42 protein-coding genes (1 of these 42 running past the window's edge) are annotated in these 57,671 nt (G+C 74.1%); 29 read left to right on the top strand and 13 right to left on the bottom strand.

Annotation, left to right across the window (positions count from 1 at the left end; genetic code table 11):
• The 6 genes in view from ACZ7MY_RS22835 to ACZ7MY_RS22810 are tightly spaced (at most 16 nt apart) and all read left to right on the top strand, a layout consistent with a single transcriptional unit that may run on beyond the window.
• Window positions 1-239, top strand: the 3' end of a protein-coding gene (locus tag ACZ7MY_RS22835; protein WP_499604171.1) for a xanthine dehydrogenase family protein molybdopterin-binding subunit. It extends 2,158 nt beyond the left edge of the window; the window shows 239 of its 2,397 coding nt (coding positions 2,159-2,397); its start codon lies off the left edge, out of view; it ends in the stop codon at window positions 237-239.
• Window positions 236-1,093 carry an FAD binding domain-containing protein gene (locus ACZ7MY_RS22830; protein ID WP_499604169.1) on the top strand — a complete coding sequence of 286 codons (858 nt, stop codon included), beginning with the start codon at window positions 236-238 and terminating at the stop codon, window positions 1,091-1,093. Before ACZ7MY_RS22835 ends, ACZ7MY_RS22830 begins: the two co-directional genes overlap by 4 nt.
• Window positions 1,094-1,109: 16 nt before the next feature.
• Window positions 1,110-2,243, top strand: a complete 1,134-nt coding sequence (locus ACZ7MY_RS22825) for an AAA family ATPase (RefSeq protein WP_499604167.1) — start codon at window positions 1,110-1,112, stop codon at window positions 2,241-2,243.
• A gap of 5 nt (window positions 2,244-2,248) precedes the next feature.
• On the top strand, window positions 2,249-3,379 hold the full coding sequence (locus tag ACZ7MY_RS22820; protein WP_499604166.1) for a vWA domain-containing protein: 1,131 nt from the start codon (window positions 2,249-2,251) through the stop codon (window positions 3,377-3,379).
• Window positions 3,372-4,484 (top strand): XdhC family protein, encoded by a 1,113-nt coding sequence (locus tag ACZ7MY_RS22815; protein ID WP_499604164.1) that lies wholly within the window; start codon window positions 3,372-3,374, stop codon window positions 4,482-4,484. The genes ACZ7MY_RS22820 and ACZ7MY_RS22815 overlap by 8 nt, the downstream gene beginning before the upstream one ends.
• A 13-nt stretch (window positions 4,485-4,497) precedes the next feature.
• On the top strand, window positions 4,498-5,130 hold the full coding sequence (locus tag ACZ7MY_RS22810; RefSeq protein WP_499604162.1) for an SRPBCC family protein: 633 nt from the start codon (window positions 4,498-4,500) through the stop codon (window positions 5,128-5,130).
• 650 nt (window positions 5,131-5,780) lie between these two features.
• On the opposite strand, the gene lpdA is transcribed toward ACZ7MY_RS22810, so the two are convergent.
• Both lpdA and ACZ7MY_RS22800 read right to left on the bottom strand, forming a co-directional pair.
• On the bottom strand, window positions 5,781-7,181 hold the full coding sequence (gene lpdA / locus ACZ7MY_RS22805; protein ID WP_499604160.1) for a dihydrolipoyl dehydrogenase: 1,401 nt from the start codon (window positions 7,179-7,181) through the stop codon (window positions 5,781-5,783).
• Between the two features lie 154 nt (window positions 7,182-7,335).
• Entirely contained in the window at window positions 7,336-8,040 is a 705-nt protein-coding gene (locus ACZ7MY_RS22800; protein ID WP_499604158.1) for a glycoside hydrolase family 75 protein, read from the bottom strand.
• Between the two features lie 199 nt (window positions 8,041-8,239).
• On the opposite strand from ACZ7MY_RS22800, the gene ACZ7MY_RS22795 reads away from it, so the two are divergent.
• The 14 genes from ACZ7MY_RS22795 to ACZ7MY_RS22730 all read left to right on the top strand — a co-directional run bounded on the left by ACZ7MY_RS22795 (window position 8,240) and on the right by ACZ7MY_RS22730 (window position 29,683).
• Window positions 8,240-9,265, top strand: a complete 1,026-nt coding sequence (locus ACZ7MY_RS22795) for a polysaccharide deacetylase family protein (RefSeq protein WP_499604157.1) — start codon at window positions 8,240-8,242, stop codon at window positions 9,263-9,265.
• Window positions 9,266-9,456: 191 nt separating this feature from the next.
• Entirely contained in the window at window positions 9,457-11,949 is a 2,493-nt protein-coding gene (locus tag ACZ7MY_RS22790) for a SpoIIE family protein phosphatase (protein WP_499604155.1), read from the top strand.
• 946 nt (window positions 11,950-12,895) lie between these two features.
• Window positions 12,896-13,426 (top strand): hypothetical protein, encoded by a 531-nt coding sequence (locus tag ACZ7MY_RS22785; protein WP_499604153.1) that lies wholly within the window; start codon window positions 12,896-12,898, stop codon window positions 13,424-13,426.
• Window positions 13,427-13,654: 228 nt separating this feature from the next.
• Window positions 13,655-14,491, top strand: coding sequence for an ABC transporter ATP-binding protein (locus ACZ7MY_RS22780; RefSeq protein ID WP_499604151.1), 837 nt, complete (start codon window positions 13,655-13,657; stop codon window positions 14,489-14,491).
• Entirely contained in the window at window positions 14,484-15,200 is a 717-nt protein-coding gene (locus tag ACZ7MY_RS22775) for an ABC transporter ATP-binding protein (RefSeq protein WP_499604149.1), read from the top strand. Before ACZ7MY_RS22780 ends, ACZ7MY_RS22775 begins: the two co-directional genes overlap by 8 nt.
• Window position 15,201: 1 nt before the next feature.
• The gene (locus tag ACZ7MY_RS22770; RefSeq protein ID WP_499604147.1) at window positions 15,202-16,077 is read left to right on the top strand and encodes a branched-chain amino acid ABC transporter permease; all 876 of its coding nucleotides are present in this window, start codon (window positions 15,202-15,204) and stop codon (window positions 16,075-16,077) included.
• Window positions 16,078-16,084: 7 nt separating this feature from the next.
• The gene (locus ACZ7MY_RS22765) at window positions 16,085-17,179 is read left to right on the top strand and encodes a branched-chain amino acid ABC transporter permease (RefSeq protein ID WP_499604145.1); all 1,095 of its coding nucleotides are present in this window, start codon (window positions 16,085-16,087) and stop codon (window positions 17,177-17,179) included.
• Window positions 17,180-17,267: 88 nt separating this feature from the next.
• Window positions 17,268-18,584, top strand: a complete 1,317-nt coding sequence (locus ACZ7MY_RS22760) for an ABC transporter substrate-binding protein (RefSeq protein ID WP_499604143.1) — start codon at window positions 17,268-17,270, stop codon at window positions 18,582-18,584.
• 79 nt (window positions 18,585-18,663) lie between these two features.
• A complete protein-coding gene (locus ACZ7MY_RS22755) occupies window positions 18,664-19,398 on the top strand; it encodes a TetR/AcrR family transcriptional regulator (RefSeq protein WP_499604142.1) in 735 nt (244 codons plus the stop codon).
• Between the two features lie 436 nt (window positions 19,399-19,834).
• On the top strand, window positions 19,835-20,062 hold the full coding sequence (locus ACZ7MY_RS22750) for a hypothetical protein (RefSeq protein WP_018558045.1): 228 nt from the start codon (window positions 19,835-19,837) through the stop codon (window positions 20,060-20,062).
• A 103-nt stretch (window positions 20,063-20,165) separates the two neighbouring features.
• On the top strand, window positions 20,166-20,972 hold the full coding sequence (locus ACZ7MY_RS22745) for a hypothetical protein (RefSeq protein ID WP_499604140.1): 807 nt from the start codon (window positions 20,166-20,168) through the stop codon (window positions 20,970-20,972).
• On the top strand, window positions 20,969-23,224 hold the full coding sequence (locus tag ACZ7MY_RS22740; protein ID WP_499604138.1) for an NHLP family bacteriocin export ABC transporter peptidase/permease/ATPase subunit: 2,256 nt from the start codon (window positions 20,969-20,971) through the stop codon (window positions 23,222-23,224). The genes ACZ7MY_RS22745 and ACZ7MY_RS22740 overlap by 4 nt, the downstream gene beginning before the upstream one ends.
• A 1-nt stretch (window position 23,225) precedes the next feature.
• Entirely contained in the window at window positions 23,226-26,093 is a 2,868-nt protein-coding gene (locus tag ACZ7MY_RS22735) for an NHLP bacteriocin export ABC transporter permease/ATPase subunit (RefSeq protein WP_499604136.1), read from the top strand.
• Window positions 26,094-26,734: 641 nt separating this feature from the next.
• The gene (locus ACZ7MY_RS22730; protein ID WP_499604134.1) at window positions 26,735-29,683 is read left to right on the top strand and encodes a S8 family serine peptidase; all 2,949 of its coding nucleotides are present in this window, start codon (window positions 26,735-26,737) and stop codon (window positions 29,681-29,683) included.
• 133 nt (window positions 29,684-29,816) lie between these two features.
• Here the strand turns inward: ACZ7MY_RS22730 and ACZ7MY_RS22725 are convergent, their stop codons facing one another.
• Window positions 29,817-30,341, bottom strand: a complete 525-nt coding sequence (locus ACZ7MY_RS22725; RefSeq protein WP_499604133.1) for a universal stress protein — start codon at window positions 30,339-30,341, stop codon at window positions 29,817-29,819.
• Window positions 30,342-30,649: 308 nt separating this feature from the next.
• Between ACZ7MY_RS22725 and ACZ7MY_RS22720 the strand changes: the two genes are divergently transcribed.
• Window positions 30,650-31,837 (top strand): low temperature requirement protein A, encoded by a 1,188-nt coding sequence (locus ACZ7MY_RS22720; RefSeq protein WP_499604131.1) that lies wholly within the window; start codon window positions 30,650-30,652, stop codon window positions 31,835-31,837.
• A gap of 47 nt (window positions 31,838-31,884) precedes the next feature.
• On the top strand, window positions 31,885-32,271 hold the full coding sequence (locus ACZ7MY_RS22715) for a hypothetical protein (RefSeq protein WP_499604130.1): 387 nt from the start codon (window positions 31,885-31,887) through the stop codon (window positions 32,269-32,271).
• A 70-nt stretch (window positions 32,272-32,341) separates the two neighbouring features.
• Here ACZ7MY_RS22715 and ACZ7MY_RS22710 read toward each other — a convergent pair whose 3' ends face one another.
• The 3 genes from ACZ7MY_RS22710 to ACZ7MY_RS22700 all read right to left on the bottom strand — a co-directional run bounded on the left by ACZ7MY_RS22710 (window position 32,342) and on the right by ACZ7MY_RS22700 (window position 34,950).
• Window positions 32,342-32,671 (bottom strand): hypothetical protein, encoded by a 330-nt coding sequence (locus ACZ7MY_RS22710; protein WP_499604128.1) that lies wholly within the window; start codon window positions 32,669-32,671, stop codon window positions 32,342-32,344.
• 246 nt (window positions 32,672-32,917) lie between these two features.
• A complete protein-coding gene (locus ACZ7MY_RS22705; protein ID WP_499604127.1) occupies window positions 32,918-33,787 on the bottom strand; it encodes a hypothetical protein in 870 nt (289 codons plus the stop codon).
• 68 nt (window positions 33,788-33,855) lie between these two features.
• A complete protein-coding gene (locus tag ACZ7MY_RS22700) occupies window positions 33,856-34,950 on the bottom strand; it encodes a mechanosensitive ion channel family protein (protein WP_499604126.1) in 1,095 nt (364 codons plus the stop codon).
• A 314-nt stretch (window positions 34,951-35,264) separates the two neighbouring features.
• Between ACZ7MY_RS22700 and ACZ7MY_RS22695 the strand changes: the two genes are divergently transcribed.
• Window positions 35,265-35,681, top strand: coding sequence for a hypothetical protein (locus tag ACZ7MY_RS22695; protein WP_499604124.1), 417 nt, complete (start codon window positions 35,265-35,267; stop codon window positions 35,679-35,681).
• A 63-nt stretch (window positions 35,682-35,744) separates the two neighbouring features.
• Here ACZ7MY_RS22695 and fusA read toward each other — a convergent pair whose 3' ends face one another.
• From fusA to ACZ7MY_RS22670, 5 genes are all read right to left on the bottom strand, one after another.
• Window positions 35,745-37,760, bottom strand: coding sequence for an elongation factor G (gene fusA, locus ACZ7MY_RS22690; protein WP_499604123.1), 2,016 nt, complete (start codon window positions 37,758-37,760; stop codon window positions 35,745-35,747).
• Between the two features lie 482 nt (window positions 37,761-38,242).
• A complete protein-coding gene (locus tag ACZ7MY_RS22685) occupies window positions 38,243-42,025 on the bottom strand; it encodes an nSTAND1 domain-containing NTPase (protein WP_499604121.1) in 3,783 nt (1,260 codons plus the stop codon).
• Between the two features lie 215 nt (window positions 42,026-42,240).
• Window positions 42,241-43,749 carry an NlpC/P60 family protein gene (locus tag ACZ7MY_RS22680; RefSeq protein ID WP_499604119.1) on the bottom strand — a complete coding sequence of 503 codons (1,509 nt, stop codon included), beginning with the start codon at window positions 43,747-43,749 and terminating at the stop codon, window positions 42,241-42,243.
• Window positions 43,750-43,894: 145 nt separating this feature from the next.
• Complete coding sequence (locus ACZ7MY_RS22675; RefSeq protein WP_499604118.1) at window positions 43,895-44,050, bottom strand: hypothetical protein; 156 nt, start codon at window positions 44,048-44,050, stop codon at window positions 43,895-43,897.
• A gap of 151 nt (window positions 44,051-44,201) precedes the next feature.
• Entirely contained in the window at window positions 44,202-44,780 is a 579-nt protein-coding gene (locus ACZ7MY_RS22670) for a TetR/AcrR family transcriptional regulator (protein ID WP_499604116.1), read from the bottom strand.
• 300 nt (window positions 44,781-45,080) lie between these two features.
• Here ACZ7MY_RS22670 and ACZ7MY_RS22665 point away from each other — a divergent pair, with 300 nt between their 5' ends.
• Complete coding sequence (locus tag ACZ7MY_RS22665; RefSeq protein ID WP_499604114.1) at window positions 45,081-46,529, top strand: MFS transporter; 1,449 nt, start codon at window positions 45,081-45,083, stop codon at window positions 46,527-46,529.
• Window positions 46,530-46,759: 230 nt separating this feature from the next.
• Here ACZ7MY_RS22665 and ACZ7MY_RS22660 read toward each other — a convergent pair whose 3' ends face one another.
• Window positions 46,760-48,037 carry a nucleotidyl transferase AbiEii/AbiGii toxin family protein gene (locus ACZ7MY_RS22660; RefSeq protein ID WP_499604112.1) on the bottom strand — a complete coding sequence of 426 codons (1,278 nt, stop codon included), beginning with the start codon at window positions 48,035-48,037 and terminating at the stop codon, window positions 46,760-46,762.
• A gap of 149 nt (window positions 48,038-48,186) precedes the next feature.
• Here ACZ7MY_RS22660 and ACZ7MY_RS22655 point away from each other — a divergent pair, with 149 nt between their 5' ends.
• The 4 genes from ACZ7MY_RS22655 (at window position 48,187) to ACZ7MY_RS22640 (ending at window position 53,451) form a co-directional block, all read left to right on the top strand.
• Window positions 48,187-49,089 carry a metallophosphoesterase family protein gene (locus tag ACZ7MY_RS22655; RefSeq protein WP_499604111.1) on the top strand — a complete coding sequence of 301 codons (903 nt, stop codon included), beginning with the start codon at window positions 48,187-48,189 and terminating at the stop codon, window positions 49,087-49,089.
• A gap of 509 nt (window positions 49,090-49,598) precedes the next feature.
• Window positions 49,599-51,536, top strand: a complete 1,938-nt coding sequence (locus tag ACZ7MY_RS22650) for an alkaline phosphatase family protein (protein WP_499604109.1) — start codon at window positions 49,599-49,601, stop codon at window positions 51,534-51,536.
• A 236-nt stretch (window positions 51,537-51,772) separates the two neighbouring features.
• The gene (locus tag ACZ7MY_RS22645) at window positions 51,773-52,537 is read left to right on the top strand and encodes an alpha/beta hydrolase (protein ID WP_499604106.1); all 765 of its coding nucleotides are present in this window, start codon (window positions 51,773-51,775) and stop codon (window positions 52,535-52,537) included.
• Window positions 52,538-52,590: 53 nt separating this feature from the next.
• Window positions 52,591-53,451, top strand: coding sequence for an alpha/beta fold hydrolase (locus tag ACZ7MY_RS22640; RefSeq protein ID WP_499604105.1), 861 nt, complete (start codon window positions 52,591-52,593; stop codon window positions 53,449-53,451).
• Here ACZ7MY_RS22640 and ACZ7MY_RS22635 read toward each other — a convergent pair.
• Window positions 53,446-54,339, bottom strand: coding sequence for a class I SAM-dependent methyltransferase (locus ACZ7MY_RS22635; RefSeq protein ID WP_499604103.1), 894 nt, complete (start codon window positions 54,337-54,339; stop codon window positions 53,446-53,448). The two genes, ACZ7MY_RS22640 and ACZ7MY_RS22635, sit on opposite strands and share 6 nt — an antisense overlap.
• Window positions 54,340-54,663: 324 nt before the next feature.
• On the opposite strand from ACZ7MY_RS22635, the gene ACZ7MY_RS22630 reads away from it, so the two are divergent.
• Window positions 54,664-56,550 carry an ABC transporter ATP-binding protein gene (locus tag ACZ7MY_RS22630; protein ID WP_499604101.1) on the top strand — a complete coding sequence of 629 codons (1,887 nt, stop codon included), beginning with the start codon at window positions 54,664-54,666 and terminating at the stop codon, window positions 56,548-56,550.
• Window positions 56,551-57,671: the final 1,121 nt, after the last annotated feature.

Below are 57,671 nucleotides of genomic sequence, written 5' to 3'. Positions count from 1 at the left end.
ACCTGCCCGACTTCCTGACCGACCGCACCGAGACGCCGGCGACCACCAACCCGCTGGGCGTCAAGGGCGTCGGCGAGGCCGGGACGATCGCCTCGACCCCCGCGGTGGTCAACGCCGTGGTCGACGCCCTGCGGCCGCTGGGCGTCACGGACGTGCCGATGCCGTGCACGCCGGAACGGATCTGGCGGGCCCTGCGGGACGCGCGGCGCTCCGCACGGCCGGAGGAGGACGGCTCATGATCCCCGCGTCGTTCGAGTACGCCAGGCCCCGCACCGTGGAGGAGGCGGTGCGGCAGCTCGCCCTCGCCGGGGAGGACGCGAAGGTGCTGGCGGGCGGTCAGAGCCTGCTGCCGATCCTGCGGATGCGGCTCGCCTTCCCCGAACTGCTCGTGGACGTCGGCCGGATTCCCGGCCTGCGCGGGGTGCGGGTCGACGGGGACGACCTCGTCATCGGCGCCCTGACCTCGCACCACGACATCGTGCACGACCCCCTGGTGCGGCGGCACGCCGGGCTGCTGGCCGCCGCCACGGCCACGGTGGCCGATCCGGCGGTACGCCACCGGGGCACGATCGGCGGCTCCATCGCCCACGCCGACCCGGCCGGGGACGTGCCCGCGGCCGTCCTCGCCCTCGACGCCGAACTGGTCGTCCAGGGTCCGGACGGGCAACGGACCCTCCCGGCGCGGGAGTTCTTCACCGACTACCTGCAGACGGCGCTGCGGCCCGACGAACTGCTGGTGGAGGTGCGGGTACCCAAGGCGGACGCCTGGGGCTTCCACTACGAGAAGTTCCAACTGAGCGCCCAGGCATGGGCCGTGGTGGGGGTGGCGGCGCTGGTGCGGCGCGACGACGGCCACATCGTCGAGTGCCGTGTCGGGCTGTCGAACATGGGGCCCACCCCGGTGCGCGCCACCGCCTGCGAGGCCGCGCTCGCGGGCGCCGACGCCGCCCCGGAGGCGGTGGCCTCGGCCGCCGGCAGCGCCGCGGAGGGCACCCGGCCCGGGTCCGACCTGTCGGCGTCCGCCGAGTACCGGGAGCACCTGGCGCGGGTGCTCACCCGCAGGGCGGTCCTCGCCGCCGCGGAGCTGACATGAGGAGCGGACGCAGCGCATGACCTGGCCGGCGCACGGGAATCCGCCGGGGTGGACCACCCCGGCGAGCCCCGCCTGCGGACCGCTCCCCCTGGCGACGGCACGCGCCGGAGCGGTGGGTCCGCACGGCCCCGGCACCGCGGCTCCCGCCCCCGGCGCCGGACCGGCCGGCGGACCGGCCGCCGCTGCCACCGGACCGGCTTCCGCGCCGTACCGTGCCGCCCCCGCCGCCGACCGGGACGACGGGGCGGTCGGGGCGGTGCCGGCGATCTCCGGCCCCGAGGAGATCCGGGCCCGGCTGGAGGAGACCGGCTACCTGGTCGACGACGGCCTCGCGGTCGCCTGCTACCTGGCGCTGACGCTGCACCGCCCGATCTTCTGCGAGGGCGACGCGGGCGTCGGCAAGACGGCGCTGGCGCACGCGCTCGCCGGAGCCCTCGGCGCGCCGCTGATCCGGCTGCAGTGCTACGAGGGCATCGACGCCTCCCAGGCGCTGTACGACTGGGACTTCCCCCGGCAGTTGCTGCACCTGCGGGCGGCCGAGGCCGCGGGCGTCAGCGACCCGGAGACGCTGGAGGGCGAGCTCTACAGCCGGCGGTTCCTGCTGGCACGGCCACTGCTGCGGGCCCTGGAGACCAGCCCCTCGGTGCTGCTGGTCGACGAGGTCGACCGCGCGGACGACGAGTTCGAGGCCTTCCTGCTGGAACTGCTGTCGGAGTACTCCGTCACCGTCCCCGAACTGGGCACCCTGCGGGCGCAGTCGCCGCCCGTGGTGGTGCTGACGTCCAACCGGACGCGCGAGGTGCACGACGCCCTGAAGCGGCGCTGCCTCTACCACTGGTTCGAACACCCCGGCTTCGAGCGGGAGCTGGCGATCGTACGGCGCAGGCAGCCGCATGTGGCGGCACGCCTCGCGGCGCAGGTGACGGCCGTGGTGCAGTGCCTGCGCGAGCAGGACCTGGTGCGGCCGCCCGGGGTGGCGGAGACCATCGACTGGGCGGAGGCGCTCGCCGCGCTGGGGGCGACGGAACTCGACGCGGACCTGGCGATGACCACCCTCGGCTCGGTGCTCAAGTACCGCGAGGACGCCCAGCGGGCGCGCTCGCTGGACCTGTCGGGGATCCTCGCCGCACGGGCGGGCGGGGCGCGGTGAGCACGATGCGCACGGTCACGGCGGACGGCACGGCGGGGGTGGTGGGCTTCGCCCGCGCCCTGCGGGCCGCAGGGGTGCCGGCCGGCCCCGACCGGGTGGCCGCGTTCCTTGCCGCGCTCGGCCGGCTCGACCCGGGGCGGCGCCGCGACGTGTACTGGGCGGGGCGGCTCACGCTCTGCGGCGGGCCGGACGACCTGGAGCGCTACGACCGGGTCTTCGCGGCCTTCTTCGACGGCGAACGGCCGCCGCGCCGGGTGCGTCCGGCGGTCCGCCCGGTGCGCCCGCCCGCGGTGCCGCGAGCCGAGCCCGGGGAGCGGACCACCGAGGAGGGCGGTGAAGGACCCACCGCGACCGCGCTCGCCAGTGCGACCGAGGTGCTGCGGCACCGTGACATCGCCGTACTGACCACGGCGGAGCGGGCCCAACTGAACCAGCTGCTGGCGGTGTTCGCCCTCGACGGCGAGCCGCGCCGCAGCTCCCGGCGCCGCCCGGCACGCCGCGGTGGCGTGGATCCGCGCCGTACCGTACGGGAGTTGCTGCGCCGGGGCGGGGAGCCTGCCGTCCTGCTGCGGCGGGCCCCGGCGCGCAAGCCGCGCCGGGTGGTGCTGCTGCTGGACGTCAGCGGGTCGATGGCCCCGTACGCGGACGCGCTGCTGCGGTTCGCGCACGCCGCCGCGCACGGTTCGCGCGGCCGCACGCCCACCGAGGTCTTCACCCTCGGCACCCGGCTGACCCGCGTCACCCGCGAGATGGGACGCCGAGACCCCGACGCGGCGCTGGCCGCGGTCGGGGCCGCGGTGCCCGACTGGAGCGGCGGCACCCGGCTCGGGGAGACGCTGCGGGCGTTCCTCGACCGCTGGGGCGCGCGGGGCACAGCGCGCGGCGCGGTGGTCGTGCTGCTGTCGGACGGCTGGGAGCGCGGCGACCCCGCCCTGCTGGCCGCGCAGATGCGGCGGCTGGCACGGCTGGCGCACCGCGTGGTGTGGGCCAACCCGCGCAAGGCCAGACCGGGGTACGCCCCGCTGGCAGCGGGGATGGCGGCGGCGCTGCCGAGCGTCGACGCCTTCGTGGAGGGGCACAGTCTGGGCGCGCTGGAACGTCTGGCCGCCGTGGTGAGAGGAGCCGACGGTGCGTGAGATCCTTCCTGCGCTGGACGACTGGTACGCCTCGGGAACCCCGTTCGGGCTCGCCACGGTGGTGGCGGTGAGCCGCAGCGCCCCGCGCGGGCCGGGCGCGGCCATGGCGGTGGGACCGGGTGACGAGGTCGTCGGCAGCGTCTCCGGGGGCTGCGTGGAAGGCGCGGTCTTCGAACTGGCCAAGGAGGTCGTCGCGTCGGGCGAGGCCCGGCTGCACACCTTCGGCTACAGCGACGCCGACGCCTTCGAGGTGGGACTGACCTGCGGCGGCGAGATCACCCTGCTGGTCCGTCCGGTCTCCCCGGCCACGGACGCGGGCTTCGGCGAGGTGGCGGCCTCCGTCGCCGCGCACCGCCCGGTGGTCACCGCGACGGTGCTCGACGGTCCCGCCCCGCGCGGCGCGACGCTCACGGTGTGGCCGGACCGGGTCGCCGGCACCCTCGGCTCGGAGGGCCTGGACGCGGCGGTCACGGACGACTCCCGCGGCGAGCTGGCCCAGGGCGCCACCGGGCAGCGCCACTACGGCCGCCACGGCGAACGGCGCGAGGACGACGTGACGGTGTTCCTGCAGTCCTTCGCCCCGCCGCCGCGGATGCTGGTGTTCGGCGCCATCGACTTCGCGGCGGCGGTGGCGCGCATCGGGCTGTTCCTGGGCTACCGGGTGACCGTCTGCGACGCGCGTCCGGTGTTCGCGACCCCGAAGCGCTTCCCCGAGGGCGTGGAGGTCGTCGTCGACTGGCCGCACCGCTACCTGGGCGGGACGGAGACCGACGACCGCACGGTGGTGTGCGTCCTCACCCACGACCCCAAGTTCGACGTGCCACTGCTGGAGGTCGCGCTGCGCCGGCCGGCCGCGTACATCGGCGTGATGGGCAGCCGGCGCACGCACGACGACCGGCTCAAGCGGCTGCGCGACACGACGCTCGCACCGGCCGAACTCGCCCGGCTGCGCTCGCCGATCGGGCTGGACCTGGGCGCGCGCACCCCCGAGGAGGTCGCGGTGTCGATCGCCGCCGAGATCATCGCGCTGCGCTGGGGCGGCAGCGGCACCCCGCTGTCGGGTACGGCCGGCGCGATCCACCCTCCGGTGCTCAGGCCGGTGTGACGAGGAGTAGATCATGGAACTGCACCACGAGTTCACGGTCCCCGTCCCGGTGGCGGAGGCCTGGCCGGCGCTGCTGGACATCGAGCGCGTCGCACCGTGCATGCCGGGCGCGACGGTGGACGAGTACGACGGCGAGACCGTCATGGGCACGGTGCGGGTCAAGGTCGGCCCGGTGACGGTGACGTACCGCGGCACGGCGGTCTTCGAGGAGCGGGACGGGACCGCGCACCGCGTCGTGCTGGCCGCCCGCGGCAAGGAGGTCCGCGGCCAGGGCACGGCGCGGGCGACGGTGACCGGCACCCTGACGGAGAAGGACGGCGCGACGGTCGTCTCGGTCACGACCGACCTCGCCGTGACGGGCCGGCCCGCGCAGTTCGGCCGCGGTGTGATGGCCGAGGTCGGCGACCGGATCATCGGCCGGTTCGCCGACTGCCTCGCCTCCCGGCTCGCCGCCCCGCAGCCCGCCGCCGTCGGCGAGGACGCCGCGGAGACCACGCCCCCGACGCCGGCCGGACCCGAGGACGAACCCCTCGACCTCCTCCGCATCGCCGGCGCCCCCGTCGCCCGACGCGCCGCGGTGGCGGGTCTGGCGGCTGCGGCCGTCGCGGCGGCGGTCGTCGTCCTCCTGCGACGCCGCAGGCGCTGACGGGGGGGTGCGGTGGGGGTGGGGTGATCGTTCGGCTGTCCCGTCGTCTCGCGCCCTGCGGGCGCAAAGATGCGGGCTGCGGGTGGGAGGGTCGGGGTTCGGGGCTGGTCTGCAGTGTGGGGGCCGGTGGGCGGCCGGGGTTCAGGCGCCGGAGCGGGGTCGGTTGTTCATCTGGTACCGGTCTCGTTGCCGTCAGCGGGTATAGATGACCGGTGACCACGCCCACCCTTGGTGGGTGGCGCGCCCGCCGTAACCGGCGTCTGCGGCTGCTTCCCCGATCCGAGATCGGGCTCTGTTCCGACGTCCATGACGCTGAAAGCGGGCCCGATCTCCCGCCGACCCCACGGCAGCACCCCGAAATACCCGCAGACGCAGGTAAGGGCGGGCGCGCCCACCACCGGCAGTAGGCGTGGAAGCGGCCGTCTATACCCGCGGACGGCAACGAGACCCCAGGCCAGCGGAAAGGCAACCCGCTCCGGCGCCTGAACCCCAGCCGACCACCGGGCCGCACACTGCCGACAAGCCCCGGACCCCCACCCTCCCCTCCGCAGCCGGCATCTTTGCGCCCGCAGGGCGCGAGACGGCGCGACAGCCGAAACACCGGCACCGGCACCGGCACCGGCATCCACGTCGGGACGCCGCCCGCGGCCTCAGAAGTTGATCATGTGGCCGGCCAGCCCGTGGACCGCCTCCTGCACGGCCTCGCTGAGCGTCGGATGACCGTGGACGTTGCGGGCCAGTTCGGCCGCGGTGAGGTCCCACTTCTGGGCCAGCGTCAGTTCCGGCAGCAGCTCGGTGACCTCGGGGCCGATCAGGTGGCCGCCCAGGATCTCGCCGTACTTCGCGTCGCTGATGAGCTTCACGAAACCGCTCGCGTCACCGAGGCCGTGCGCCTTGCCGTTGGCGGTGAAGGGGAACTTGGCCACCCGCACGTCGAGCCCGCGCTCGCGGACCTGCGCCTCCGTCCACCCGAAGCTGGCGATCTGCGGCTGGCAGAAGGTGACGCGCGGGATCATCACGTACTCGAGCGCCATCGTCTCGGCCTCGGCGATGGTCTCGGCGGCGACCACGCCCATGGCCTCGGCGGCGTGCGCGAGCATCAGCTTCGCGGTGACGTCGCCGATAGCGTAGATGTGCGGAACGCTGGTGCGGCAGAACTCGTCGACGTCGATGGCGCCGCGCTCGGTGAGCCGGACGCCCGTCTGTTCCAGGCCGTAGCCGGAGATCCGCGGCTGGAAGCCGATCGCCTGGAGCACCTTGTCGGCCTCGAGCGTCTGCCGCTGGCCGCCGGTGGTCACCATGACCTTCACCGAGTCGCCCGCGTCGTTGATCGCCTCCACCCGGGTCGAGGTGAGCACGTCGATGCCGAGCTTGCGGTACTGACGGGAGAGTTCGGCCGACACCTCCTCGTCCTCCAGCGGCACGATCCGGTCCAGGAACTCCACGAGGGTCACCTTCACCCCGTAGTTGCGCAGGACGTAGGCGAACTCCACACCGATCGCGCCGGCGCCCGCGATGAGGATGCTCCCCGGGAGGGTGTCCGTCATGATCTGCTCCTCGTACGTCACGACCCGCTCGCTGAGCGAGGTGCCGGGGAGCAGCCGGGTGGTGGCGCCGGTGGCGATGATGCAGTGGTCGAAGGTGAGGGTCTCGCTGCCGCCGGAGCCCAGCGCGACGTGCAGGGTGTGGTCGTCGGTGAAGGTGCCGTGGCCCTCGAACTTAGTGATGTCGTTCTTCTTCATCAGGAAGTGGACGCCCCTGACGCGGCCGTCGGCGACCTTGCGGCTGCGCGCGAAGGCCTCGCGGTAGTCGAAGCTGAGCTCGCCGTTCACCCGGATGCCGAAGGTCTTGGCCTCCTTGGTGAAGATGTGTGCCAGTTCCGCGTTGCGCAGCAGGGCCTTTGAGGGGATGCACCCGACGTTGAGGCAGACCCCGCCCCAGTAGCGCTCCTCGACGATCGCCGTGCGCAGCCCCAGCTGGGCGGCCCTGATGGCGGCGACGTAACCGCCGGGTCCCGCGCCCAGGACGACGACGTCAACGTGTGTGCTCATGCGGCGACCCCCTGGGTGGACCACGGTGCGGAAGCCCGAGCGGGCCGGAGTGTCCCTCGGCCCACGATCACGTGCCGGGGGCGGCCGCGCAACACGGAGGGGGCGTCCGCCGCGTCGCATCGGCCGCCCGGCGTACGTCGGCGCCGACGGCGGGTCAGTTGTCCGCGAGGAACCGGCGGGCGAGCGTGTCGCCGAGGGAGACCGCCTGGGCGTGGCTCTCGATCGGCGCGACGGAGGAGTTCTTGAAGACGATGTACGTCACGCCGGACTCGGCCCCGCCGGTCTCCGGGTCGGGGTCGATGCCGAGGGCCTGCGCGGTGGCGTAGGAGGCCTCGCCGATGATCGCGGTGGGGCCGGTGTCGCCGACGACGGCGTACTCGACCTTGCCGCCGTACACGACGGCGACGACGCCGCCGCCCTTGATGCCGGCGCCGCGGTAGTCCCAGGTGCCGCTGGGGCTGGGGACGACGACGTAGGGGAGCGTCTCGGCGTTGAGCGGGCGGCCGTCCGACTGGTGGAAGGCCGTGTCGTCCTGGAACCAGGGGTCGGTGTCCCAGTTGCAGCGGGCGGTGACCTGGCCGTCGCAGTCGATGTCCATGTCGGCCTTCCAGAAGACGGCGCCGTTCGCGCCGCAGACCGGGACGGTGGCGGAGGTCTCCTCGTCGGTGCGGTACCTGCTGTGGGAGATCTGGGTGCAGCCGTTCACCTTGGCGAGTAACTGGGCGGCGGTGACGGAGCCCTCCTGGGGGCTGCGGGGCGCGGACCCGGCCGTCCCGGCGGCGCCGGCGGCGGGGGTGAGGAGGGCGGCCAGCAGGGTGGCTCCGGCACCGGCGGTGGCGAGTGCGAGGCGCTTGCGCACGATGAAGTCCTTCCGTTAGGAAACTTTCCTGTCCCGTAGCCTGACACCTTGTCGCGCGCATGCCAATAGGACCAAGGTCCCGCCGACGAAGGACCCGAAGATGACCGAAAGACCGGGGGCGCGCCGCCGCGCGCCCCCTACGGTGGAGGGCTGATCCGCATGCCCGGCATGCCGGCAGCCGGCCCCAGGAGGTACCACCGTGGCACTGACGACCCGCGCGACCCGAGCCCTCGGAGCGGCCGCGGCGGCGACGCTCGCCGGAGCCGCGCTCGCCGCCTGCGGCACGGAGCACATGATGAGCAGCGCCGGTGCCACCGCCTCCGTGCCCTCCGCCCGTGCCTCCGCCCCCGCCGCCCCCGCCGCGCCCTCCTCCGCCCCCGCCGAGCCCTCCACGACGCCCGGTGCGGCGTCCGGCACCCCGTCCGATGCACCGGGTGCGGCCCGTACCCCGGCGGGCACCGGGCACCACGGCACTGGGCACCACGGCACCGCGCACCACGGCACCACCGCGCCGGGGACCGGCCGGCCGCAGGCACCCGGCCACGGCGCGCAGGCCCCCCACGGCACGGGGGCCCACGGGACCGCCGTCCAGGCCCCCGCCCGTGGCACGACGGTGACCGCGGCCTCGATCCAGCACGGCGTGGAGGCACCCGGCAGGTCGGTGGCGCTCACCTTCGACGACGGCCCGGACCCGGTGTGGACCCCGGAGGTCCTCGACGTCCTCGCCCGGCACCACGCCAAGGCCACCTTCTGCGAGATAGGCCCCAACGCCCGGGCCCACCCCGACCTGGTCCGGCGCATTGCCGCCGCGGGCCACCGGCTGTGCGACCACTCCGTCCACCACGACGAGGCGCAGAGCGGCAAGTCGGAGGAGTACAACCGCCACGAGATACTCGACGCCCGGGACGAGATATCCCGCGCGGCCGGCTCCGGCGACACCCCGCTGTGGTACTACCGCGCCCCCGGCGGCGACTTCTCCCCCGCGATCCGCGCCATCGCCGCCGGTCACGGGCTGCGTCCGCTCGGCTGGACCGTCGACTCCGACGACTGGCGCCGTCCCGGCGCGGACGCCATCCTCGCGACCGTGAACCGCGAGCTGAAGCCGGGCGCCATCGTGCTCATGCACGACGGCGGCGGCGACCGCAGCCAGACCGTGCAGGCGCTGGAGACGCTGCTCGACCGCCTCGACGCGGCCGGCTACACGTACACCTTCCCCCAGCGCTGACCCCTGCGCGCTGACCCCTGCGCGCGGGCCCGTCCGCCACGGTCCCGTCCGGCGCGGGAGGGCGCCGGATCTTGGCGCCCGCGTGCCCGTCGCACCGCGGACGGAGGGCCCGGCCCCCGTTCCTCTCACGCCGCGTGACGATTCCCCGCACACGGGCTGCGCCGGGGCCCCGGAGGCGGTGTAATGACCACGTGGTCAGCGACGGCGCGAAAGGACGCAGAGTACGGGCGCTGTCCGCCGAGCTCGCGCTCAAGACGCTCCGATCCGACCTTGGCCGTTCCGCCCGCCTGCGAGCCGTCATCGAACAGGCACTGGTCTTCACCGGTGCGACCCATGTCGCGGTGTACGCACCCTCGGAGACGGGCGGCGAGTTGTGCCTGGTCGCCTCGGCCGGGGTACCGCGCGCCCTGCACGGGCTGCGCCAGAGCTACGCGACGGACGGCGCTTCCCCCATGGCCGTCGCCGTGCGCCAGGACCGCGTGGTGACGGCGGGACCCGCGGAGGTCGCCAGGCTGGTGGGCAACGGGACCCCGGAACCGCTGGAGGTCTCGCTGACCGCCCTGCCGCTGCGGGCGGACCACGTGAGCGTCGGCTGCCTGGTGGCGGTCACGGACCGGCCCGGCGGCTTCGACGCCGAGCACCGGCAGGACCTCGAACTGTTCGCCACCGCGATCGGCCATCCCGGCCCCACCCCCGGCGACGCGTGCGCGGACACCGATCCGGTGGCCGGGGCGGAGTCGCGCGGCACCGGCTTCACCCTCGACATGGACACGGGCTGGATCAACGTCGGCGACGACGTGCTCGCCCTCTTCGGCCTGGAACCCGCGGGGTTCGACGGCCGGGTGGAGACCCTGCTCGCGCAGACGGTGCCCGAGGACCTCCCCGCGCTGATGTCGGTGGTCGAGGCCGGGCACATGGCCACCGGCGACCGCGAGCTGGAGTTCCGCATCCGCCGGCCCTCCGGGGAACTGGTCTGGCTGCGGCTGCGCGGGCGGGTCCTGTTCGCCCCCGACGGCCGCCCCGTGCGGCTGCTCGGCACGGTCGGCGACGCCTCGCGGATGCGGGCCGGGGTCAACGACGTCGGCCGGGTGCAGCAGCTCGCCGCCGACCTGGCCAACGCCTCGACCGTGCGCGACGTCAGCACGGTGGTGGTGACGTCGCTGCGCCGCCCGCTGAACGCCGACCGGATCGCGCTCGCCGAGCTGGAGAACGACCGGCTGGTGGTGACCGTCCTCGACCCGGCGGACCCCTCGGCCTGGCCCGAGGTGTGGCGCACCGAATGGCGTTCCGAGTGGCCGGACGCGCCGACCCGGGCCATGCCCACGCTGGCGACCGCGCTGCGCGAGGGCCGGGTGGGCTTCTGGCCGGCCGGGGCACCGCTGGAGTCGACGCTGGCCGGGGTCGGCCCCGGCGGCCTCGCGGTGCTGCCGCTGCCCGCGGCCGGACGGGTCGTCGGGTGCTGCCTCATCGGCTGGGACCAGCCGCACGAGTTCGGCGCGGACGAACGTGCCGTGCTGACCGCCGCGGCCGGCCTGGTCGGCCAGGCGCTGGTCCGCGTAAGGGCGTTCGACGCCGAGCACGAGCTGGTCGGCACCCTCCAGCGCACCCTGCTGCCGCGCCGGCTGCCGGTGCTGCCGGGCGGCGTCGCGGTCGCCCGCTACCTGCCGACGACCGGCGGCCTCGAGGTCGGCGGCGACTGGTACGACGTCATACCCCTGCACGACCACCACGTCGCCCTGGTCATCGGCGACGTCCAGGGCCACAACGCCGGTGCGGCCACGCTCATGGGCCAGATGCGGACCGCGATCCGCGCCTACGCCGTGGAGGGCCACTCACCCGACGTCGTCGTGTCGCACGCCAACCGCCTGCTCGTGGGCATGGAGACCGACCTCTTCGCGACCTGCTGCTACGTCAGCATCGACATGGAGGAGGGCACCGCCTGGTGCGTGCGTGCCGGGCACCTGCCGCCGGTGCTGCGGCTGCCGGACGGCGGCACGCGGATCGTGGAGGGCGACGGCGGGCCCCCGCTGGGCGTCGTCGACGACGCGGACTTCCCGCTGATCCCGCTGCGGCTGCAGAACGGCACCGTCCTCGCGCTGACCACGGACGGCCTGGTGGAGTCCGCCGAACTCCCCATGGACGAGGGCATCTCGCGCATGTCGCGCGAGCTGTCCGAGGCCGACCCCTCGCATCTGGGCCGCATGGCCGACGCGCTGCTGAGCGGCGCGAGCCGCAGCGACGACGTGGCGCTGCTGCTCATGCGCTACGACGGCATGGCCGTCAAGCCCGTGCGCGAGAGCTGGACGGTGTGGCGGCTCCCCGACGCCGCCTCGCACGCCCGGCGCTTCACCGCCCGCACCCTGCGCGCCTGGGGGCTCGGCGAGGCGGCCGACACGGTGCTGCTGGTCGTCTCGGAGCTGGTCACCAACGCCCTGGTGCACACCGAGGGCCAGGTCCGGCTGGACCTCACGCTCACCGGCGACCGGCTGCGGATCGCGGTCGGCGACGCCTCCCCGCGGACGCCGGTCAAGCCGGCGATCATCAACTGGCACGACACCGGCGGCCGCGGCATCCTCCTCGTCGAGGCCATGTCCGCCGCCTGGGGCACGATGCCGCTCAGCGGCGGCAAGCAGGTGTGGTGCGAGGTCCCCGTCCACCCCCCGCACCCCGAGACGACCGGCTGACGCGGCCTTCCGCCCCGCGGTGGTTGACGCGGAGTCGCCGCCCGCCCGAGGACCCGCGCCAAGGCCCCCTCCGACCGTCCGCGCGGGCCCGCGGACGGCGGTTGCGCCGCCGCGAGGCAGCTCCCGCGAGGTCGAGCCCCTGAAGCCGACGGGGGCGTGACTCCGGCCCCCCGGGGTACCGGGCGGGAGCCACCCCCGGCGAAACCGCCCCGGCCGGGTGGCCGCCTCGCCGCCGCAAGGTGCGCCCACCGGTCCGCGCGGCTCCCGTCCGCGATCGGCGCTGCCCGCGACAGCCGGGACCTGGATCTCGACCGAGGCGCATGGCGGTTGGGCCGGTCCGGCTGTCACGGACGCGACCCCGGGCCCGGGCCGTGCCGTCCCGCCGCGAGCCGCCCCCGCACGCGTGCGGCTACAAACCGCGTTCAGCACAGGGCAGTTGCCCTCAGCGCGGCCGGGCCCGGGCTCGGCGTACCCGGCGCCCGGCCGGGTGGCTGCGCCCCCGCCGCATGGCACCCCTACCGGTCGGTCCGCGCGAGTCCACGGAGGCGTCCCCGGACCGGGACGCGGTTCACCGGGCCGGCCCCGCGCGGGGCCGGCCCGGTCTCGGCGTCCGGTAGTCGCCCTGGTCCGGGGGCGGGTCGGACGGCCTGGACGTGCCGGTTCCGCATCCCTGTCTCGAGTACCTCCCGGTCCCGGGAAACCGCTGCGGAAATGCGGGAGTCGGGCCCCGATCGGGGGCAGGACCGGGGCCTGGGCGGGCCCCGTCCGGCGCCCGGGCACGCGGTGCTCCAACCGTGACCTGCAGCACCTCTTCCCGACATGCCGACCAGTCGGTATCGTGCGGCCACTCCGGGGCACCGACGCCCCGGGGCGTACCGGCCGAACCTGCCCGTCCCCCACCGCGCCCGCACACCCCTCGCCACGCAAGCCGCTTGGAGACCGCGCGATGACGTACCACGGCGACACCTGGCACCACCGGCAACCACCGCCACCCGGCGAGACGCTGCTGTCCTCCGTGTCGGGGCTGACCCTGGCCGCCGCGTCGTCCCTGGCGCACGACCTGTTCGGGCACGCGATGCGCGACGGGCGTGCCGGCCCGCGCACGGAGCCGGCGGTGGCCCGGTGGGCGGCCGTGGGGGTCGGCGCGGCGGCGGTGGCACCGGCCCTCACGTACGCGTTGTTCTGGCGGGGTTTCGGCCGTACCGGCCTGCCGGCCGCGCTCTACGGGGGAACGGCGTGCGTCCTGCTGCTGACGGTGTTCTCGACGGCGGTGTCCGGCGGTCCCACGGCGCTCTTCCCCGGCCGTGACTTCCACTGGTTCCCGCTGCAGACCGCCGGGTTGGTGTCCATCCCCTTCGGCTTCCTCGCCGGCCGGCTCGGCAGCCGCTGGGACCGGCGGCGCCGCGACGGAACGGCCGCCGAGAGCCGACGGCTCTACGAGGCCGGCGAGGCACGGCTGCTCGCGGGCGCCGGCTAGCCGGACTCCCCGTCACCGGGGGCTTGTCAGCGCTTCGGACAGGGGTCACCCTCAGTCGGAACCGAATCCGATTCTGATTCGGTCGGGCTGGGAGGAGCCCTCCCGAAGGGCAGGCCACCGAGCCGCCGGAGCACCGGGCGGCCCGCACGATCCGACCCCGATCCCGATCCCCGACCCCGCCCCTCTCGTCCCGTACCACCCCGCCGAACTCCCAAGGAAGGGTGACTGGTGGAAAGCCTCCTGCGCATCGACGGACTCGAGGTCTCCTTCGGAGGCCTGTCCGCACTCGATGCGGTGTCCCTGTCGGTCCGGCCGGGCGAAGTGCTCGGCGTCATCGGCCCCAACGGGGCCGGAAAGACGACCCTGTTCAACGCCGTGTGCGGCTTCGTGCGCCCGGCCGCCGGGACGCTGCACTGGCAGGACCGGCCGCTGCCCTGGCCCCGACCGCACCAGCTGGCCCGGCTCGGCATCGCCAGGACCCTGCAGGGCCTGGGGCTCTTCCCCCGGCTCACCGTGCTGGAGAACGTCATGGTCGGGGCGACCCGGCACGCGCGGGCGGGCTTCGCCTCCGCGCTGCTGGGCCTGCCCCGTTCGGACCGCGACGAGCGGCTGCTGCGCCACCGCTCGCTGGCCGTCCTGCGGGAGCTCGGCGCGGAGGACGCCGCCGGCCGGCTCCCCGGCGAACTCCCCTACGGGGTGCAGAAGCAGGTCGCGCTCGCCCGGGCGCTGGTCGGCGAGCCGCGCCTGCTGCTGCTCGACGAACCCGCCTCGGGACTGTCCGAGGAGGGCATGCGCGAGCTCGGCGAGGTCATCTCCGGACTGCGCGAACGGATGGCGGTCGTCCTCGTCGAGCACCACATGGACCTGGTCATGCGGGTCTGCGACCGGGTCCTCGTCCTCGACTTCGGCAAGGCGATCGCCTACGGCACCCCGGACGAGGTGCGCGACGACCCGCTGGTGACCGAGGCGTACCTCGGCGACGAGGTCACCGCGGGGACACCGGCACCGGGCGGCACCACGACGCCGGCGGCGCCCGGGACACGAGAGGGGTCGTCCCGTGCTTGAGGTCCGCGAACTCCTCGTCACCTACGGCATGGTGCGGGCCCTGGACGAGGTGTCCCTCACCGTCGAGCGGGGCAGCATCACGGCCGTGCTCGGCGCCAACGGCGCCGGCAAGACCACGCTGCTGCGCACCGTCAACGGGCTCGTGCGGCCCCGTTCCGGCAGCGTCCTGCTCGACGGCACCGACATCGCCGGGCTGCCCGTCGAGGAGGTCGTCCGGCTGGGGCTGGCCCACGTGCCGGAGGGCCGCGGGGTCATCACCGAGCTGACCGTCCACGACAACCTGCGGCTGGGAGTCCTGTGGCGGGACCGGCGCGAGCGCAGGGCGCTGCAGTCGGCCGGCCTGGAGGAGGTGTACGCCCTGTTCCCCGCGCTGGCCGAGCGGCGCGCACGGCTCGCGGAGACGCTCTCCGGCGGGGAGCGGCAGATGCTGGCCATCGGCAGGGCGCTGATGACCCGGCCGCGGCTGCTGCTGCTCGACGAACCGTCGCTGGGGCTCGCCCCCCGGATCACCGCGCAGATCCTCGCCGTCCTGCGGGACCTGCGGGAGCGGCAGGGGCTCACCGTGCTCCTGGTGGAGCAGAACGCGCGCAGCGCCCTGTCCGTCGCGGACCAGGGCGTCGTGCTGAACCTGGGGCGGGTGGTCGCGGCCGACGCGGCCGCGCGCCTCGCCACCGCGGACGACCTCCGCCACGCCTACCTGGGGTTCTGACATGTACTTCATCAATCTGACACTGGGCGGGGTGACCAGCGGCATCGTCTATGCGGCGGTCGCGCTGGCCCTGGTGCTCATCTGGCGGGCGACCCGGATCGTCAACTTCGCCCAGGGCGGGATGCTGATGGTCACCAGCTTCATCGCCCTCGGCGTGATCCACGCGACCGGTTCGTACTGGCTGGGGCTGCTGGCCGCCCTCGCCTCCGGCTTCGTCCTGGGGGCGGTCGTGGAACGGGTGCTGGTCCGCCCGGTGGAGAACGGGCCGCCGATGAACGCGGTGATCGTCACCCTCGGGCTGCTGCTGTTCCTGCAGGCGGTGGCCGGGATGGTGTGGGGCGGCTCGCCGCGCTCCTTCCCGCCGCTGCTGGGCATCAAGGGCTTCACGGTGGGCGACGCCCGGCTGCTGCTGTCGCCGTCGGACCTGTTCGTCATCGGTGCCGTGCTGGTGGTGATGGCGCTGCTCGTGCTGCTCTTCCGGGTCACCCCGGTGGGGCTGCGGATGCGGGCGGCGGCGTTCTCCCCCGAGGTGGCCCGGATGTTCGGGGTGCGGGTCGGGCGGGTGCTCACGCTGGGCTGGGCGCTGGCGGGGGCGGTCGGGGCGCTCGCCGGGGTGCTGGTGGCGCCGGCGACCTTCGTCGGTCCCAACCAGTTCGACGCGGTGCTGGTGTTCGGCTTCGCCGCCGCGGTCGTCGGGGGGCTGGACAGCCCGCCCGGTGCGGTGGTCGGCGGGCTCGTGGTCGGGCTCACCCTCTCCTACGTCTCCGGGTACCTGGGGTCGGAGGTCGCGCTGCTGGGCGCGCTGGCGGTGCTGATGACGGTGCTGATGATCAGGCCCAACGGCCTGTTCTCGGGCACCTCCGTGCGACGGGTGTGAGGGGCAGATGACCGACACGACCGACACCACGAAGGATTTGGGCTCGCCGCTCGGCGGCCCGGCCGCCGCGGGCCTGCGGGCCCGGCTGCGGGGACCGGCGGACCGCACCGCGGTACGGCACCTGGTGCCCGCGCTGCTCGGACTGCTGGTGGTCTGCGGCCTGAGCGCGCTGCTGTCGCCGTTCCAGAACCTGGAGGTCGCCACCGTCGCCACGTACGTGTGCGCGGTCGCCGGCCTGACCGTCCTGACCGGCACCAACGGCCAGATCTCGCTGGGGCACGGCGCGCTGATGGCGGTCGGCGCCTACGGGACGGGCCTGTTCCTCACCGAACTCGGCTGGTCGCTGGGCGTCTCGCTGGTGGCCGGCACCGCGGTCACCGCCGCCCTCGGCGCTCTGGTGGGGGCGGCGGCGGCGCGGCTGCAGGGCCCGTACCTCGCCGGTGCCACGCTCACCCTGGCCGTCGGGCTGCCGGCGCTGGCGAACTACCGGCATCTGACCGATCTGCTCGGCGGCGAGAACGGCCTCGTGGTGGCCTCGCCCCCGCCGCCCGAGGCGCTGGGCGCGTACTTCCCGCTGGAGCGCTGGCAGGCCTGGGTCTGCGTGCTGTGCGCGGTGGTCGTGCTGGTGCTCCTCGCGGACCTCGGGCGCAGCCGGGTGGGCCGGTCGTGGCGGGCGATCCGGGACGACGAGGTCTCCGCGGCGCTGGCCGGCATCCACGTGGCGCGGCTGCGGGTGCTCGCCTTCGTCGTCAGCGCGGCCTGCGCAGGCCTGGGCGGCGGGCTCCTCGCGGTGGTCAGCTCGCTGGCCGCGCCCGGGGCGTTCCCGCTGGCGCTCTCACTGTCCCTGCTGACCGCGGCGGTGCTCGGCGGCCTCGGCAGCCTGGCGGGCGCCGTGTACGGCTCGGTGCTGCTCGTACTGCTGCCCAACTGGACGGGTGACGTGGCGGACGCGCTGCACCTGTCCCGGGGCTTCTACGCCAACCTGCCACTCGCCCTGTACGGCCTCGCCCTCGTCCTGTCGATGCTGCTGTTCCCGCAGGGCATCCAGGGGGCCCTCATCCGTCTGGTCCGGCGGCTCCGCACCCGGGGCTCCGGTACCTGACCGTCCACCTCCCGTTCCCTCGACCAGCGTCACCCCACATGAAATCCGTTCAGAACCCACCGAATCAGATTCGGTTCCAGGAGGGGTCATGAGAAGAAGTCACCGACACGGCCTGCGCCTGCGCGGCGGCGCCGCGCTGGCCGTGCTGGCCCTGGTGCTCACCGCGTGTTCCGGCGGCTCCGGAGGCGGTTCCGCCGCGCCGGGCGTCACCAAGGACAAGATCGTCATCGGCAGCCACCAGCCGCTCACCGGGCCCGCGGCGCCGGGCTACAGCAACGTCTCGGCGGGCGCCAAGGCGTACTTCGACCACGTCAACGCCAACGGCGGGGTCAACGGCCGGAAGATCGAGTTCCGGTACAAGGACGACGCGTACAACCCGACCCAGACGGTGAAGGTCACCAAGGAACTCGTCCTGGAGGACAAGATCTTCGCGATGGTGGGCGGGCTCGGCACGCCGACCCACACCAAGGTGGTCGACTTCCTCAACACCCGCCGCGTGCCGGACCTGTTCGTGGCCTCCGGCTGCCGCTGCTGGGACGAGCCCGACAAGCACCCGCAGACCTTCGGCTGGCAGCCGGACTACCTCGTCGAGGGCAAGATCCTCGGCCAGTACATCAAGGAGAACTTCGCGGGCAAGAAGGTCGCCTACTTCTACCAGGGCGACGACTTCGGCAAGGACGGAGTCGAGGGCCTGGACCAGTACATCCCCAAGGAGTCGGTGGTCAGCCGGCAGAGCTACCAGCCCGGCGGCACCGACATCGCCCCGCAGGTCACGGCCATCGCCCAGTCCAAGGCGGACGTGGTGGTGCTGTTCACCATCCCGACGTACACCGCGCTGTTCAAGCTCACCTCGCTCAAGCTCCAGTACAACCCGCAGATGGTGGTGACCAACGTCGGTTCCGACCCGACCACCCTGGCGGGCCTGCTGCAGTCCTTCGCCAAGCAGGCGGGCGGCACGGCCGACCCGGCGGCGCTCATGGACGGCATCATCACCGACACCTACATGCCGCCCACCAGCGACACGTCCAACAGCTGGATCAAGCTGTTCCGCGAGGTCCACGACAAGTACATCCCGAAGCTGCCCTTCGACGGCAACGTCGAGTTCGGGATGTCCATGGCCTACACCTTCGTGCAGGCGCTGCAGGGCGCCGGGAAGGACCCCACGCGCGAGTCGCTGGTGAAGGCCGTGGAGAAGGGCGGCTTCACCGGGCCCGGGCTGGTGCCGTTCCGGTTCAGCGGGGACTCGCACGCGGGCTACACCGGCGTCCAGATCGGCATCCTGAAGGGCAGCACCGAAGTCGCCCTGCAGGGCACGCCGCTGGTGACGGACGACGAGCAGGGCGCCATCACGCCGTACACCACGGCGCCGCCGGAGGCCCCGGCAGGCGGCATCCCGGCGTCCTGAACGACCAGGGGTAGTGTGCTGCCCCTCCAGGCAGTGGGTTCACGGCGCCACGCCGCCGTGACGGACGGAAGGTCCCGGGATGGGCGACACACGCGGTGACGAGCTGCTCATCGGCGATCCCGCGGACCTCCCCACGACCGGCGGGGCGTCCGGGCCGGCCCCGGCCCGGACGCCCGGCCGGGCGGCGACGACCCGGCAGGCGCTGCTCGCGGCGGCCCGCGAGGTCTTCGGGGAGTCGGGGTACGCGGCGGCGGGCATCGCCGAGGTGGTCCGCCGCGCGGACGCCAGCGTCGGCGGGCTCTACCACCACTTCGACGGCAAGGTGGACCTCTTCCTGGCCCTGTGGGAGGAGTTCCGCACCGCGCAGGCGCAGACCACGGCGCGGGCGGTGGCCCGGCTCCGGGAGAGCGGCGAGGACCGCCCGCGTGCCCTCTTCCTCACCGGCACCCGCGCCTACCTGGAACACACCAGGGCGCGGCGCGAGATGGCCAGGCTCTTCTACACCGGGGACACCCCGCCCGGCTTCGACCTGCTGGGCCGGCAGAACCTGAGGACCTGGATCAGCCACAACGCGACCCTGCTCGGCATCACCCACGAACGGCCGGGCGACCGCGCCCTGCTGATCGCGCTCACGACGACGATCGCCGAGATCGGCCGGGAGCTCGTCGCCTGCGACGACGCGCGCGAGGCCGCCGTCCTGACCGACACCGCCCTGGAACTCATCGGCAGGCTCTGCGACTTCGGACTGTCCGACGCCCAGGACGGCGCTCAGGACGGTGCCCGGCATGGCGCCGGGGACAGCGCCGTGGGCTGAGTCCGCCCTCTCCACCGTTCCCACCCGTACGGCCGCCGGACCCGTGTGCCGCGCGCCGTGGACCAGCCCTGCTCAGGGCGCGGCGGGACGGGCCCGAGCCCAGGGCTGAACATTACCTCCGGTAAATCTGCACACCGCACACGCGGGCGACATACGCCCGCACGTCCGCACGCGAACCGGGCAGCCGGTGCGCGCGGTTTGATCCGGAGTGCCCGGTTCCGCCACCACGGAACAACCCCGGGCTGTGAAGGAATTGCCATCGGGGCGTGGGAAATCCGGCACACCGGTGAAGCCGGGAATCCGAACCCAATTCGAACGCAGCGGTCGGCAATTGGCCGTCCCAGCTGCTCCCATGCTTGTATCCCGTGCCGTGGCGAAGAGGTTGCCCCCCTGATGATTCGCCACACGAAATGTGTTCACACGAAGGGAAACCCCCATGGACTTCACCTCCCAGGTCGAGACCCGCGAGATCTCCGACGCGGACCTGGACAACGTCTCCGGCGGTCTCGTGGGCGGTCTCGTGGCCAACGCCACCGGCACCGTCGAGTCGATCGCCCCCGTCGCCGGCACCGTGTCCGGTGTCGTCGGCACCGTCGAGGGCATCTCGGGCGTCAACACCGGCGCCGTGACCGGCCTGGCCACCGGCCTGATCGCGGGTCTCTGAGACCGATCGATCCGCGGGCCCCGGATACCTCCCTTCCGGGGCCCGCGGACGCCATTGCGGCCTTGGGCCCCAATGGCGGGGGATGCGGCCGAGGGAAGAGTCCGTGCAGTTTCGCCAAAAGGCCCTTGCCAAGCTCCAGTCACCGGAAGAACTCGATCTCCCGGTGCGTTTCGCGCGCCCGCAGGGCCGTCTCGTGCTCTCCGTCGCCATTCTCGTGATGGCCGCCGCGGCTTCCTGGGCGGTAAACGGTTCCGTGTCCTCGAAAATGAGCGCACCCGGAATTGTCGGCTACGGGCAGGGCAGTTACGTCCTGCAGAGTCCGGTCGCCGGACAGGTCACCCGGGTCCTCGCCGACGAAGGGGAACGCCTGCCCGCCGACGCCCCCCTGCTCAGCGTGCGCACACCGGACGGCGACACCGTCGTCCGCACCGTGGCCGCGGGCCGGGTCAGCGCCCTGGTGGCCACGATCGGCACCGTCGTCACCGTCGGAGCGGACGTGGCGACCGTGGAACGCGCCGCCCGCCCGGGCGACCCGCTCGTCGCCACCCTCTACGTCCCGGCGTCGGGCGCCTCCTCGGTGCCGGTGGGCGCCGCGGTGGACCTCGCCGTCGAATCCGCGCCGCAGGCCCGGTACGGGGTGCTGCGCGGACACGTGAAGGCCGTCGGCCGCACCTCGCGCACCACCCGGCAGCTCGCCGCCGACCTCGGCGACCCGCAGCTCGCCGAGCAACTCACCCGCGCGGGACGCCCGGTGGCCGTCGTCGTGACGCTGGACGCCTCCTCCCGCACCCCGACCGGCTACCGCTGGTCCAAGGGCGACGGCCCCTCGTACGAGCTGGACTCCATGACCCTGGCCACCGGCGCCGTCCACCTGGCCGCACAGCGCCCGATCGATTGGCTGCTCCCTTGACCGCGCCCGCCCGGACCCAGCAGCGGCCGCTACCGCCCGCCGGCCGCCGCAGACACCGCCCCGAGCCCGCGCGCACCCGCCGGCCGCGTCCGCGCCGCAGGCCGCGCACCGTCCGCACGCCGACCGTGCTGCAGATGGAGGCGGTGGAGTGCGGCGCCGCCGCCCTGGCGATGGTGCTGGGCCACCACGGCCGGCACGTGCCGCTGGAGGAACTGCGCATCGCCTGCGGCGTCTCCCGCGACGGCTCCCGGGCCAGCAACCTGCTGAAGGCCGCCCGCGGCTACGGCCTGCAGGCCAAGGGCATGCAGATGGAGACCGCGGCCCTCACCGAGGTGCAGGCGCCCGCCATCCTCTTCTGGGAGTTCAACCACTACGTCGTCTACGACGGCACGGGCCGCCGCCTCGGCCGGCGCGGCGTGCACGTCAACGACCCCGACAAGGGACGGCGTTTCGTGCCCCTGGAGGACTTCGACACCAGCTTCACCGGTGTCGTGCTGACCTTCGAACCGGGCCCGGGCTTCCACCGCGGCGGCCGCCGCCCCGGCGTCCTGCGCGCCCTGCCGGCCCGGCTGCGCGGCACCAGCGGCACCATGCTCGCCGCACTGGTGGCCAGCCTCCTGCTGGTCGCGGTCGGGGCCGCGCTGCCCGCGCTCAGCCGCACCTACATCGACCTGTTCCTGATCGGCGACCAGACCTCGCTGCTGGGTGTGCTGTTCGCGTCGATGGCGGCGATGGTGGCGCTCACCGCGGCGCTCACCGCGGTCCAGCAGTCCAACCTGCTGCGCGGCCGCATCATCTCCTCCACCCTCGGCAGCGCCCGCTTCCTGCGCCACCTGCTGCGGCTGCCGGTCACCTTCTTCACCCAGCGCAGCCCGGCCGACCTCGTCCAGCGCCTGCAGTCCAACGACGCGGTCGCCGAGACGCTCGCCCGCGACCTGGCGGCGGCCGCCGTCGACGGCGTCGTCGTCGTGCTCTACGCGCTGCTGATGTGGACGTACGACCCGCAGCTCACCGTGCTCGGGGTGGGCATCGCCCTGCTCAACGCCGTCGCCATGCGCGTCGTGACCCGGCTGCGGGCCACCCGCACGCAGAAGCTGCGCGCCGACAGCGCGCGGCTCACCAACACCTCGTACACCGGCCTGCAGTCGATCGAGACGATGAAGGCCACCGGCGGCGAGAACGGCTACTTCCGCCGCTGGGCCGGGCAGCACGCCTCCACCCTGGAGGAACAGCAGCGGCTCGGCGTGCCCAGCGCCTGGCTGTCGGTCGTGGCCCCGACCCTCGCGACGCTCAACAGCGCGCTGATCCTGTGGATCGGCGGCCTGCGGGCGGTGGAGGGGCACATCTCGATCGGTCTGCTCGTCGCCTTCCAGGCGCTGGTCACCCGGTTCACCGCGCCCATCACCCGGCTCAACGGCGTCGCCGGCCGCATCCAGGACTTCGCCGCCGACGTGGTGCGCCTCAAGGACGTCGAGAACTTCCCCGTCGACTCCCTGTACACGCGCCCCGGCTCCGGGGCGGACAACCGCCGTCTGAAGGGCCACGTCACGCTGGAGGACATCACCTTCGGCTACAGCCCCCTCGACAAGCCGCTGCTGTCCGGCTTCTCGCTGTCCGTCGCCCCGGGCCGGCAGGTCGCGCTGGTCGGCGGCTCCGGAAGCGGCAAGTCCACCGTCTCCCGGCTCATCGCCGGGCTCTACAGCCCGTGGGAGGGCACGATCCGCATCGACGGGCAGCGCCTGGAGGACATCCCGCGCGGCGCGCTGGCCGCCTCCGTCTCCTTCGTCGACCAGGACGTCTTCCTCTTCGAGGGCACGGTCCGCGACAACGTGGCGCTGTGGGACCCCTCCATCCCCGACGCGGACGTGGAGGCCGCGCTGCGCGACGCCTGCCTGTACGAGGTCGTCGCCCGCCGCCCCGGCGGCGTCCACAGCCGGGTCGAGCAGGACGGCCGCAACTTCTCCGGCGGCCAGCGGCAGCGGCTGGAGATCGCCCGGGCCCTCGTCCGGCGGCCCAGCGTGCTGGTGCTCGACGAGGTGACCAGCGCCCTCGACGCGGAGACCGAACAGGTCATCATCGACAACCTGCGGCGCCGCGGTTGCGCCTGCGTGGTGATCGCGCACCGGCTCAGCACGGTCCGCGACAGCGACGAGATCGTCGTCCTCGACCACGGCACGGTCGTCGAGCGCGGCCGCCACGAGGAACTGATCGCGGCGGGCGGCGCGTACGCCGCGCTGGTCAAGGAGCACTGAGGTGATCCCCGTACAGCCCGGCACCGCCGCCGGCGACCCGGTCCTGACCGCCCTCGGCGGGCTCGGCGGCCCCGTCGACTGCGCCGGCCTGCGCAGCATCCCCCTGGAGGGGCCGCACGTGCTGTGGCTCGTGGTGGCGGGCGCCCTCGACCTGTTCGCGGTCGACGCGGCCCAGCAGGGCCACTGGCACTACCTGGGCCGCCTGGAACCCGGCACCCTCCTGCTCGGCCCCGTGGAGGGCCCCCGGCACACCCTCGTCGGCCGCCCCCTGCAGGGCTGCCACCTGCGCCGCGTGCCGCTGCGCGAGCTGTACCGGCCGCCGCAGCCGCACCCGGCGGCGTACGGCGACGGCTGGGACGGGCAGGGCCCGTACGGTGCCGGGCACGACACCCGGGAGCTCGCCCTCAGCCTCCTCGAGCACGCCTTCGCGCTCGGCGTCGGGCGCAGCCAGCGCGTGCTGTACGAGGCCCCGCTGACCGGCCGCACCACGGACGGCGAACACGTCGCCGACGACGACATCCTGTGGCTGCCGGTCCTGCCGGGCAGCGTGCAGTACGGGGCCGCGTACTCCGCGGAGGCGGCGGGCGACCTGCTCCTCGACGGCGCGATGTGGCAGAGCATGGTCAACCAGCAGTACCGGCTGCTGTCGACCCTGGACGGCTGGATCGAGGGTCTGGAACGCGCCCACGAGGACCGCACCGCCGCGGGCATCAAGGCCGGGGAGGCCGTCCGCGAACAGGCCGACCGTGATCTGCTGGCCTCCATCGGCACCTCCCGCAAGGCCGCGTCGCGTTCCGCCGCGGCCGCGTCCGACGACGCGACGTACGCCGTCTGCCGGCAGGTCGCCGAGGCCGCCGGCATCACCCTCGTCCCGCCGTCGCGCGGCGGCGCCGCCAGCGACCGCATGGACCCCGTCGAGCGGGTCGCCGTCACCTCGGGCATCCGCACCCGCCCGGTGCGGCTCGACGGCGAATGGTGGCGGGAGAACACCGGCCCCCTGGTGGGGCGGCGCGCCGCGTCCGGCGCGCCGGTGGCCCTGCTGTGGCGGCGCGGCGGCTACGAGGCGGTGGGGCCCGGCGGCAGCAGCCGCGTCCGGGTCGCGGAGTACAACGCGGAGGACTTCGAGCAGCGTGCCGACATGCTCTACCGGCCGCTGCCCGAGCGGGGCACCGGCCTGGCGGGGCTGCTGCGCTTCAGCCTCCGGGGCTCCGCGGGCGACCTGCGCAACCTCGTGCTGAGCAGCCTGGTCACCGTCGGCCTCGGCGCGCTCGTGCCGATCGCGACCGGCCAGGTGCTGGGCACCTTCGTGCCCGACGCGGAGACCGGGCTCATCGTCCGGGCCGCGCTGGCCGTCGCCGTCACCGGCCTGGTGTGCGCCGCGTTCATGCTGACGCAGAACCTCACCGTGCTGCGCATCGAGGGCCGCATCGAGGCCACCTTGCAACCGGCCGTGTGGGACCGGCTGCTGCGCCTGCCGACCGGGTTCTTCGCCGGGCGCTCCACGGGCGAACTGGCCAGTGCCGCGATGGGCATCAGCGCCATCCGCCGGGTGCTCGCGGGGGTGGGCCCGGTCGCCGTCCAGGCGACGACGGTCGGCGCGATGAACCTCGTCCTGCTGCTCCTGTACAGCGTCCCGCTCGCGCTCGCCGCCCTCGGCATGCTGGTCGTCATCGGCGCCGCGCTCCTCGGCCTCGGCCTGTGGGAACTGCGCTGGCAGCGACGGCTGGTGCGGCTCGGCAACAAGCTCAACAACGAGGCCTTCCAGACCCTGCGCGGGCTGCCCAAGCTCCGCGTCGCCGCCGCCGAGAGCTTCGCGTACGCCGCGTGGGCCCGCCGGTTCGCCCGCAGCCGCGAACTCCAGCAGCGCGCCGGCCGCGTCAAGAACGTCACGACCGTCCTCAACGCGGTCTACCTGCCGCTCTGTTCGCTCATCATGTTCATGTTGCTGGCCGGCCCGGCCCGGGGCGCGCTGTCCGCCTCCGGATTCCTCACCTTCAGCACCGCCATGACCATGCTGCTGACCTCGGTCACCCAGCTCACCGGGGCACTGCTGTCGGCGGCCGCGGTGCTCCCGATGTACGAGCAGGTCAGGCCGATCCTCGACGAGGCGCCCGAGGTGCGCGGCGGCAGCACCCAGCCCGGCGTCCTCTCCGGCGCGATCGAGGCCCGCAACCTCACCTTCCGCTACTCCGACGACGGCCCGCTCGTCCTGGACGACGTCTCCCTGCGGGTCGGGCCCGAGGAGTTCGTGGCGATCGTCGGCCCCAGCGGCTGCGGCAAGTCCACGCTGCTGCGCCTGCTCATCGGCTTCGACCGGCCCGCCTCGGGCAGCGTCCTCTACGACGGCCAGGACCTGGCCGCCCTCGACCAGGGCGCGGTCCGCCGCCAGTGCGGCGTCGTGCTGCAGAACGCCCAGCCGTTCACCGGCTCGATCCTCGACTGCATCTGCGGCGCGGAGGCGTACACGCAGGAGGAGGCGATGGAGGCCGCCGCCATGGCCGGTCTGGCCGAGGACATCCAGCGCATGCCCATGGGCCTGCACACCATGATCGCGGGCGGCAACACCGTCTCCGGCGGGCAGCGCCAGCGCCTGATGATCGCCCAGGCGCTGATCCGCCGGCCCCGCGTGCTCTTCCTCGACGAGGCCACCAGCGCCCTGGACAACGAGACCCAGCGCATCGTCATCGACAGCACCCGGCGACTGCGGGCCAGCCGTGTGGTCATCGCCCACCGGCTCTCCACCGTCATGGACGCCGACCGCGTCGTGGTGATGGAGGACGGCCGGGTCGTGGAGGAGGGCCGCCCCGCCGACCTCCTGGCGAACCCCGGCGGACGGCTGCACGAGCTGGTCCGGCGCCAGATGAGCTAGATCGGGGGTGGCGGCGCCCCTGTACCGTGCGGACGCCGCCTACCGCTGACGCGGCGTCCCCGCGAACTTCCGCTGCCCTGGGCGGCGTCGACGGCGGCTCTCCGGCGTCGACGGCAGCTGCCGGGGCCCGCCCGTGTCCCCGGCCCGAACACACCGGCCGGGGTTCGGCGGTGGTGCGCCTGGCGCTCCGCCGGTGCGCCCGGTCAACGGTGAACGTGCTCAAGGGTGTCGGCATCCCGACACCTGTCCGCAAGACGCCAGACAGACGGGTGCCCACGTCGCACGGGGCCTCGGCAGGATGCCGCCTCCCCGGAACCCCGCGTTGAGCGCCCGGGGACACGCGCCGAACCGCGGCCACCCGTAGGCGAGTTTGTGCTGGTCAGGGCCCTGACAGCCACAACTCCACCCGCACCTGGGGATGGACCGGACACCGTTCCCGGCACGGGGGACTCACCGCGCCGTGGCGGCGAAACATCCCTGACGGGCCGCCGCGACAACACCGGGTGCGACGGATCGTCATATGAACGTGATCTTCCCGTGATCGATTGGAGGTTGGGTGTGACGGACATTCACACCGTTCACTTCATGGGAGGAGACTCGTGGTCACGAGCGCGAGCCTTCGACGACGACGCCACATAGTCGTGGCGTCGGCAATCACCGTCCTAGCCACCCTGTTCAGCGGCCTGGGGACCACCGGGCCGGCCGCGGCACAGACCGGCACCCCGCTGCCGGACCTGAAGCTGGGCCGGTACGACCACACCCGGGCCGCCCTCACGGGCGGTGGCGCCCTGCACACCGCCGCGCAGCCCGACACCATCAAGGGGCAGTACGTCGTGCGGCTGCGGGAAGCGCCCGTCACTTCGTACACGGGCGGCGTCGAGGGACTCGCGGCGACGAAGCCGGTGGCCGGGCAGGATCTCCAGCCGCACTCGGCCGCGGCCGAGAAGTACCGTCGGCACCTCGGCGAAGCGCAGCGTGACGTACTCGGCGACTTCGGTGTACGGGCTCAGCGGACGTACACGACCGCCTTCAACGGCTTCGCCGCCGAACTGACCGGCGCGCAGGCCGGCAAGCTGTCCAAGGACCCGCGCGTCGAGGCGGTCACCCCGGCCCAACTCGTGAAGGCCGACACGGCGACGACCCTCACCACGCAGGCGGCGCAGCACACCGCCCAGGCGCCGGCGCGGACGGCGGCACAGACGGCGGCGCAGACCAAGCCGGCCCACGGCTCCGATGTGGTCATCGGTGTGATCGACACCGGGATCTGGCCGGAGAGCGCCTCCTTCGCCACCACCATGGCGCCGCCCGCGGGCTGGCACGGCACCTGCCAGACCAGCAGGGACTTCCCCGCCACCGCCTGCAACGGCAAGATCGTCGGGGCGCGGTACTTCGCCGACGGGTGGCTCAGCGCCTACGGCTCGCTGCCCGACGGCGAGAGCCTCTCGCCCCGGGACATGAGCGGACACGGCACCCACACCGCCTCCACCGCGGCGGGCCTTCCCGTCAAGCACGCGATGGTCCTCGGGCACGACTACGGCGCGATCTCCGGAGTGGCGCCCGACGCCCGGATCGCCGTGTACAAGGCGCTGTGGGGCGGCTCGGGCACGGACGCCGACATCATCGCGGCGATCGACGCGGCCGTGGCCGACGGCGTCCAGGTGATCAACTACTCGATCGGCAACTCGATGGGGGACTACCAGCCGAACAGCCCGATCGGGAACGCCTTCCTGAACGCGTACCTCGCCGGGGTCTTCGTCGCGGCGTCCGCCGGCAACGACGGCATGTCCGGAATGATCAGCAACGCCGAACCCTGGGTCACCACGGTCGGTGCGACGGTGGAGCGGTCCCACGAGGCGACCGTACGGCTCGGCGACGGCACCCGCATCGTCGGCACCTCCATGGACCAACTGCCCTCCCGTCGCAGCACGCCGATCGTCTTCGCCGAACAGGCCGGATCGCTCGACGACGGCGCGCAGTACTGCTGGTCCGGAAGCCTCGACCCCGCCAAGGTCAAGGGCAAGATCGTGGCCTGCGACTTCATCGACCCCGTCGACGCGGTGGCGACGGTCAAGGCCGCCGGCGGTGTCGGCGTGGTGCTGTTCCAGTCGACCGGCAACACCCGTCTCAACGTGATCTACGACTTCCCGACCGTCTACCTGTGGAGCGCCGAGCAGGCGGGCAAGCTCTTCAACTACCTGTGGGCGCACCGTACCGACGGGACCGCTTCGCTGGCCGAGGGCGGGGACGGCAGCAGCGTCGTGGGACTGCCGAGCGTGGCAAGCCTCTCGTCCTACGGCCCCGACCAGACGCACACCGGGCTCCAGAAGCCCGACCTCGTCGCGGACGGCATCGACGTGGTCGCGGCGGTGTCGCCGATGGCCGGCGGGCGCCTCTTCGACGCCTACTCCGGCACCTCGATGGCGGCCCCGCACGTGGCCGGCATGGCCGCGCTGCTGCGCACCCGGCACCCGAAGTGGTCGCCCGGCGCGACCGCCTCGGCACTGCGCACCACCGCCACCGACACCCGCGGCACGACCAGTCCGCTCCGCCAGGGCTCCGGCCTGCCGCGGACCTCGTCGGCCGACGACCCCGGCCTGGTGGTCGAGCCCTCGGCGGCCGAACTGACCGCCTTCGCGGCCGCGGCGACCCCCGACGGCAAGGAGATCAACCTGCCGTCGATCGCGCTGCGCGAGTACGACGGGACGAAGCCGGTACGGCTCACGCGACGGCTGACCAACGTCGGCACGCGGACCGAGACGTACACGGCGCACGTCGACGGGCTCGCCGGGATGAAGGTGACGGTCAGCCCCCGGACGATCTCGGTGAAGCCCGGTGCCACCGCCACGGTGACCATCACCCTGGAGCGCGGCACCGCGACCTGGGACCGCTACACCACCGGCTCGCTCGTGTTCAGCAGCGCCAAGCACCGCGTGCGCCTGACGGTCGCCGGCCGGCCGTGGGGCTTCACTCCGCGGCCGTACGACGACACGGGCATCGAGTTCGGCCGCACCGGCGGCCAGGGCCAGGGATACCTGGAGCCCGGCTTCACCGGCCCGCTGGCCGGCCGCACCACCGGGTACACCCCCGTGACCTGGACGGACAAGCAGCTCACGACCTCCGTCAGCGGCGGCGTGTTCTCCCCCGGCGGGGTGGGCACCCAAGGCACGAAGATCGTCGTGCCGCGCGGCTCGGCAGGACTGATCGTGCAGACCGCCTCCGACGACCCGGACACGAACCTGGACCTCTACCTCTACAAGGACGGCGAACTCGTCGACCGGAGCTGGGCGTCCTGGCACAGCAGCGAGCGCAGTGCCCGGTTCTTCCCCGAACCCGGCGTCTACACCGCCTACGTGCATGCCCGGACGGCGACCTCGGCCGAGGTTCCCTACCGGCTCGGGGTGACCGTCGTCCCCGAGAAGGGCGACCGGCACAACGCCACCTTGACCACACCGTCCCAGGTGGAGCGGGGCGGGTACTCCCAGGTGACGCTGGACCCCGTGGGCCCGCAGCCCGACGTCGAGCAGTGGGCGTACACCGAGTTCCGCACCGGCCGAACGGTCGTGCCCGGCCTGCTGATCAGTTCCCGCTGACCGCGGACCGCACAGCGACGCGCTGACCGGCTCACGCCGGACCGGGGCCGGCCTTCCCGAGGGAAGGCCGGCCCTCCGCCGTTGGGTGCGCTCCCCGGCCGGGCGGTCCGCGCGGGGGCCCCGGCGGCCGCCGTCAGGGGACGACGATCACCGGGCGCTGGGCGCCGCGCGCCAGGCGGTCGGAGATCGAGCGGAAGAGCCGGAGGCCGGCCGCGCGCCCGCTCCCCACGATGATGGCGTTCGCCCGGTAGGTGCGGCCGGCCTTCTCCAGTTCGTCCGCGACGGCGCCCCTGCGGTGGATGAGCGTCCAGGGCAGCCCCGACAGGTGGTCCTCACGCGCGAGTTGCCGCAGGAGCGCGCGCCTGCCGTCGCCGTGCGTCCCGCGCCCCCCGGCCACGTCGTAGTAGCCGAGCAGCGACGCGACGGGGTTCTCCCGCGCGACGTGGACGATGAGGAGCGCCGCACCGGTGCGCCGGGCCATCCCGGCCGCGTAGGACAGCGCCCGCCTGCTGGTGGCGGAGCCGCTGTAGCCGACGAGCACCCCGTACTCGTCGACGTTCGCGTGGACGCCGCGGGTGACGGGAACCGGCTCCCCGGCGGTGGAGGACCGCGGCAGGGGGTCGTCGCCGAGGGGGCCGGGGTCGCGGTGGCCTGCCATGGGAAACCTTTCGGGCTGTGCTGGACGGAGGACGGCCCCGGGAAACCGGAGGGGGCCGCCCGGGGACGTGCGGGCATCCACCGTTACCGACCGGCGCCACCCGCGAAGTGTGACAAGCCCGGCACCGCGGGACAGGACGGCGCGCCCGGCGGCGCCGGGTTCCCCGGGGTGTGTCACACGCGCGTGGGACGTCCGGTCTCAGTGGGGGAAGCAGAGCCTTGTCGCCGGGAATGCGAGGAACGTGACGTGAGCGAGGAAGGGGTTCCCGTCCGGTGCGGCACGGGGTACGCCGCGGGGACGGGAGCGGGGTGACCGCGCCGCAGACCGCCGCCACGGCGTGGCGGCGGCGGATGGTCGCCCGCGTCGCCGACGAGAAGCACCGCACCGCCACCACGCTGGAGCTCTTCTTCGACCTCTGCTTCGTCGTGGCCGTCGCCCAGACGTCCGCCGCGTTCGAGGAGGAACTGGCCGCGGGGCACGTCGGCAGCGGCGTCCTCGGCTACGCGCTGGTGTTCTTCGCGATCTGGTGGGCGTGGATGAACTTCACGTGGTTCGCCTCCGCCTACGACACCGACGACATCCCGTACCGGCTGCTCACCGTCGTGCAGATCACCGGCGCCCTGGTCATGTCGGCGGGCACGTCGGCCGCCCTGCAGCACGGCGACTACACCGTCATCACCTGGGGTTACGTCCTCATGCGGCTCGCCATGGTCAGTCAGTGGCTGCGGGCCGCCGGTTCGGACCCCGAGCGGCGCAGGAGCTGCCTGCGGTACGCGGCCGGCATCCTGGTGGTGCAGACGGGCTGGCTGGCGCACCTCGTGGTGCCCGGGTCCTTCCGTCTCCCGTCGCACGTCGTGCTCGCCCTGGCGGAGCTCGCGATCCCCGTGTGGGCCGAGCGGGCGGCCAACACGACCTGGCACCCGCGTCACATCGCCGAGCGCTTCGGCCTGTTCACGCTCATCGTGCTGGGCGAGTCCATCACGGCCGCCGCCGGGGCCGTGCGCGCCGCCCTCGACACCGACGCCACCTTCGGCGGCATCGCCACGCTGGTGGTGGGCGGCACTCTCACGGTCTGCGCGCTGTGGTGGCTGTACTTCGCCCAGAACGCCTCCCGCCGCCTGGGCGGCTTCGCCACGGCCACGCTGTGGGGCTACGGCCACTACGCGGTTTTCGCCTGCGCGGCGGCCGTGGGCGCCGGACTCGCCGTCAACGTCGCCCGGTCCACCGGGCACGGCCACCTGACCGCCTACGGCGCGGCGGCCGCGTACACGGTGCCCGTCGCCGGGTTCGTGCTCTCCGTGTGGCTGCTGCACCGCGGCGCCGCCGGGCACTCCACCGCGCCCGACGTGGTGCACGCGCTCGCCGTCGCGGCGCTCCTCGCCGCCACGTTCGCCCCCGCCCCGGTCCTGGTGACGGGCCTGGTCTGCGCGCTCCTGGTCGCCGCGACCTGCGTACCGCGCGGGCGGCGCACCGGCGTACGGCCCGCGGCCGCCTGAGGGGGCCGCGGACGGAACCCGGCCCGCGGCGGGCACGTCCAACGGCCATGAGCAGCAGGCACTCCGCACGCGCCACCGCCCTCGCGGTCACCGCCGCCGCCGTCGCTGCCGCCCTCACCGGCTGCGCCGACCGGAACGACCCCGAGCCTCCCCGCGTGGTGTTCCCCACCGCGCCGGCCCCGACCACCATCCCCTACGAGCTCTACACCCACTGCGGCATCGACGAGGCCCTGATCGGGTCCACGTACTTCGAGGCCGAGACCCCGCTCACCGGCGACGCCTTCAACCCACCGCCGGACTGGGACAACCCCACGCAGCGGGGCACGATGACGCTGCTGTCGCCGACGGCGGCGGTCTTCACCGACGCCAAGGGCCACGAGGTCCGCTTCCGCGCGCGGGTGGGCGCGGACGGCCCCAAGCGCGTCTGCGAGTGACCCGCGCGGTCCGTCACCGCACGGTCCAGGTCGAGAAGTGGCACGGCGGGTGGCGGGTCACGGGGTCGGCTCAGCAGTAGGAGTTCCAGCCGGAGCGGTAGCCGTCGCGGTAGCCGCGGCGGTATTCGGAGTTCCAGCTCTGGGGGCGGAAGGAGTCCCACTGGTTGCGGCAGCGTGGGCGGGAGCGGGCGTCGCGGCGTCCGTCGTCGCGTCCGTCGCGGAAACCGCGCCAGTACCGGTCGCTCACCTGCGGGGTGAGGGTGCCCGCGGCCTGGGCCTGGACCGTGCCCGCCGTGACCTGGCCGGCGGTCGCGGCCTGTGCGGGCGCCGCCGGCAGGACCGCCAGGGCTCCTACGGCTACCGGGCCTGCGAGCAGTGCGAGGAATCGCTGTGCGCGCATGGCTGTTCGTCCTCTCGGAAGCGTACGGGGTGGGTGCCTCGTCCCTGGTCAGGCCCAAATCCATGCGTGAGGTGCGGCCTTGGGGAGCGGCGGGGCACCGGTCGACGGGCGGATCGCGCCCACCCCCGACCGTAGCGAGCCCGGTCCGACATGTCCACCTTTGGAGTAATCCGCCACGGACTGATACTTTCGCGCACCGTCCGTGCCCCCTACGTCACCTTCGGCGCCCCCGGCAGTGCCCGGCCGCTACCCCGGATGGTGACAGGGCCGGAGGCTTTCGTCCCAGGGCAGCGGATCGGGTCGGCGGTACCACCACCAGCCCCGCCCGCCCGAGTCCTGGCCGCCAGTGATCTCGCGGGCGAGGAGGTGCTCCGGGTCCTCGACGGTGTGTGCCAGGAAGAGTTCGTCCAGTTCGGCCAGCGCGGCCCGGAGCGCGGCCGCGGCCTGCGGGGGCAACGTGACTTCGGCCTCCGCGAGTTCATCGCGGGCCTCCAGGCGCCAGCCGTAGCGGTCGGACGGGTACCATCCGACGGGCCGCCACCCATCGGCCATCATCCGGACGAGCCCTTCCCAGGCCCCGAGGCGACAGCTCGCACCCGTCAGCTCCTCCCGGGCACCGCGCTCCTTGAAGGCGTCGGCAACGGGGGTGGCCAGTTCCAGATCATCGACGGCCTCCGGGATACGTACGACCCGCACGTGCGGGAGTTGCGGGACCGGCGCCTCCACCGCGTCCACGATGCCGAACTCGGCCGGGTCGTCCGTGTCGTCCACCCTGGCCCGCGCCACGGCTCCCTCCGGGGTCGCCACCCAGTAGGCGCTCGGCCGGATGCCCTCGGCCGAGAAGAAAACGGCCGTGCGGAGCAGTGCCGCCAGCGCGGCCGCGAGGTGGTGCTCGGCCGGCTGGTCGGCCACGGCGTTCAGGGCGTAGACGTCCAGTGACAGCGCCACGTCACCGGACCGCTCCTCGGTGGTGCACGACACCAGCGCCTCCCAGTTGCGGTCGAGCACGCCGTCGGGGGCTACGTCGACCTCGGCCGGCGGCACGCCGAAGACCTGTGCCAGCGCGGCGGCCACGGCTTCGGCGGGCGGCCGGTCGACGAGGTGGAGGATGTACATCGGCGTCCTTTCCGGGGCAGAAGAAGCCCGCCGGGCACGCACGTGCGAGTGCGTGCCCGGCGGGGCCGTCAGGTGCCGGGGGTGCGGTCCGGCGCGGGGACCGTGCGCTGGTGCGGCAGCGTTATCGCGTCGGGCTGCTCCTGACGCAGCACCACGTTCCGCGTCGGGAAGGCGATCTCGATGCCCTCCTCCTGGTAGCGGCGGTGCAGTCGCTTGATGAACTCGTGCTTGATCCGGTACTGCTCCCCGTACTCCGAGGTCCGCAGGATCACCGAGAAGTCGATCCGCGACTCGCCGAAGGTGTGGAAGCGGACGACCGAATCGTGCTCGGGGATGCCGCCCTCGACGTGCGCCATGACCTCCCCCGCGACCTCTATGGTCACCCGCTCCACGTGCTCGAGGTCGTTGCCGTAGCCGACGCCCGCCTGGACGATCAGCGACATCTGCTGCTCGGGCTGGTGGAAGTTGGTGGCGATCGCGCTCGCGAGCTTGGCGTTGGGGATGATCACCAGGTTGTCCGACAGCTGGCGGACCACGGTGTTGCGCCAGTTGATGTCGACGACGTAGCCCTCCTCACCGCTGCTGAGGCGTATGTAGTCGCCGGGCTGCACGGTCTTGGACGCCAGGATGTGGACGCCCGCGAAGAGGTTGGCCAGCGTGTCCTGCAGGGCCAGGGCGACGGCGAGACCGCCGACGCCGAGGGCGGTGATCAGGGGCGTCACGGAGATGCCCAGGGTCTGCAGCAGGACCAGGAAGCCCACCGCCATCACGGCGACACGGCTGATGTTGACGAAGATCGTCGCGGAGGCGGCCACCCCGGACCGGGACAGCGCCAGCGACCGCACCGTCTCGGCGACCATGCGGCCCGCGGCTATCGTGGCCGCCAGGATCAGCACCGCGACGAGCACCTGGTTGACCGTCCGGTCCACGACGCGGGTCAGCGGGAGCGCCGCGGCCCCCACCCAGGCACCGGCCGCCAGCGCGGCCCACGGCACGACGGTGCGCAGCGCGGCGACGACGATGTCGTCGCCGCCCCACCGGGTGCTCCTGGCCCGCTCGCCCAGCCACTTCAGGGCCAGCCGCAGCAGCAGCCCCGCGAGGGCGCCGGCGGCGATCGCCGCACCGGCGACGACCAGGTCGTGCAGCGTGAGGGCGCGGTTCACCGGTCGCCTCCCCACGTGCGTGCGGATTCACCCACGGGGCGCGGGGGATGCTGTGTCGTCACTGGTCGCCTCATCGTTCGGGGGACGTTCGGGGGACGTTCTGCAGTCGTGCCGAACAGGCGTTGTCCCGGCACGATCTGACACATCCTGCCGCAGCGGAGGCGTGCTCCGCATACGGCCCCCGCCCCCGCCGCCCGATCCGGCGGAGCTCACCCCGGCCGGGCACGGTGGCGGCGGTCGTGCCGGTATCCTTCCTGGTCACGATGCCCGTCCCCGGCCGGGGATCGGGGCGTTCCCGGTGAGGATCCCACCCCTTGGCCCCACGTTTCGACACCGCCCGCTTCCATGTGGCCACCGGCCCCGCGGCGCTGTTCGCACGGGTACGGCACGTCCTGCGCGAACCCGCACGGCTCACCGCGCGCGGGCCCCACGTGACGGAGCGCCTCGAGCGCCGGGGAGCACCGGTCGAGGCGCTCCTCGCCTTCGACCCCGCGTCCTGGGAACCGGTCTCGGCGGAGGTGCGGACCGACACCGGGAAGTGGGTGAAGGCGACGTGGCGGGTCCGTGTGGCCGGACAGGACTGGTGGGCGGTGATCGGCTTCGGCGACACCCTCGTCACCGTCGTCGACGTGGCACCGCACCGCCAGGGCCTCGGGGACGACATCGTGCGGGAGGGTCCGCTGTACGAGCGCGTGGCGGCCGTCAACGAGGCCCTCATGGTGCGGGGCTGAGCCCCCCGACGGGGCCCGGCCCCGCTCCTCGCAGCACGTGCGGGGAGCGGGGCCGGGCGCCGTTCAGCGGGTCGCCGTGCCCGTGGGGGCCGGGGCGTACCCGGCGGGGCGGGTGGTGAACGTGCCCCGGCCCTGCGTGCGGCCGCGCAACCGGGTCGCGTAGCCGAACAGTTCGGCCAGCGGCACCGTCGCCGTGACGACCGCCGTGCCCGAGCGCGCCGTGGAGCCGGTGACGCGGCCGCGACGGGCGGCGAGGTCGCCGAGGACGGTGCCCACGGCGTCGTCGGGGACGGTGACCGTGAGCTCGACGACCGGTTCCAGCAGGGCCATCACGCCGCCGCGCAGGGCCTCCCGCATCCCGAGGCGGCCCGCGGTGCGGAAGGCCGTCTCGGAGGAGTCGCGGGAGTGCGTGGCGCCGTCGGTGAGCGTGACCCGCACACCCGTGACGGGGTGGCCGCCGAGGGGGCCCTCGGCGAGGGCGTCCCGGCAGCCGGCCTCGACCGCGCGCACGAACTCCTTCGGCACCCGCCCGCCGACGACCGTCGAGGCGAACGCGAACGCGGCCTCCTCGTACGGCTCGACGTCCAGGACGACGTGCGCGAACTGGCCCGCGCCGCCCTCCTGCTTGACGTGCCGGTGGACCAGGCCCCGCACGCCGCGCACGAGCGTCTCCCGGTAGGCGACCTGCGGCCGCCCGACGCGGACGTCCAGCCCCCGCTCCCGGCGGATCCTCTCCACCGCGACCTCCAGGTGCAATTCGCCCATGCCGGACAGGACCGTCTGACCGGTCTCGGGGTCGGTCCGCACGGCCAGCGAGGGATCCTCCTCCACCACCCGGGCCAGCGCCACCGCCAGCCGGTCGGTGTCGATGGTGCGGGCGGCCTCGACCGCGGCGAAGACGACGGGCTCGGCAACCGACGGCGGTTCGAGGACCAGGGGCGCCTCCGGGGCGCACAGGGTCGCGCCCGCTGCCGCCGACCTCACCCCGACGACCGCGACGATGTCCCCGGCGACCGCGGCGTCGACGTCGGCGTGCCGGTCCGCGCGGACCCGCAGGATCCGGCCGATCCGCTCGGTGCGTCCGGCACGCGCGTCCAGCACCGTGTCCCCCTTCCTGATCGTCCCCTCGTACACCCGCAGGTAGGTGAGCCGCCCGGAGGCGGTCACGGTCACCTTGAACACCAGCGCGGCGAACGGCGCCGCCGGGTCGGCCGCCTCCCGTACCGCCGGGACGTCCAGCGGTGACGGCAGGTAGTCCACGACGGCCTCCAGCAGCGGCTCGATGCCGCGGTTGCGGTACGCCGAGCCGCACAGCACCACGACGCCGTCGCCCGACAGCGTCAGGTCGCGCAGCGCGGAGCGCAGGGTCGCCTCCGACAGCGCCGACCGTTCGCAGAACTCCTCGAGCGCGGCCGGGTGCAGTTCCGCCACCGCCTCCTCCAGCGCACGGCGGCGGCGCAGCGCGTCCTCGCTCAGGGCGCCGGGCACGGGGCCCTCGGCGTAGGTGCCGTGGCCGTCGGCCCACACCAGGGCGCGCATGCGCAGCAGGTCCACGACGCCCGTGAAGCCGTCCTCCCGCCCGATCGGCGACTGGACGACGAGCGGCACGGTGTGCAGGCGCTCCCGGATGGAACCGACGGCGGCGTCCAGGTCGGCGCCCACGCGGTCCAGCTTGTTGACGAACGCGATCCGCGGCACGCCGTGCCGGTCGGCCCGCCGCCACACCGCCTCGCCCTGCGGCTCGACGCCCGCGACCGCGTCGAAGATGGCGACGGCGCCGTCGAGGACGCGCAGGGAGCGTTCGACCTCGTCGGAGAAGTCGACGTGCCCCGGGGTGTCGATCAGGTTGATCCGGTGGCCGTCCCAGTCGCAGGTCACGGCCGCGGCGAAGATGGTGATGCCGCGGTCGCGCTCCTGCGGGTCGAAGTCGGTGACGGTCGTGCCGTCGTGGACCTCGCCGCGCTTGTGGGTGGCGCCGGTGAGGTAGAGGATCCGTTCGGTGACGGTGGTCTTGCCCGCGTCGACGTGGGCGAGGATGCCCAGGTTGCGTACGGCGGTCGGCGGATTGACGGTGCGCATGGCCCGGTGGCCCTTCGGGTGGTCCTGAGGTGGGCGGCGCGATTTCCGCGGTTCCGGCCCCGGCCCGGCCCCGTGCACGGCGGGCGGCCGGGGGCGCGGCGGCAGGGCGTACCCGGCCGACGGCCCCGGCTCCGCGGGTGCGGCTCCGCTGGTGCGGGAGGGGTCAGGAGGTCGTCGCGGACGTCCGGTGCAGGCCGCGCAGCTTGCACCGGGCCGGCGAGGACACCAGGATCACCTCATGCCGTGACGGGGGCACGACGGCAGCGGTACGCCAACGCACGGCCGGGCTCCCCTCGTTCGTCACGGACCGCGCCGCGATGTCGGCGGCGCGCGATCGACGCGAGTGTAGTGAGCGGCCCGGTGCCGGGGCACGGGGTTTTTCCCCGGTCCCCGGGAAGGAACGCGCCTGCGGGACGGTGGGTACCCGGTACGGGAGCGCTCGTTCCCCCCGGCGTTCGGCGCGGGCGGTTCCGGGGCCCCGGCTACCCGCCGGAGCCGCAGGGGCCCGGCCAGTCGTAGCCCGGGAGGAGGCGCCGCCAGCGGGTGGGGTGCGAGGGGCCGGCCAGGCGGCAGAGGACGGCGGTGCGGTGACGGACGTCCGGGTCCCAGAGGCGGATCGTGCCGTCGTTGCCCGCGCTGGCCACGGTGCCGCCGTCGGGGCTGAAGGCGACGCTCCATGCCGCGCGGGTGTGGCCGGTGAGGGTGGCGGTCAGGCTCCGCGCCGCCGGGTCCCACAGCCGTACCGTGCGGTCGTTGCCACTGCTGGCGAGGGTACGGCCGTCGGGCGAGAAGGCCACGCCGCGGACCGACCCGGTGTGGCTGGTGAGGACACCGGCGGCGTGCGCCCGGGGGACGTCCCACAGGCGGACGGTGCCGTCGTTGCCGCTGCTGGCGAGGGTGCGGCCGTCCGGTGCGAAGGCGACGCCGCGGACGGAGCCGGTGTGACCCGCCAGGACGGCCTCGCGGCTGCCCGTCGCCGGGTGCCACAGACGGAGCGTCAGGTCGTCGCTGCCGCTGGCCAGCAGGCGGCCGTCGGGGCTGAAGGCCAGGCAGTTCACGAAGTCGGTGTGGCCGGCGAGGGTGGCCTCGTGCCGCCCGCTCGCGGTGTCCCACAGGCGCACCGAGCGGTCGGCGCCGCCGGTCGCGAGGGTGCGCCCGTCGGGACTGAAGGCGAGCGCGAAGACGGCGCCGTCGTGACCTCGCAGCACGGCACGGCCACGCCGGGTCCGGGTGTCCCACAGACGTACGGTGCGGTCGGCGCCCGCGGAGGCGAGCAGCCGGCCGTCCGGGCTGAAGGCGACGTCGTAGACGGGCCCGCTGTGCCCGGTGAGGGTGTACGCGGGGGCGTGGCGCGCCATGTCCCAGACCCGTACGGTGCCGTCGCCGCCGGCCGAGGCGAGCGCCCGGCCCGCGGGGTCGTAGGCGGCCTTCCAGACCTCCGTGACCGGCGCGGTGTCCAGGGTGCTGCGGCTGAGGTCCCACAGGACGACGGTGCGGTCGAAGCCGGCGGTGGCGAGGAGGTCGCCGTGGGCGGCCACGGCGACGGAGAGCACGTAGTCGGTGTGGCCGGCGAGGGTCCCGACGGGCAGGTGGGTGTGGACGTCCCAGCGGACGACGGTGCCGTCGCCGCCCGCGGAGACGACCGTGTGGCCGCCGGGCCCGAAGGCGAGCCCGTTGACGTCGTCGTCGTGCCCGGAGAGGGTGGCGGTGCGGCGCAGCGTGGCGACGTCCCTCAGGCGTACGGTGCGGTCGGCGCCGCCGCTGGCGAGGGTGCGTCCGTCGGGGCTGAAGGCGAGGGCGAGCACGTCGCCGCTGTGGTCGCGCACGACGGCGCGGCTCCGCCGGGTCCGGGTGTCCCACAGACGTACGGTGCGGTCGGCGCCCGCGGAGGCGAGCAACCTGCCGCCGGGGCGGTAGGCCAGGGCGAGGACCTCGTCGGTGTGCCCGGTGAGGAGGGCCTCCTGGCGACCGGTCGCGACGTCCCACAGCCGTACGGTGCCGTCGGCGCCCGCGGAGGCCAGCGTGCGGCCGTCCGGGGCGAACGCCACAGCCCGTACCGAACCTTGATGCTGTGTCAGCACGGTGACCGTGCGACGGCCCGGCACGGACCACAGCCGCAGGGTGCCGTCCGAGCTCGCCGAGGCCAGCAGCCGTCCGTCCGGGGAGAAGGCCACCGACCGTACGGGGCCGCGGTGCCCGGCGAGGACGCCCGCCGCGGTGCGTCCGGCGACGTCCCACAGCCGTACCGTCCGGTCGGAGCCCGCCGAGGCCAGCAGCCGGTCGTCGGGCGAGAACACCACCGCGTTGACGGCGCCGGTGTGGCCGGTCAGCCGCCCCGCGAAGGCGTCGGCCTGGGTGCTGAGCAGGGCGCTGCGGGCCTCGGTGGTGGGGGCGGTGCGGTAGGCGGCCTCGGCCAGCAACATGGCTGCCTCGGGGCGGCCGGAGGCGAGGTGGGCGGAGCGGGCGGCCATCGCCTGGGAGAGCGCCGTGGCGCGCTGCCGGTCGGCGCCGAGCCGCTGCTCGACGGCGACGCCGCCCGCCAGCACCGCCAGCACCAGCAGCACGGCGAGGACGACCAGCCCGGTCCGCTGCTGGCGGGCCCGGCGCCGTACGAGGATCCGCCGCAGGTCCTCCTCGTGGACGGAGGCGGCGAGGAAGTCCGCTTCCGCCGGGCCGAGTTCGCCGTCGCGGCGGCCGGGGCCCGCGGCCCACTCGCGGGCGGCCGCCAGGCGTGTGCCGCGGTGGAGCAGGGCGGGGTCGCGGCCCTCGCGCTCCCAGTCGCGGGCGGACGCGGCCAGTTGCTGGTGCAGCAGCAGGTCGGCACGGGCGGCGTGGATCCAGGTGCGCAGGCGCGGCCAGGCTCGCAGCAGCGCCTCGTGGACGATCTCCACGTGGTCGGTGCCGACGGTCAGCAGGCGCGCGGCCACGAAGGCGTCGAGCGCGGTGCGGGCGGCGGCGGTGTCCGGCAGCCCGTCCAGCAGGTCGGCGGTGCCGCGGGGGCGGCGTGACTGCTCGTTGTCCTCGCCGACCCGGACCAGCCGCAGCAGCAGCCTGCGGGCGGCGAGTTGCTCGGCCGGGGACAGCGCGGTGTACAGCGCCTCGGCGGCGGTCGCGACGGAGCCGTGGATGCCGCCGGCCGCGAGGTAGCCGGCCACGGTCATGGTGCGGCCGGTGCGCTGCCGCCAGGTGGCCATCAGGGCGTGCGCCAGCAGCGGCAGCGCCCCGGGGTCGCCGCCGGGCCCGGCGGCGCCGGCCGGGCCGTCCGGGGACTCCGTTGCGCCGAGGTCCCGCAACAGGACCTCGACCAGGCCCGGTTCGAGCTCGGTGCCCTCCTCCCGGGCGGGCCGCACGATGCACTCGCGCAGTTCGTCCGGGCTCATCGCGCCCAGGGCGAACAGCCCGTCGCTGATGACGGGGACGAGGGCCGGGTACTCCAGGCAGCGTCCGGTCACGTCGGCCCGGATCCCGAGGACGACGACGGCGTCACCGGTGGCGGCGAGCCCGGTGAGCGCGGCGATGAAGGAGCGCCGCTCGGCCTCGTCGTCGCAGAGCGTGAACGTCTCCTCGAACTGGTCGACGACGAGGACGCGTCCGGTGCGCGGCGTGCCGTCCTCGACCCCTCCTTCGCCCGCCCCGAGGGAGACGACGAGGGTCGCGGCGCGGGCGGAGGGCGGTGCCTGTTCGCCCGCCCCCTCCGGCCCTCCGCGCACGGCGTGGTCCAGCGCCCGCGCGAGGGCGTCCAGGGGCCGCGCGGTGGGGGTGCAGACGGCGACCGGCCAGTGGCCGTACGGGCCGCCGGCCAGGGCGGGCAGCAGGCCGGCCCGCAGCAGCGAGGACTTCCCGGCCCCGGAGGGCGCGACCACGGCCAGCGGCCCCCTGCCGGCCCGGCGCCCCAGCCGTTCCACCAGCTCCGCAACTGCGCGCTCCCGGCCGAAGAAGCGTGCCGCGTCCTGCCTGCCGTAGGCGGACAGACCGGGGTAGGGGCACTGCGCTCCCCCGTCGTCGGCGGCCGGTGGGCGGGTGCTTCGCGGTCCGGGTTCCGGGGGCAGCAGGGCGAGCAGCGCGCCGCCCGCGTCCAGCGCCTCGTCGCAGCGCCGGGCGACGTCGGCGTTGGCCGGTTTGCCGCCCGTCTCGATCTTGCTGAGGTACCCCTTGCTGTAGTGGGTGCGCCGGGCCAGCGCCGACAGCGACACCCCGCGCTCCAGGCGCAGTTCGCGCAGTGCCCGGCCGAAGGGCCCGGTCGGCCTGTGTGGTGTCCGGTCCATCCCGTCCCCGCCGCGTACGGCGCGGAGGGCGCCGACCCCTGTTCCCGGCCGCCTCGCCGGCGGACCCGTCGGAAGGTGAGGAGTGCGCCGGGCGGGGCGTGGTTCCCGGGGTCGGCGGGGACGGGGTGCGCACGGTCGAGAAATGGCCACGGGCCGGCGGGCCCCACCGCCCCCGTGAGCGGTGGGACCACGCCGGCCGTGGCGGACCGGGAAGGTCAGATGGCGCCGCCCCCGGCGCCGCAGGTCGGCACGCCGGACAGCCAGGCGTCGCCGCGCATGTAGATGTTGCTGATCCAGCCCTGGTACTGCGGGAGGTACGACCAGGCGCTGTTGGTGTAGCCCTCGGCCGTCACCTCCTCCGCGTACTTCTGGCAGGACACCGCCACGTCGGTCGGACCGGCCAGCCGGGCCACCACCGCGGACCCGGTGGACGGGTAGCCGTGGACGGCCACGCCGGTGCCCCAGGTGCCGTACGGGCTCGCGCCGGCCGGCGTCGAGGTGCCCTTGCCGTCGCAGGCGGGGACCCCGGCCGGCCAGGCGTCGCCGCGCAGGTAGATGTTGGTGATCCAGCCGCCGTACTGCGGCAGGTAGGACCAGGCGTCGTTGGTGTACCCCTCGGACGTCACGGTCTGCGCGTGCGTCTGGCAGCTGACGGCGACGTTCGTCGGGCCGGCCAGCCGGGCCACCGTGGTCCCGCTGGTCGTGGACGGCTCGGAACGGATCGCCACGCCGGTGCCCCAGGTGCCGTAGGCGCCGCCCTGGGAGGCATCGCCGCCGCCCCCGGTACCGGTCTGCGGGTCGTAGGCGGAGCCGGTGCAGGCGGGCACTTCGGGCAGCCAGGCCGGGCCCCTCAGGTAGATGTTGCTGATCCAGCCCCCGCGGTTGGACAGGTACGTCCAGGCGTCGTTGGTGTAGCCCTCGGCGGTGACGCTCTCCCCGTGCTGCTGGCAGGTGGCGTACACCAGGTCCGGCCCGGACAGCCGGGTCACCAGCGCCGCCGTCTTGTTGGGGTGCTGCCGTACGGCGACGTCGGTGCCCCAGGTCACCTGGAGGCTTCCGTCGTAACCGGGCGGCTCCGTGAAGGGCCCGCCCTGCGGCATGCGCGCCACCCCGGCGAGGCGGTTGTTGTCGATGCGCGCGTTGATGTCGATCACCCGGACGGGGTGCTGCGACTGGTACGCCTCCACGACGTAGCCGCCGCCGAGGTAGAGCATCACGTGGCTGATGCTGTCGACGGTGCCGCCGATCCCCGTGAAGACGATGTCCCCGGGCTGCAGGTCGGAGACGGCCGGCTTGCCGCCGCCGCTGCCGTGGACGGCCTGGTAGGTGCGCCCGGCGCTCCGGTACATCGACTCGGCGGTGCCGCCGCCGAGGATGTCCCACCCGACGGCCTTGTACCAGGCCCAGCGGACGAACCCCGAGCAGTCGAAGCCGCGGGTGTTCGGGTCGTTCCAGGTCTCTTCCAGGTCGTGGATGTCGATGGTGCCGTAACTGGCGCCGGGTGCGGGGCCGTGCCCGCCGCCCCACGTGTACAGCGTGCGGTTGCGCCACTCCTGGCAGGCCGCGTCCGCGGCCCGGTGCGCCTCGTCGGAGGCGATGCCCTGCAGGCTGCACCAGTTCTGCTCGCCGGTCCCGGCCGCGTGGGCGGCGGCCGGGACGAGCGCGAGGAGCAGGGCGGTCACCACGGCGGCGACCAGTCCACCGCCCCAGCGTCGTGCTCTCATGCGGTCTTCCCCCAAAGACGGGGCGGCGTCCGGCGCCGCCCTCGGTCGCGTGTCGGCCCTCACGGTGGCCCCGAACGGCCCGCCGGCAACAGGGGTTTCCCGTTTCCTCTTCGCCTCGCGTCCGGAAAACCCCTGGTGGGCGCGGTCAGCCGCGCCAGACCTTGATGTAGGTGACGGCGTCGTTGAGCGCCGAACCGACGTACGGCACGCTCCCGGTGAAGGTGGCGTTGCCCCTCGGGCCCGAGGCGAACGACTTGGTGCAGCCCCCGGAGACGAGGTACGAGGACAGCCGGCTCGACACCAGTCGTTGGGGCTGAAGCTGTAGCCCGCGGCGTCGCACGGCCCGGCGCGAACTGCGGTGGCCCCGGAGCGCGTGGTGGCCGTCGCCTACGCCGCGCCCCACCCGCGGAGCTGACCGGCCCGCGGGGCGGCGTGCGGGCCGGCGGCGCGGGTCAGCGGCCCGCGCGGACCCCGTCGAGGGCCACGGCGAGGATGCGGTCGCGCTGCGCGTCGTCCGTGAAGTGGGTCGCGGAGATGCCCGAGACCATGCGGAGCAGGTCGTCGAAGGAGATGTCGCCGCGGGCCTCGCCGGCCTGCTGGGCGCGGTCGAAGAGGGGGCCGCCGGCCTGGAACATGGAGTCGCGGCAGGCCAGGAAGACGTCGGACTCGTTGCTGAGCGCCTCGCGGATGGCGCGCTTGGTCACGGTGTAGTCGACGAAGCGGCCGAGCCAGGAGGTGAGGGCCTCCCACGGCTCGCGGTCGGCGACCTCCTGGGCGACCCGGCACAGGTCGTTGACCTCGTCCGCGTAGACGGACTCGAAGAGGTGCCGGCGGGTGGGGAAGTTCCGGTAGAGGGTTGCGATGCCCACGCCCGCGCGCCGGGCGATGTCCTCCAGGGAGGCTTCCGAGCCGTTCTCCGTGAAGGCCTCGCGGGCGGCCGCCAGCAGGGCGTCGTAGTTCCGCGCCGCGTCCCTGCGGTGCGGGCGCTGGGACGCGACGATCGCGCTGACGGGGAACGTGTCGGCCGTCACTGCTGCCTCCTGACCCGAACGTTTGAAGTGGAGGGTAGCCTCCGCTACAGTGGAGGCATACCTCCACTTTAGCAGTCGGGGTGCGGTTCCCACCGCCGCGTGCCGGGCACGCGGCGGCGAGGCGTACGCACACCGGTGTGACCCATCCCCGGGGCCGTGCGCCGACGCATCGCCCGCCCCCCACCTTCTCCGGCGGCCGCCGCACGCGGCCACCGGTTCCCCGGGCTGCCCGCGCAGCCCGTACGACCACGGCCGGGACGCCCCGGCCACGCCCCCGTTCGGAACCGGAGAGGCTTTTTCATGCCACGGAAGTCCACCCGCCTCACCTTCGCGGTCCTCGCGACCGGTGCGGGCGTGTTCTCCATGCTGCAGTCGCTGATCGCGCCGGCCCTGCCGACGGTCCAGCACGCCATGCACACCTCGCAGTCCACCGCGACCTGGGTGATGACGGCCTACCTGCTGTCCGCCTCGGTCTTCACCCCCATCCTCGGCCGGGTCGGCGACCTGATCGGCAAGAAGCGCACGCTCGTCGCCGTCCTGGTCACCCTGACGCTCGGCTGTCTGCTCGCCGCGCTCGCGCCCTCCATCGGCGTCCTGATCATCGCCCGTGTCGTCCAGGGCATCGGCGGCGCGCTCTTCCCGCTGTCCTTCGGCATCATCCGGGACGAGTTCGGCGCGGACCGCGTGGGCCCGAGCATCAGCAACCTGTCCGCCGTGATCGCCGCGGGCGGCGGCGTCGGCATCGTGGCGGCCGGCCCGATCGTCTCGGCGCTCGACTACCGCTGGCTGTTCTGGCTGCCCGTCGGCATCGTCGCGGTCACCGCGCTGATCGCCTACCGCTACGTGCCCGAGTCCCCGAGCCGGGCCGAGGGACGCGTCAACTGGCTCGGCGCCGTGCTCCTGTCGGGGTGGCTCGTGGCCCTGCTGCTGCCGCTCAGCCAGGCCGCCCAGTGGGGCTGGACCTCCGGACGCGCCCTCGGCCTGTTCGCCGCCGCGGTCGTCCTCTTCGCCCTGTGGCTGACCGCCGAGGCGCGTTCCCGCCACCCCCTGATCGACCTGCGCATCATGCGGCTGCGCGCCGTGTGGACCACCAACACCGCCGGCCTGCTCTTCGGCGCGGGCATGTACGCGATCTGGTCCTTCCTCCCCGGCTTCGCCCAGACCCCGCGCGCCGCGGGCTACGGCTTCGGGGCCAGCGTGACGGGGGCCGGCCTGCTGATGCTGCCCATGCTGATCGCGATGTTCCTCTCCGGCGTGCTCAGCGGCCGCCTGGAGCCCGTGGTGGGCGCGAAGCACCTGCTCACGGCCGGCGCCGCCCTGGGCGCCGTGGCCTGCGGCATCCTCGCGGCGTGGCACGACCAGCAGTGGCAGGTGGCCTTCGCGGCCGGCATCTTCGGCCTCGGCATCGGGCTCGCCTTCGCCTCCATGGCCAACCTGATCGTGCGCAGCGTCCCGGCCGAGCAGACCGGCGCCGCGAGCGGCATGAACGCCAACATCCGCACCATCGGCGGTTCCATCGGCGCCGCGGTCACCAGCGTCCTGGTCACCAGCCGGCTCCAGCCCTCCGGCCTCCCCTACGCCTCGGGCTACACGCACGCCTTCGGCCTCCTGGCCGTGCTGTGCCTCGCCGCCGCCCTGGCCGCGCTCCTCGTCCCGGTCCACCGCGCCGCCGCGACCCGTCGGGCCGCGGGCGGTCCGGCCCCGGCCCCGGCGGAAGCCGAAGCGGTCACCTCGGCCGCCCGCGGCTGACACCCCCGGTGGGTGCGGCGGCCCCTGCCGGGCGCGCCGCACCCGTCGGCATCTCCCACGCTTCCGCCATCACTGCGGACGGCGCCGACGAGCCGACCGCGACCGACCTCGCCAAGGTCACCGCGGCTGTCCGCATGGCGCCGTCATCCCCCGGCCGGGAGGACACCCGCCGTGGTCACGAGCCGCCCGAACCCTCCGGCCACAGCGCCGGCCCCGGCCGGAGGCCGCCCTCACTCCCCCGGCTCCTCCACGAGCTCCCGGCGCCACCGCGGGTGCCGCTCGTAGATCTCCACCCACTGGGACCAGGCCGGGTCGGCCAGCATGATCTCCAGGGCCTCCTCGGGGCCGCACCGGCCGGGCCCGAGGACCTGCCGGGTGATGACGACGGCGACCGGGGGGCCCGCCTCGGCGGCCAGCCGCTTCTGCAGACCCGTCATGCCCTCGCGCTCGTGCACCTCGCGGTACTGCGCGAGCCAGGGCGCCATCCACCAGTCCCGCAGCGCGGCACCCCGCGGGGCGCCCTCGAAGGTCGGGGCCAGCGCGTCGGTCAGGCGGCGGCCGTACGCGGCAGCGTCGCCGCCCGACCCGGGGTACTCGGCCACGAAGTGCCGCCACTCCACCGCGGGCACCAGTTCGCCGAGCCCGTCCACGGTGACGGGGCGCAGCGCGTACGAGTCCTCCGCGTCGAGGAAGACGTCGCGCAGCACTTCGTAGCGCAGCCGGCAGGACTCGGCGAGCAGCACCGCGTCGTACAGGTCCTTGCCCTGCGGGTGCCGGTCGCTGACCAGCCACATCAGCTTCCACGCCAGCGACAGTTCCGGGGAGACCCCGAGCACCAGCGCCTCCGGGCCGCCCACCGACAGGGCGGGGAGCAGGACGGGCTCCGGCGGTGCGGGCAGCCGCTCGTTGAAGACGACGTCGAGCTGGACGATCCCGCCGGGCAGTCCGTCCGCCGTCCATGGCAGGACGAGGCGGCGTCCGGGCACCCGCTCGTACGTCCAGATGTCCTCGGCGACCGCGTCCTCCGCGTGGATCCGCACCGGCCCGGACGCGGAACCGTACCCGGCCGCGCGGGCGATGCCGTCGAACATCGCCTCCGTCCGCGGCTCCTCGATCCGCCACTCCCTGGGCACGACGACGAAGTCCAGGTCGCCGGGCTCCCGGGCGGCGTCCCCGAACCACGCGCGCAGCAGCCTGCTGCCGCGCAGCACCAGGTGCTCCGCCCACGGCGAGTCCGCGACGCCGGCGAGCACGAGGTCCGTCGCCCGGCGACGCGCCTCCACCCACGCCGCCTCCACCCCGGGATCGGCGAACCGCGGGTCGGCCGCCCGGTACGCGTTGGAGTACTGCCTCAGCGCCGGGTCGAACACCGGCCGCTGCACGGCCCGCCGGTCCTGTACGGACCGCAGCGTCCGCGGCAGGTCCCGCCGCAGGCGCTGCACCTCGTCCAGCGGCGCCTGCGGCACCTCGGTGGACGTCCAGCCGAAGTCCCTCCACGACCGTCGCACGGCCTCCCCCTCTTCCCCGGCGTCTCCCTGCCGGGCCCAGCCTCACGACCGCCGCGCCGCCGCGCAACCTCGTTCCGCGGCACCCGCCCGTCCGTTGCCCGGGCCAATGACCGGTGACGTCGCGGCGCGAGCCGAGTACCGTACGCGCAATGCGGATCCTGCATCTCTCCGACACCCACCTCGACCGCTTCGGCTCGCCGAAGGCGGGTGGCGTCAACGCGAGGGAGTCGCTGCGCGGGCTGCTCAACGACCTCGAGCCGGTGACGGACATCGACGTCATCGTCATCAGCGGCGACATCGCCGACGACGGCTCGCTGGACGCGTACCTCTCCGTGCGCGACATCGTCCGGGACTTCGCCCTGCGGCGGCAGGCGCCGGTGTTCTACAGCACCGGCAACCACGACGAGCGGCGGGCCTTCGCGCGGGCGCTGGGCAGCGGGCACCTGCGGCCGGACGGCCGCAACCACGCGCAGGCGATGCTCACCTCGCCCGCCGGGGAGCGGGCGGCCGTGAGCCTGGTCGACGGCTTCCGCTTCGTCACGCTCGACTCGCTGGTGCCCGGCATGGGGTACGGCCTGCTCGGCGGCGACCAGCTCGCCTGGCTGCGGGAGGTCCTGGCCACCCCGGCGCCCATGGGCACCGTGCTGGTGCTGCACCATCCGCCGATCGCCCTCGACGTCGAGGTGCAGCAGGCGCTGGGCCTGCGGAACCCCGGCGAACTCGCCGACGCCATCCGCGGCACGGACGTCCGGCTGATCCTCTGCGGCCACTTCCACCTCCAGCTGTCCGGGCACCTGGAGTCCGTGCCGGTGTGGGTGACCCCGGGCGTCGTGGGCCGGGTCGACCTGACCGCGGCGCCCGGCACCGAGCGCGCCGTCCGGGGGGCGGCGGCCACCCTCGTCCAGATCGGCTCCCACGGCGGGCCGTTGTTCCACACCCTGCACGCGCGTGACCCGCGGGCGGGCGAGACGATCTACGAGCTCGACCGTGAGCAGCTCCGTACGATCATCGACCGCCTGGGCCCCCGCGCCTGGGCCGCACCCGGCCGTTGAGCCTCCGGGGAGACCGGCTCGACCTCACCGCACGTCGCGCCTGACGATCCGCCGCGGCGAACGAAGAGACGATACCGGGCGAATCGGGCACCTTTCCAGGGCCTCGGCACACCCGCCCCGGTGGCCGGCCTCCCTTACGGCGAGGCCCGCGAACCCCTCGCGGTGCGACCCCCCGCGGACCTGTGCCACCCGGCACCGTCCGGCCAGGACCCCACCCCCGCAAGGGCGGCAGCCCCTTGCGGCGCACCGACCGCACCCCGGGCGCCTTCACCGCGCGCGGCAGCTGCCGACCGGCCCGCTCACCGGCAGCAGGATGACGCCGTGGGCACAGCCGGGTGAAACCCTCCCTGTTCCGTAAAGACATGCCCATGCGATGGTCGGCTTTTCCCGACGAACGGGAGGAGGGTGAACCGAGGCGGCCGGCGAGCCGTACAGGCTTGTCGGTGACCCGAGCCCGTTCGGCCGGGGTCATCGTCCGTCACTGTGGCTCGTGTGGAAGGAACTTCGGGGTGTCGCTCTCCAGCGCTCATCAGCGGTCGGCAAAGGACCAGGCGGACTCGACGGAGCAGACGCCCCCAGGTGACGCCCTGGAGGAGCCGGTCACGGAGCCGGTCGCGGAGGAGCCGGCCCCGAAGGACGGCACGGACGCCGCCGCGCCCGAGGCGGCAGCCACCCCCGACGACGGGCCGGACGCGGAAGAGTCCCAGGAGGACTCGGCGGAACCGCCCCCCACCGACCCGGACCCCGACCCTGACCCCGAACCCGGCCCCGCGGAACCCGCCCCCGCCGCGAAGAACGCCCTCGCCCGATGGCGGGAGCGACACCCCGACGTCACCCGCGCCCTGTCGTGGAGCCTCACGGTCCTCGCCGCCGTCCTGGTGCTCTTCGCCTTCCTGATGCCCGACCGCCTCCCCCAGCTGACCGCGTCCCGCTTCGCCCGCGTCCCGGCGGAGCCGATCCTGCTGGCCGCCCTGCTGCTCGTGCTGCCGCCGAGGCCGCGGCGCGTGGTGGCGGTGCTCAGCGGTGTCCTCCTCGCCCTGCTGGTCCTCCTCAACTGCGTGGACATGGGCTTCTACCAGACGCTGCAACGGCCGTTCTACCTGCTGTTCGACTGGTCCCTGTTCGCCGACGGGCTGTCGTTCCTGAAGGACTCGTCCGGGAGCGCGACCGCGTACGGGACCCTGGCCGGAGCCCTGTTCGCCGTCCTCGCGCTGGTGGTGCTGATGCCGCTGGCGATCGTGCGGCTGTCCAAGCTGATGGCGCGGCACCCCACGGCGGCACGCCGCAGCACCCTGGTGGCCGGCGTGGTCTGGATGACGTGCGCGACGCTCGGCGTCCAGGTCTCCGGGCTGAGCGTGGCCGCCAAGGTCGCCGGCCAGCGGGTCCGGGGCGAGGTGGCCATGGTGCAGCAGGGACTGGCCGACCGGAAGGTGTTCGCCAAGGAGGTGGCCGACGACCGCTTCGCGAAGGTGCCGTCGGAGCAGTTGCTGTCCGGGCTGCGGGGCAAGGACGTCATCTTCACGTTCATCGAGAGCTACGGCCGCGGCGCGGTCGAGGACCCCGCGATGGCGCCGGGCGTCGACGCGGCGCTCCGCGACGGCACCCGGCAGCTCGCCGACGCCGGGTTCTCCGCCCGCAGCGGCTGGCTGACCTCGCCCGTCACCGGCGGGGGCAGCTGGCTCGCCCACACCACCTTCCTGTCCGGGCTGTGGGTCCCGGACCAGCAGCGCTACCGCTACGTCAGCTCCAGCGACCGGATGACCCTGACCGGTGCCTTCAAGCGCACCGGCGACTTCCGGACGGTCGGCATGATGCCCGGCGTCACGCGGGCCTGGCCGGAAGCCAAGTTCTTCGGCCTGGACCACGTCCACGACTCCCGCACCATGGGCTACCAGGGACCCAGGTTCGGCTGGTCGCGGATGCCCGACCAGTACACCCTGTCGGCCTTCGAGCGCCTGGAGCACGGGAAGGCGTCGAACCAACCGATGATGTCGGAGATCATCCTGACGTCCAGCCACACCCCCTGGGCCCCGGTCCCCCGCACGATCGGCTGGGACGAGGTCGGCGACGGCTCGGTCTACGACGCCATCGAGAAGGAGGGCAAGAACCGCGAGGACGTCTGGAAGGACGCCGCCCAGGTGCGCCAGGAGTACGCCAAGTCCATCCAGTACTCGCTGACCAACCTCATCGACTTCGTGACGAAGTACGGCGACGAGAACACCGTGCTGGTCTTCCTCGGCGACCACCAGCCGGTGTCGACGGTCGTCGGCGTCGACGCCAGCCGGGACGTGCCGATCGCGATCGTCGCCCACGACCCCAAGGTGCTCGACCAGGTCTCCGGCTGGGGCTGGAGCGACGGCCTGCAGCCCGAACACGGCGCGCCCGTCTGGCGGATGGACACCTTCCGCGACCGCTTCCTGACCGCGTTCAGCTCCCCGCAGCCGTGACCCCGTTCCCGTCGCCCCCGAGCGAGCAGGGGGCGGCGGGAGCCACGGGAGGGCGGCGGGAAAACCGGCTGCCCCATGAGCACGGGCCTGATAACGTCACCGCGCAGTGACGACCGAGGAGGTGAGACCCATCAACGCTGTACCAGGACGGGTGCTCCCCTCTCGCACGGCTGCGCGGATCCTCTGACGCAGGTGTCCCCGGGAGTGCCCGAAGGCATCCCGAAAGGCACCGAACCATGCGCTTCCTCTCGCAGACGACCGCCGACGGCGTCTCGGAACACCACTTCGTCCTCGGCGACGTCACCGGCGTGCTCTGGTCCCCCGCCGGCGCGGACGGCGACCGCCCGCTGATCCTGCTCGCCCACGGCGGAGGACAGCACAAGAAGGCCCCGGGCGTCCTGGCCCGCGCCCACCACCACGTGACGACCGGAGGCTTCGCGGTCGCCGCCATCGACGCGCCCGGGCACGGCGACCGCCCGCGGACCGCCGCCGACGAGGCCGCCGCGGTCCGCATCAGGGAGGCGGTGGCCTCGGGCGGGCCCGTCGCCCCGCTCCTCGCGGCCCACAACGCGGCGCTGGCCGCCCGCGCCGTCCCGGAGTGGCGCGCCACCCTGGACGCCCTGCTGGAGCACGGCCGCGTCGGCCCGGACGTCCCCGTCGGGTTCTGGGGCATGTCGCTGGGCACCGCTGTCGGCGTGCCGCTCGTGGCCGCCGAACCCCGGATCACCGCCGCCGTGTTCGGGCTGCTCGGCCACGAGTCCCTGGCCGACGCGGCGGCCCGGATCACCGTCCCGGTCCGCTTCCTCCTGCAGTGGGACGACGAACTGGTGCCGCGGTCCGCGTCCCTCGCCCTCTTCGACGCCTTCGCCTCCCGTGACAAGACGCTCCACGCCAACCCGGGCCGGCACATGGAGCTGCCCGCCTCCGAGGTGGAGAGCGAACACCGCTTCTTCGCCGGCCGTCTCGCCCGGGCATCCGGTGCGCGGCCGGCACACCTCTGACCCCGCGCCCGATCACCGCGCTTCCCCCGGCACCCGCCGAAAGGACCTACGCCATGCCCTTCTTCCCCTCGTACGACGGCACCGAGCTCGCCTACCACGACCTCGGCTCCGGCCGCCCGCTGCTCTGCCTGCCCGGTGGGCCGCAGGACTCCGTGTACCTCGGCGACCTCGGCGGCCTGTCCGCGCACCGACGGCTGATCAGGCCGGACCTCCGCGGCACCGGCCTGTCGGGGCTGCCGGCCGACCTCGCCTCCTGCCGCTGCGACCGGCTCGTCGACGACGTGGAGGCCCTGTGCGAGCACCTCGGCCTCGACCGGGTGGACGTGCTCGCGCACAGCGCGGGAGCGAACATCGCCGTGCAGTGGGCGGGCCGTCGTCCGGAGCGGGTGGGCAGGCTCGTCCTGGTCACACCGAGCGTCCGCGCTGTCGGTCTCGCCATCACCGCCGGCCTCCGGCGCGAGACGGCCCTCCTGCGCCGCGACGAGCCCTGGTTCCCGGAGGCGTTCGCGGCCCTGGAGGCGATCGCCGCGGGCGAGGCCGGGGCCGGACACTGGGAGGCCCTGGCGCCGTTCTCGTACGGCCGCTGGGACGACACGGCACGGGCCCACCAGGCGGCCGAGCGGGAGCAGACGAGGGACGAGGTGGTCGCCGCCTTCGGGGCCGAGGGCGCGTTCGACCCGGACGGCACCCGTGCCGCGCTCGCCCGGCTGGCCGCGCCGGTCCTGCTGCTGGCCGGCCGGGTCGACGTCGGGGCGCCGCCGGCCGCGGTCGCCGAGTTCGCGGGGCTGTTCCCGGACGCCGCGCTCGTCGTCCAGCCCGGGGCGGGGCACTTCCCCTGGCTGGACGACGCCGGCCGCTTCGTGTCGGCCGTCGCGGGATTCCTCGCGGGTGGGGCCGCCGTCAGGGCCTCATGACGTACGGCGCTGGCGGGCCGCCCGCACCGCACGGACCAGGATCGGCGGGACGAGGTCCCTGGCCAGGCGCCTGAGGGCGGCGGCCCGTACCCCGGCCGGGGACGTGCGGCCGGGGAGCGACGCGTGGCGGGAGACCGGCGGGACGGGTGACGCCGCTTTCGTGCCCCTGATGCGGATCAGGGGCACGCCCGCCACCTGGTCGACGGCGTGCCACAGGTCCGGGCGGGTCGTGAGCCACCGCCGCAACTCCTCGCCCGCGGGCGCGGGGTCGCCCCAGGTGCCGTAGAGCTTGGTGCTGGTGACCACGATGGGTTTGAGGCCGACCGTCGCCACCGCCGCCCACACGGCGGCGGCGACGCCCGGGCAGTGCTCGCTGCGGAAGTCGTCGAAGGCCGCGATGCCGTCCGGGACCAGCAGGGCGCGCGCCGCCGCGATGTCCCCGGAGACGTGCTCGTACAGGTGCGAGGCGTCGACGTGCACGAAGCGGCAACTGCCGGCGCCGACGTGCGAGGTGATGACCGAGGTCGGGCCCTGCACCATGGTGGGGAGCCGGTCGTGGAAGGAGAGGTAATTGGCCTCGAAGGCACGCCGGGTGAGTGTCGCGTACGCCTTGTTCGTCTCCGCGCTGTTGGGGTCGTCCGCGGCCGGGGAATCCCACAGGTCGCACACCGTGAACCGTTCCCCCTGGCGGAGGTAGTTCCCCATGAAGATGGCGCTCTTCCCCATGTAGGCGCCGAGTTCCAGCAGGTCACCCCGGTGTTCCCGGTCGTGCTGCCGTCGCAGGAACCAGTCGAAGAGCAATTGGTCGACCGGCCAGAACCACCCCTCGACGTCGGCGAACCGATGCGGCCGGGGAACTCCGTCCGCGGTTTCTCCCGAATGCGGCATGAACGGCTCCCTGGGGAAGGTGGTCCGCCGGACTGGAGGCGAGGATATCGACCCCCGGCCGGAATTCCGGGGACGCCGCCCGGCAGGTGTCACGAGGGCGGGCGTACCGGCGCCAGGCGTCCCGGTGCACCGGGGCGGCCCGCGCGGGTAGGTGTCTACCGCGTACGCCGCACCGGTCACGTACGCCGCACCCGTCACGGAACCGGACGCCGGGGCCGGAATCGCCTCGGGCAGCACTTCCGCGTACCCCCTCGGCGACCGGACCGGGCGCGCGTGTCGGGGGTTGCTTGACCTCAAGGACGGTCGAGGTCCTACGGTCGGTGCATGAGCATGGAGACCACAGCCTGGACCCAGCTGCACAGCGTCATGTACGCCACGCAGGACCGCCGCCCCCTGGCCCGCGACACCCTGCGCCGCGTCGGCGCTTTCGCCCGGCCGCACCGGCGGCGCATCATCCAGTTCGTCCTGCTGAGCACCGTGACCGCGCTGCTCGCCGTGGCGACCCCGGTCCTCGCCGGATGGGTCGTCGACGCCATCGTCTCCGGCGGCGACCCCGGGCGGGTCACGACGCTCGCGGTGCTCATCGCCGCGATCGCCCTGGCCGAGGCGGGGCTCGGGCTGCTGGGCCGCTGGCTGTCGGCGAACCTCGGCGAGGGCCTCATCCTCGACCTGCGCACCGCGGTGTTCGACCACGTCCAGCGCATGCCGGTCGCCTTCTTCACCCGGACCCGCACCGGCGCCCTGGTCAGCCGGCTCAACAACGACGTGATCGGCGCCCAGCGCGCCTTCAGCAACACGCTCTCCGGCGTCGTCGGGAACCTCGTCACCCTCCTGCTGACCCTCGCCGTCATGCTCACCCTGTCCTGGCAGATCACGCTGCTGGCCCTCGTGCTCCTCCCGGTCTTCGTCGTCCCGGCGCGCCGCATGGGCACCCGCATGGCCCGCCTCCAGCGGGAGGCCGCGGCGCACAACGCCGCCATGAGCACCCAGATGACCGAGCGCTTCTCGGCGCCGGGCGCCACCCTGGTGAAGCTCTTCGGCCGCCCCTCGGACGAGTCGGCCCACTTCGCCGAACGCGCCCGCCGGGTCCGGGACATCGGCGTGCGGACCGCGATGGCGCAGTCGGCGTTCATCACGGCCCTCACCCTCGTCTCCGCGCTCGCGCTGGCCCTCGTCTACGGCCTGGGTGGGCACTTCGCGCTCACCGGCACCCTCGACGCCGGCTCCGTCGTGACCCTCGCCCTCCTCCTCACCCGCCTCTACGCGCCGCTGACCTCCCTCGCGGGTGCCCGCGTCGACATCATGAGCGCCCTGGTCAGCTTCGAGCGCGTCTTCGAGGTCCTCGACCTGCGGCCCCTCATCACGGACCGGGCCGACGCCCGCCCGGTGCCGGACGGTCCCGTGGCCGTGGAGTTCGAGGACGTGCGCTTCGGCTACCCGTCCGCCGACAAGGTGTCGCTGGCCTCGCTGGAGGAGGTCGCCACCCTGGACACCCGCGCCGGCGGCGAGGTCCTCCACGGGATCTCCTTCCGCGCCGAACCCGGCCACACCGTCGCGCTCGTGGGCTCCTCCGGCGCCGGGAAGTCGACCATCGCGCAGCTGCTGCCACGCCTGTACGACGCCGACGCGGGCGCCGTCCGGGTCGGCGGCACCGACGTCCGCGAGCTGACGGCGGCGTCCCTGCGGGCCACGGTCGGCATGGTCACCCAGGACGGCCATCTCTTCCACGACACGATCCGCGCCAACCTGCTGCTGGCCAGGCCCGACGCCACCGAGGACGAACTGCGCGAGGTCCTTCGCCGCGCCCGTCTCGAGCGTCTGGTGGCCGACCTCCCCGACGGCCTCGACACCGTCGTCGGCGAACGCGGCTACCGCCTCTCCGGCGGTGAGCGCCAGCGCATGACCATCGCCCGGCTGCTCCTGGCCGGCCAGCGGGTCGTCATCCTCGACGAGGCCACGGCCCACCTCGACAGCACCTCCGAGGCCGCCGTCCAGGAAGCCCTCGCCGAGGCCCTCACCGACCGCACCGCGGTCGTCATCGCCCACCGCCTCTCCACGGTGCGCGCCGCCGACCTCATCCTCGTCGTCGAGGACGGCCGCATCGTCGAGCGCGGCACCCACCCCGAACTCCTCGCCGCCGACGGCCGCTACGCCGAGCTGTACCGCACGCAGTTCCGCGAGGAGGGCCTCCTGCCGGGCACCGTGGTCTGACCCTCGGCGGACAGACCCGCTTCAGGACGAACGAACCCTTTCCACTCCGTTCCGGCCTCGCGACAAGCGCGGGGAGCCGGGCTGAATACGTAGCTCGGGATCATCGGCCATGGGCGCGAGGAGCAGCCGTTCAGGACGGGCGCGAGATCCGGAGAGCGGTGGACCATCCCCCGCGGGCGCGGGGAGCAGGCCGGCCGGTCCAGCTGGTGCATCGCGTACTGTTCCCCGCGCCCGCGGGGATCGTCCCTCGCACCGCGGCCCGACCCGCACTGGATCGCAGGCCGGACGGCATCTGCCGGAAGACCTTCCATGATCCCACAGGGAGCGCCATGTTGATGACGGTGATGACGTAGAGGAACGCGCGGGAGACGGTGTCAGAGTTGAACTGATCGAGCATCAGGGGGCCGTGGCGGGACGTCGACGAGGTCGAGCGGGCCGTCTTTCCAAGGGACGCGTGGTAGAAGAATGAACGTCTCTACCCAGCTCTCGGCTACGCGCGATTCGACGATTACGAGCACGCATACTGGGCGCGACGGAAGGCAATACCCCCGCAGAATGCCTGATCACGCGACCACCGACTCCACGAAACGCGGGGCAGCTCACACAGTCGTACTCTGAGAAAAGGCCCGTGGTCTTCTGTTCCGGCGGCCACCGCTCAGGAGACCAGGATGCGCCAAGGGGACGGGCAGGGGATCGAGGCGGGACTGGCCGCGAAGTTCGGTTTGATCTTTCCGCGCCTCGACAGGCCCCGTGCAGTTACGGTCGAGGGAGGCGTTGCGCGTAAGCAGTACTGTCGATCTAGTCGGCCGGATCAGACCGTCGAATAGGGCCAACCCCAAACGGCCACGGTCATGACGGGCGATCATGCAGCTGCGTTCCGGCCCAAGCTCTTGTAGCAGTCCAGGCAAGTGCGTGGATCTCGTTCATGTAGTTCAGCGTGCCTGCATCGACCACCGTGTTTTCTCAAGGGACCCAGCTGATGGGGAACTCTCACGACGTCTTGACCGCCGCACCGGCCGGCGACCCAGCCACTCTCGCCCTGTGCGAACGACGCTTCGCCGAAGTCCTGGCCGACATCGTGCACACCGAACACGTATCAGTCGACAGCCACTTCTTCAACG

This window comes from Streptomyces sp. NPDC111520, from assembly GCF_055635295.1.
Note: the sequence above shows the minus strand (reverse complement) of the source record. Positions and strands in the feature narration are given on the sequence as shown.

Coding starts and splice junctions, on each gene's coding strand:
- fusA (WP_499604123.1), bottom strand. CDS start 37,760: ATGCGCACCGTCAATCCGCCGACCGCCGTACGCAACCTGGGCATCCTC.
- ACZ7MY_RS22655 (WP_499604111.1), top strand. CDS start 48,187: ATGCGGATCCTGCATCTCTCCGACACCCACCTCGACCGCTTCGGCTCG.
- ACZ7MY_RS22705 (WP_499604127.1), bottom strand. CDS start 33,787: ATGTACATCCTCCACCTCGTCGACCGGCCGCCCGCCGAAGCCGTGGCC.
- ACZ7MY_RS22760 (WP_499604143.1), top strand. CDS start 17,268: ATGAGAAGAAGTCACCGACACGGCCTGCGCCTGCGCGGCGGCGCCGCG.
- ACZ7MY_RS22785 (WP_499604153.1), top strand. CDS start 12,896: ATGACGTACCACGGCGACACCTGGCACCACCGGCAACCACCGCCACCC.
- ACZ7MY_RS22770 (WP_499604147.1), top strand. CDS start 15,202: ATGTACTTCATCAATCTGACACTGGGCGGGGTGACCAGCGGCATCGTC.
- ACZ7MY_RS22685 (WP_499604121.1), bottom strand. CDS start 42,025: ATGGACCGGACACCACACAGGCCGACCGGGCCCTTCGGCCGGGCACTG.
- ACZ7MY_RS22810 (WP_499604162.1), top strand. CDS start 4,498: ATGGAACTGCACCACGAGTTCACGGTCCCCGTCCCGGTGGCGGAGGCC.
- ACZ7MY_RS22630 (WP_499604101.1), top strand. CDS start 54,664: ATGAGCATGGAGACCACAGCCTGGACCCAGCTGCACAGCGTCATGTAC.
- ACZ7MY_RS22710 (WP_499604128.1), bottom strand. CDS start 32,671: ATGCGCGCACAGCGATTCCTCGCACTGCTCGCAGGCCCGGTAGCCGTA.
- ACZ7MY_RS22665 (WP_499604114.1), top strand. CDS start 45,081: ATGCCACGGAAGTCCACCCGCCTCACCTTCGCGGTCCTCGCGACCGGT.
- lpdA (WP_499604160.1), bottom strand. CDS start 7,181: ATGAGCACACACGTTGACGTCGTCGTCCTGGGCGCGGGACCCGGCGGT.
- ACZ7MY_RS22715 (WP_499604130.1), top strand. CDS start 31,885: ATGAGCAGCAGGCACTCCGCACGCGCCACCGCCCTCGCGGTCACCGCC.
- ACZ7MY_RS22825 (WP_499604167.1), top strand. CDS start 1,110: ATGACCTGGCCGGCGCACGGGAATCCGCCGGGGTGGACCACCCCGGCG.
- ACZ7MY_RS22725 (WP_499604133.1), bottom strand. CDS start 30,341: ATGGCAGGCCACCGCGACCCCGGCCCCCTCGGCGACGACCCCCTGCCG.
- ACZ7MY_RS22755 (WP_499604142.1), top strand. CDS start 18,664: ATGGGCGACACACGCGGTGACGAGCTGCTCATCGGCGATCCCGCGGAC.
- ACZ7MY_RS22645 (WP_499604106.1), top strand. CDS start 51,773: ATGCGCTTCCTCTCGCAGACGACCGCCGACGGCGTCTCGGAACACCAC.
- ACZ7MY_RS22830 (WP_499604169.1), top strand. CDS start 236: ATGATCCCCGCGTCGTTCGAGTACGCCAGGCCCCGCACCGTGGAGGAG.
- ACZ7MY_RS22680 (WP_499604119.1), bottom strand. CDS start 43,749: ATGAGAGCACGACGCTGGGGCGGTGGACTGGTCGCCGCCGTGGTGACC.
- ACZ7MY_RS22635 (WP_499604103.1), bottom strand. CDS start 54,339: ATGCCGCATTCGGGAGAAACCGCGGACGGAGTTCCCCGGCCGCATCGG.
- ACZ7MY_RS22820 (WP_499604166.1), top strand. CDS start 2,249: ATGCGCACGGTCACGGCGGACGGCACGGCGGGGGTGGTGGGCTTCGCC.
- ACZ7MY_RS22765 (WP_499604145.1), top strand. CDS start 16,085: ATGACCGACACGACCGACACCACGAAGGATTTGGGCTCGCCGCTCGGC.
- ACZ7MY_RS22640 (WP_499604105.1), top strand. CDS start 52,591: ATGCCCTTCTTCCCCTCGTACGACGGCACCGAGCTCGCCTACCACGAC.
- ACZ7MY_RS22750 (WP_018558045.1), top strand. CDS start 19,835: ATGGACTTCACCTCCCAGGTCGAGACCCGCGAGATCTCCGACGCGGAC.